General features: G+C 62.6%; 39 protein-coding genes and 3 tRNA genes. 17 read left to right on the top strand and 25 right to left on the bottom strand.

Annotation, left to right across the window (positions count from 1 at the left end; genetic code table 11):
• Positions 1 to 161 precede the first annotated feature (161 nt).
• Positions 162 to 1,631 carry an aminotransferase-like domain-containing protein gene (locus DIC66_RS21015; protein ID WP_117180145.1) on the bottom strand — a complete coding sequence of 490 codons (1,470 nt, stop codon included), beginning with the start codon at positions 1,629 to 1,631 and terminating at the stop codon, positions 162 to 164.
• Between the two features lie 156 nt (positions 1,632 to 1,787).
• Between DIC66_RS21015 and DIC66_RS21010 the strand changes: the two genes are divergently transcribed.
• From DIC66_RS21010 to DIC66_RS20980, 7 genes are all read left to right on the top strand, one after another.
• A complete protein-coding gene (locus DIC66_RS21010; RefSeq protein WP_117180142.1) occupies positions 1,788 to 2,723 on the top strand; it encodes a DMT family transporter in 936 nt (311 codons plus the stop codon).
• Complete coding sequence (locus DIC66_RS21005) at positions 2,720 to 3,319, top strand: LysE family translocator (protein WP_117180141.1); 600 nt, start codon at positions 2,720 to 2,722, stop codon at positions 3,317 to 3,319. Before DIC66_RS21010 ends, DIC66_RS21005 begins: the two co-directional genes overlap by 4 nt.
• A 67-nt stretch (positions 3,320 to 3,386) precedes the next feature.
• Positions 3,387 to 4,628 carry an aminotransferase-like domain-containing protein gene (locus tag DIC66_RS21000; protein ID WP_117180140.1) on the top strand — a complete coding sequence of 414 codons (1,242 nt, stop codon included), beginning with the start codon at positions 3,387 to 3,389 and terminating at the stop codon, positions 4,626 to 4,628.
• A 15-nt stretch (positions 4,629 to 4,643) separates the two neighbouring features.
• On the top strand, positions 4,644 to 5,600 hold the full coding sequence (locus DIC66_RS20995) for a PhzF family phenazine biosynthesis protein (protein WP_199534814.1): 957 nt from the start codon (positions 4,644 to 4,646) through the stop codon (positions 5,598 to 5,600).
• A gap of 5 nt (positions 5,601 to 5,605) precedes the next feature.
• Complete coding sequence (locus tag DIC66_RS20990; protein ID WP_117180138.1) at positions 5,606 to 6,526, top strand: pyridoxal-phosphate dependent enzyme; 921 nt, start codon at positions 5,606 to 5,608, stop codon at positions 6,524 to 6,526.
• 29 nt (positions 6,527 to 6,555) lie between these two features.
• On the top strand, positions 6,556 to 7,002 hold the full coding sequence (locus tag DIC66_RS20985; protein ID WP_117180137.1) for a DUF3291 domain-containing protein: 447 nt from the start codon (positions 6,556 to 6,558) through the stop codon (positions 7,000 to 7,002).
• Complete coding sequence (locus DIC66_RS20980; protein WP_117180136.1) at positions 6,999 to 7,691, top strand: aspartate/glutamate racemase family protein; 693 nt, start codon at positions 6,999 to 7,001, stop codon at positions 7,689 to 7,691. The genes DIC66_RS20985 and DIC66_RS20980 overlap by 4 nt, the downstream gene beginning before the upstream one ends.
• A 12-nt stretch (positions 7,692 to 7,703) precedes the next feature.
• Here the strand turns inward: DIC66_RS20980 and DIC66_RS20975 are convergent, their stop codons facing one another.
• Positions 7,704 to 8,297 (bottom strand): class I SAM-dependent methyltransferase, encoded by a 594-nt coding sequence (locus DIC66_RS20975; RefSeq protein WP_117180135.1) that lies wholly within the window; start codon positions 8,295 to 8,297, stop codon positions 7,704 to 7,706.
• Between the two features lie 359 nt (positions 8,298 to 8,656).
• On the opposite strand from DIC66_RS20975, the gene DIC66_RS20970 reads away from it, so the two are divergent.
• The 4 genes from DIC66_RS20970 to DIC66_RS20955 all read left to right on the top strand — a co-directional run bounded on the left by DIC66_RS20970 (position 8,657) and on the right by DIC66_RS20955 (position 12,491).
• Complete coding sequence (locus tag DIC66_RS20970; RefSeq protein ID WP_199534813.1) at positions 8,657 to 9,985, top strand: homoserine dehydrogenase; 1,329 nt, start codon at positions 8,657 to 8,659, stop codon at positions 9,983 to 9,985.
• Entirely contained in the window at positions 9,982 to 11,436 is a 1,455-nt protein-coding gene (locus tag DIC66_RS20965) for an MATE family efflux transporter (RefSeq protein ID WP_233506041.1), read from the top strand. Before DIC66_RS20970 ends, DIC66_RS20965 begins: the two co-directional genes overlap by 4 nt.
• A gap of 63 nt (positions 11,437 to 11,499) precedes the next feature.
• Positions 11,500 to 12,015 carry an antitoxin Xre/MbcA/ParS toxin-binding domain-containing protein gene (locus tag DIC66_RS20960; protein WP_117180134.1) on the top strand — a complete coding sequence of 172 codons (516 nt, stop codon included), beginning with the start codon at positions 11,500 to 11,502 and terminating at the stop codon, positions 12,013 to 12,015.
• A complete protein-coding gene (locus tag DIC66_RS20955) occupies positions 12,012 to 12,491 on the top strand; it encodes an RES family NAD+ phosphorylase (protein WP_158558969.1) in 480 nt (159 codons plus the stop codon). Before DIC66_RS20960 ends, DIC66_RS20955 begins: the two co-directional genes overlap by 4 nt.
• Here DIC66_RS20955 and DIC66_RS20950 read toward each other — a convergent pair.
• Positions 12,436 to 13,137 (bottom strand): DUF1294 domain-containing protein, encoded by a 702-nt coding sequence (locus DIC66_RS20950; protein ID WP_117180132.1) that lies wholly within the window; start codon positions 13,135 to 13,137, stop codon positions 12,436 to 12,438. The genes DIC66_RS20955 and DIC66_RS20950 overlap by 56 nt on opposite strands.
• A 99-nt stretch (positions 13,138 to 13,236) precedes the next feature.
• Here DIC66_RS20950 and DIC66_RS20945 point away from each other — a divergent pair, with 99 nt between their 5' ends.
• Positions 13,237 to 13,941 carry a histidine phosphatase family protein gene (locus DIC66_RS20945; RefSeq protein WP_117180131.1) on the top strand — a complete coding sequence of 235 codons (705 nt, stop codon included), beginning with the start codon at positions 13,237 to 13,239 and terminating at the stop codon, positions 13,939 to 13,941.
• Here DIC66_RS20945 and DIC66_RS20940 read toward each other — a convergent pair.
• Together DIC66_RS20940 and DIC66_RS20935 are read right to left on the bottom strand one after the other, a co-directional pair.
• Positions 13,932 to 14,774 (bottom strand): creatininase family protein, encoded by an 843-nt coding sequence (locus tag DIC66_RS20940; RefSeq protein WP_117180130.1) that lies wholly within the window; start codon positions 14,772 to 14,774, stop codon positions 13,932 to 13,934. The two genes, DIC66_RS20945 and DIC66_RS20940, sit on opposite strands and share 10 nt — an antisense overlap.
• Positions 14,771 to 16,387 (bottom strand): B12-binding domain-containing radical SAM protein, encoded by a 1,617-nt coding sequence (locus DIC66_RS20935; RefSeq protein WP_117180129.1) that lies wholly within the window; start codon positions 16,385 to 16,387, stop codon positions 14,771 to 14,773. Before DIC66_RS20935 ends, DIC66_RS20940 begins: the two co-directional genes overlap by 4 nt.
• Before the next feature lie 17 nt (positions 16,388 to 16,404).
• Here DIC66_RS20935 and DIC66_RS20930 point away from each other — a divergent pair, with 17 nt between their 5' ends.
• The 5 genes from DIC66_RS20930 to DIC66_RS20910 all read left to right on the top strand — a co-directional run bounded on the left by DIC66_RS20930 (position 16,405) and on the right by DIC66_RS20910 (position 25,138).
• Positions 16,405 to 16,761, top strand: coding sequence for a DUF167 domain-containing protein (locus tag DIC66_RS20930; RefSeq protein WP_117180128.1), 357 nt, complete (start codon positions 16,405 to 16,407; stop codon positions 16,759 to 16,761).
• 14 nt (positions 16,762 to 16,775) lie between these two features.
• On the top strand, positions 16,776 to 18,995 hold the full coding sequence (locus DIC66_RS20925; protein ID WP_117180127.1) for a protein-disulfide reductase DsbD family protein: 2,220 nt from the start codon (positions 16,776 to 16,778) through the stop codon (positions 18,993 to 18,995).
• 129 nt (positions 18,996 to 19,124) lie between these two features.
• Positions 19,125 to 20,234, top strand: a complete 1,110-nt coding sequence (gene hemE, locus DIC66_RS20920; protein WP_117180126.1) for a uroporphyrinogen decarboxylase — start codon at positions 19,125 to 19,127, stop codon at positions 20,232 to 20,234.
• Positions 20,235 to 20,614: 380 nt separating this feature from the next.
• Positions 20,615 to 22,882, top strand: coding sequence for a replication restart helicase PriA (gene priA, locus DIC66_RS20915; RefSeq protein ID WP_117180125.1), 2,268 nt, complete (start codon positions 20,615 to 20,617; stop codon positions 22,880 to 22,882).
• 123 nt (positions 22,883 to 23,005) lie between these two features.
• Positions 23,006 to 25,138 carry an ATP-dependent helicase gene (locus DIC66_RS20910; RefSeq protein ID WP_117180124.1) on the top strand — a complete coding sequence of 711 codons (2,133 nt, stop codon included), beginning with the start codon at positions 23,006 to 23,008 and terminating at the stop codon, positions 25,136 to 25,138.
• A gap of 30 nt (positions 25,139 to 25,168) precedes the next feature.
• Here the strand turns inward: DIC66_RS20910 and DIC66_RS20905 are convergent, their stop codons facing one another.
• The 20 genes from DIC66_RS20905 to DIC66_RS20810 form a co-directional block, all read right to left on the bottom strand.
• Complete coding sequence (locus tag DIC66_RS20905; protein WP_117180123.1) at positions 25,169 to 25,795, bottom strand: hypothetical protein; 627 nt, start codon at positions 25,793 to 25,795, stop codon at positions 25,169 to 25,171.
• 198 nt (positions 25,796 to 25,993) lie between these two features.
• Positions 25,994 to 26,341 (bottom strand): hypothetical protein, encoded by a 348-nt coding sequence (locus DIC66_RS20900; protein ID WP_117180122.1) that lies wholly within the window; start codon positions 26,339 to 26,341, stop codon positions 25,994 to 25,996.
• 82 nt (positions 26,342 to 26,423) lie between these two features.
• Positions 26,424 to 26,873, bottom strand: a complete 450-nt coding sequence (locus DIC66_RS20895) for a DUF2846 domain-containing protein (protein ID WP_117180121.1) — start codon at positions 26,871 to 26,873, stop codon at positions 26,424 to 26,426.
• A 516-nt stretch (positions 26,874 to 27,389) separates the two neighbouring features.
• A tRNA-Gly gene (locus tag DIC66_RS20890) sits at positions 27,390 to 27,465 on the bottom strand.
• 54 nt (positions 27,466 to 27,519) lie between these two features.
• A tRNA-Phe gene (locus DIC66_RS20885) sits at positions 27,520 to 27,595 on the bottom strand.
• 64 nt (positions 27,596 to 27,659) lie between these two features.
• Positions 27,660 to 28,337, bottom strand: coding sequence for a response regulator (locus DIC66_RS20880; RefSeq protein WP_117180120.1), 678 nt, complete (start codon positions 28,335 to 28,337; stop codon positions 27,660 to 27,662).
• 34 nt (positions 28,338 to 28,371) lie between these two features.
• The gene (locus DIC66_RS20875; RefSeq protein ID WP_117180119.1) at positions 28,372 to 30,660 is read right to left on the bottom strand and encodes a sensor histidine kinase; all 2,289 of its coding nucleotides are present in this window, start codon (positions 30,658 to 30,660) and stop codon (positions 28,372 to 28,374) included.
• Positions 30,657 to 31,235 carry a DUF4390 domain-containing protein gene (locus DIC66_RS20870; protein ID WP_117180118.1) on the bottom strand — a complete coding sequence of 193 codons (579 nt, stop codon included), beginning with the start codon at positions 31,233 to 31,235 and terminating at the stop codon, positions 30,657 to 30,659. Before DIC66_RS20870 ends, DIC66_RS20875 begins: the two co-directional genes overlap by 4 nt.
• Before the next feature lie 7 nt (positions 31,236 to 31,242).
• Entirely contained in the window at positions 31,243 to 32,565 is a 1,323-nt protein-coding gene (gene rsmB / locus DIC66_RS20865; protein WP_117180117.1) for a 16S rRNA (cytosine(967)-C(5))-methyltransferase RsmB, read from the bottom strand.
• 8 nt (positions 32,566 to 32,573) lie between these two features.
• Positions 32,574 to 33,101 (bottom strand): LemA family protein, encoded by a 528-nt coding sequence (locus DIC66_RS20860; protein WP_117180116.1) that lies wholly within the window; start codon positions 33,099 to 33,101, stop codon positions 32,574 to 32,576.
• A gap of 133 nt (positions 33,102 to 33,234) precedes the next feature.
• The gene (gene rpoC / locus DIC66_RS20855; RefSeq protein ID WP_117180115.1) at positions 33,235 to 37,455 is read right to left on the bottom strand and encodes a DNA-directed RNA polymerase subunit beta'; all 4,221 of its coding nucleotides are present in this window, start codon (positions 37,453 to 37,455) and stop codon (positions 33,235 to 33,237) included.
• Between the two features lie 18 nt (positions 37,456 to 37,473).
• Complete coding sequence (gene rpoB / locus DIC66_RS20850) at positions 37,474 to 41,586, bottom strand: DNA-directed RNA polymerase subunit beta (RefSeq protein ID WP_117180114.1); 4,113 nt, start codon at positions 41,584 to 41,586, stop codon at positions 37,474 to 37,476.
• Positions 41,587 to 41,866: 280 nt separating this feature from the next.
• The gene (gene rplL / locus DIC66_RS20845; RefSeq protein ID WP_117180113.1) at positions 41,867 to 42,238 is read right to left on the bottom strand and encodes a 50S ribosomal protein L7/L12; all 372 of its coding nucleotides are present in this window, start codon (positions 42,236 to 42,238) and stop codon (positions 41,867 to 41,869) included.
• Positions 42,239 to 42,278: 40 nt separating this feature from the next.
• On the bottom strand, positions 42,279 to 42,821 hold the full coding sequence (rplJ, locus tag DIC66_RS20840; protein ID WP_117180112.1) for a 50S ribosomal protein L10: 543 nt from the start codon (positions 42,819 to 42,821) through the stop codon (positions 42,279 to 42,281).
• A gap of 270 nt (positions 42,822 to 43,091) precedes the next feature.
• Entirely contained in the window at positions 43,092 to 43,787 is a 696-nt protein-coding gene (gene rplA / locus DIC66_RS20835; protein ID WP_117180111.1) for a 50S ribosomal protein L1, read from the bottom strand.
• Positions 43,788 to 44,219 carry a 50S ribosomal protein L11 gene (gene rplK, locus DIC66_RS20830; protein WP_117180110.1) on the bottom strand — a complete coding sequence of 144 codons (432 nt, stop codon included), beginning with the start codon at positions 44,217 to 44,219 and terminating at the stop codon, positions 43,788 to 43,790.
• A 151-nt stretch (positions 44,220 to 44,370) separates the two neighbouring features.
• Positions 44,371 to 44,964 (bottom strand): transcription termination/antitermination protein NusG, encoded by a 594-nt coding sequence (nusG, locus tag DIC66_RS20825; protein WP_117180109.1) that lies wholly within the window; start codon positions 44,962 to 44,964, stop codon positions 44,371 to 44,373.
• Positions 44,964 to 45,347 carry a preprotein translocase subunit SecE gene (gene secE / locus DIC66_RS20820; protein ID WP_117180108.1) on the bottom strand — a complete coding sequence of 128 codons (384 nt, stop codon included), beginning with the start codon at positions 45,345 to 45,347 and terminating at the stop codon, positions 44,964 to 44,966. The genes nusG and secE overlap by 1 nt, the downstream gene beginning before the upstream one ends.
• Positions 45,348 to 45,473: 126 nt before the next feature.
• A tRNA-Trp gene (locus tag DIC66_RS20815) sits at positions 45,474 to 45,549 on the bottom strand.
• Between the two features lie 9 nt (positions 45,550 to 45,558).
• On the bottom strand, positions 45,559 to 45,806 hold a 248-nt coding region (locus DIC66_RS20810; RefSeq protein WP_476705501.1), incomplete at its 5' end, for an EF-Tu C-terminal domain-related protein.

Below are 45,806 nucleotides of genomic sequence, written 5' to 3'. Positions count from 1 at the left end.
TCAATACCAATTGTCGTAATCTCCATGGTGGACGCTCCTTTCGCTTCAGAGGGTTGAAAACACACCCCTCACTTTGGCACTTTGATGCCGCTAATGCGAGGGGGGCGTCCATTCCATTGGCCCGGCGGCGGGACGTGGCGTCCATGCTTGCCAAGCACCTATTACTCGGCGCAGAGCCGCTGCAGCGTGCTCCAGAACAGCGGCTCTTGCGTGGTGGCGAAGTTGATGCGCATCAGGCTGCTGGGCGTGCGCCGTGCGTGGAACAGCGCACCGGGCGCCAGCAGATAGCCCTCATCGAGCATGCGCTGCGATAGCGCGTCCGTATCCACCCCGGTCTCCACCCAGCCAAACAGGCCCACCGGCTCGGCCGCGAAAGTAAAACCGTGCGCCTGCGCCAGAGCCACGCTGCGGCTGCGCGCGCCGTTCAGGCGCTGGCGTATGCGCTCGGCGTGGCGGCGTATCTGGCCCTGCTCCACACACCAGGCCAGGGCTTTTTCCAGGAGCGCGGGTGTGGTCAACGTGGACAGCAGCTTGGTGTCCAGCAGCCGCTCCACCAGGTTGGGGGGCGCGGCCATATAACCCACGCGCCAGTTGGGCGCCAGGATCTTGGCAAAGCCGCCCACGTAGATGGTGCGCTGCAGGCCGTCCAGCGCGCACAGCCGGGTGGCATGGTCCGAGGCAAAGTGGCTGTAGGTGTCGTCCTCCACCACATGGAAGTTGTACTGGTTGGCCAGTTGCAATATGCGGTGCGCGCTGGCCGGCGTGAGGCAAAAGCCAGTGGGGTTGTGCAGCACGCTCACGCTCACAAACAGCTTGGGCGCGTGCGCCTGGGCGTAGCGCTCCATCACCTCCAGGTCCGGCCCGTCGGAGCGCCGCGGCACCGGCAGGATGCGCATGCCCAAAGCGTCCAGGCGCGCAAACTCCACGGCCCAGCCGGGCTCCTCCACCATCACATAGTCCCCGGCGCGCAGCAGAGTGCGGCTGACAATGTCCAGCGCATGGGTGGCGCCCAGGGTGGTGATGATCTGTTCAGGCCCGGCCTGCACCGCCAGGCTTTTGAGCCTTTGCGACAGGGCCCGACGCAGACCGGCGTCACCCGCGGGCTCGCCGTATTGCAGTGAGAAGGCGTTGAGTTCCTTGGCGCTGCAAAAGCGCCGCACGGCACTGGCGAGAAACGTGGTTTGCAGCCACTCCTGCGGCAGCACGCCCATGCCGGGCTGGGGCTTGTCGCTGATGCCATGGAACATGCCGCGTATCAGCGCCGTTGCGTTGAGCGGCGCGCGCGGCGGGCTCACAGCGCCCTGGGCTGATGCGCCCGGCCCAGTCCCTTGTTCTGGCCCGTCCGCCTGCCCGTCCAACCGGGCCCGCGTCTGGCTTTGCATCAGCGCGTATTCGCCCGGCGTCTGCACGCTGTCACGCACAAAAAAGCCGCGGTTGCGCCGTGCCTCCACCAGGCCCTGCGCCAGCAGTTGGTCATAGGCGCCCACCACGGTGGAGGGGCTCACGCCCTGCTGTTGCGCGCACTGGCGCACCGAGGGCAGGCGCGCACCCGGCGCCAGCAGCCGGTCGCGTATGCGCTGGGCAAAGCGCGCTGCCAACTGCTCGGTGAGCGACTGGGCGCTGCTTTTCATCACCTTGGCCACCACGGGACCTCCTGTTGGGCTTGTGTCAGTTCCATCGGCAATACAGTTTTGAAAATGTTCAGCCTGACTGTACTGCAACTGTGTTGTTTTTACCCGTACAGTCGACCGCATGCATTCCCACCCCACGCCCACACCGGCCGCTCCATGAAAAAAGAAACCAAAGGCATGTGGCTGGGTGTTCTGGGTGTGGCCATCTTTGCCGTCACCCTGCCCATGACGCGCCTTGCCACCGGCCCCACCGAAGACCCGCAGCTCTCGGCCTGGTTCATCACTTTTGCCCGCGCGGCACTGGCTGGCGGCCTGTCGCTGCTTTTCCTGGGCATGACACGCTCGCCCCGTCCCACTGCGGCCCAGCGCAAGCCCTTGCTGCTGGCCATGCTGGGTAATGCCGTGGGCTTTCCGCTGTGCCTGGGGCTCGCGCTGCGCCATGTCTCTTCCGGCCATGCCGCAGTGTTCACGGCCCTCCTGCCATTGGCCACCGCAGCCCTGGCGGCCTGGGTGCTGCACCAGCGGGCGCGCCTGGGCTTTTGGGTCTGCGCCGGGCTGGGTGCGGCCATGGTGGTGGCTTTTTCGCTGCTGCGCGCCTCGCAACACGCGGGCGGCTTCGCGCTGGAGTGGGCCGACTTGCTGCTGCTGGGCGCCATTCTGTCTGCCGCCATGGGCTATGTGTTTGGCGCGCAGGTCACGCCGCAGCTGGGTGCCGAGCGGGTGATTTGCTGGGTCTGTGTGATGGCCCTTCCCTTCAGCGTACCGGGTGCGCTCTTGAACTGGCCCTCAATCCCCATCCACAGCAGCGCCTGGTTGGCCCTGGTGTATGTGGGCGTGTTCAGCATGTGGGCGGGCTTTTTTGCCTGGTACCGGGGTTTGGCCATGGGGGGCGCTTTGCGCGTGAGCCAGGTGCAGTTGCTGCAGCCTTTTTTCAGCATCCTGGCCGCCGTGCCGCTGCTGGGCGAGGTACTGGAGCCCATCACCCTGGGCTTTGCCCTGGGCGTGGTGGCGGTGGTGTTTTTCGGCAAGCGGCTGGCTTCCAGCCCGGCACCCGTTCTGCACCCGGCCCCTGCCGCAAAGGCCACGCCATGAGCCAGGAAGTGTGGCTTGCCGCCAGCCTCTTTGCCCTGGTCAGCCTGATCACGCCCGGCCCCAACAACACCATGGTGCTGACCTCCGGTGTGAACTTCGGCCTGCGCCGCACCCTGCCGCATCTGCTGGGCATCAGCATCGGCTTCAGCCTGATGCAGGTGCTGGTGGGTCTGGGCCTGCATGGCCTGCTGGGCCAGTACCCGGTGGTGCTGGAGTGCCTGCGCTACGTGGGCGGCGCCTACATGCTGTGGCTGGCCTGGAAGCTGGCCACCTCGCGCACGGTGCCCGGTGATGTGGCCAGCAACGCACAGCCGCTGGGCTTTTGGGGTGCAGCCGCCTTCCAGTGGGTTAACCCAAAGGCCTGGGTGATGTGCATGACGGCCATGACCGCCTACTTGCCGGTGGACGCCAGCCTGGCGCAGGTGCTGATGCTGGGTGGCCTGTTTCTGGGCTTGGGCCTGCCCTGCGTGGGCAGCTGGGCCGCGTTTGGCAGCAGCATGCGCCGTTTTCTGCAGGACCCTTTGAAGCTGCGCATCTTCAACAACACCATGGCCCTGGCGCTGGTAGCCTCGCTGGTTCCCATGTTCATGCACTGACGATACCGCGACAATAAACAGCAGCCCCGTACCGACAACGCCAACAACAAACACCCAAGACAAGAACATGAGCAAACCCACTTTCCCCTGGACCTTGTCCGAGCGCGCCGCCCGGATGAACCCCTCGGTAATCCGCGAGATCCTCAAAGTCACCGAGCGCCCCGGCATCATCAGCTTTGCCGGTGGCCTGCCCTCTTCCAAGACCTTTCCGGTGGCCGAGTTTGAAGCCGCCTGCGCCAAGGTGCTGCGCGACGATCCCGCAGGTGCTCTGCAATACGCCGCCAGCGAAGGCTATGCGCCCTTGCGCGAAACCGTGGCCGCCATGCTGAGCGAGCAGGCCGCAGCCCAAGGCCAGGCTTGGGATGTGAGCCCGGCCAATGTGCTGATCACCACCGGCTCACAACAAGGCCTGGACCTGGTGGCCAAGGTGCTGCTGGACAAAGGCAGCCGCGCGCTGGTGGAGTCGCCCACCTACCTGGGCGCGGTGATGGCCTTCACGCCCATGGAGCCCGAGGTGATCAGCGTGGCCAGCGATGCAGAGGGGCTGGACCTGGCCGATCTGCGTGCCAAAGCCCACTACAACGGACAGGCAGCGCGCTTTCTCTACGTGCTGCCCAACTTCCAGAACCCCACCGGCCGCACCATGACCGAAGCCAGCCGCGCCGCACTCAGCCAGACCGCTGCCGAACTGGGCCTGCCGCTGATGGAAGACAACCCCTATGGCGACTTGTGGTTTGACACGCCGCCCCCGCCCTCGCTCACAGCGCGCAATCCGGCTGGCGGCATTTACCTGGGCTCGTTTTCCAAGGTGCTGGCACCGGGCCTGCGCATGGGCTTTATCGTGGCGCCCACGGCTGTGTACCCCAAGCTGCTGCAGGCCAAGCAGGCCGCCGACCTGCACAGCCCGGGCTTCAACCAGCGCATGATCCATGAGGTGATGCAGGACGGCTTTTTGAGCCGCCACGTGCCCACCATCCGCGCCCTCTACAAAAGCCAGCGCGATGCGATGCTGCAGGCCTTGGCCCAGCACTTCCCCGACTCCGCCACGCAGCCCGAGCAATCGCTCACCTGGAACGCACCCGCAGGCGGCATGTTCCTGTGGGCGCGCCTGCCTGTGGGCATGAATGCGGTGGACCTGCTGCCCCATGCCGTGGACAAGGGTGTGGCCTTTGTGCCCGGCGCGCCCTTCTATGCGGGTGAGCCGGACGCGCGCAGCATGCGCCTGTCGTTTGTGACCCCCAGCGTGGAAGAGATTCACCGCGGTGTGGCAGCGCTGGCTGCGGCCATCCGGGAACAGCAGGCGCTGTAGGAAAGGCTGCCACCCATGCCCCGCCTACACCCTTTTTTGCAGGTGGACGTGTTCACGGCCCAGCCCTACTACGGCAACGCCCTGGCCGTGGTGCTGGACGCAGCTGAGGTGTCCGATGCCGACATGCAGCGCTTTGCCATGTGGACCAACCTGGCCGAGACCACCTTCATCCTGCCGCCCACGCCCGAGGCGGCAGCGGAAGGTGCCGACTACCAGGTGCGCATCTTCACCACTGCCTACGAGATGCCCTTCGCCGGCCACCCCACGCTGGGCAGCTGCCACGCCTGGCTGGAGCGCGGCGGCGTGCCGCGCGATGCGGACTGCATCGTGCAGCAATGCAAGGTGGGCCTGGTGCGCATACGCCGCGCGGGCACGCGCCTGGCCTTTGCCGCGCCCGCCCTGCAGCGCCAGGACATTGCCAGCGACTTGCAGCCTTCTCTGCTCGTCGCACTGGGCCTGCAGCCGCATCAGGTACTTGCCAGCCAGCGCCTGGTGAACGGTCCCTCGCACTTTGGCCTGCTGCTCGACAGCGCCGACAGCGTGCTGGAACTCGCCCCGGATTTTTCTGCACTCAAGGCTGTGCTGGCCCAATCCGGATGCAGTGGCGTGGGCGTGGCGGCGGTGGCAGCTGCCGGGCCGCAGACTGGCCTGATACGGCGCTCCAACCGCGAGGCGCGGGCTTTTGGCGGCAACACCATGGCAGAACACAGCGAGGCGGAGGACGAACCGAGCGTAGAGGTACGCATGTTCGTCAGCGACCTGGCAGTGGCCGAAGACCCGATCACCGGCAGCTTCAATGCCAGCCTGGCGCAATGGCTGATCGCCGAGGGCCATGCGCCCACGCGTTACGTGGCCGCCCAAGGCACGTGCATAGGCCGCGCTGGCCGCGTCTATATCGAGCAGGACGCCAGTGGCCAGGTCTGGGTGGGCGGCGACTCGGTCACCTGCATTGCCGGCGTGGCCTCGCTTTAAACACCATGCCCCTGCATATTCCCACCCCACTCATCGTGTCTGCCCCGCTGTCCCGCACCGCGGGCCGCCCGGTCTGGCTCAAGCTCGAAGCCCTGCAACCGCCCGGCTCCTTCAAGATCCGCGGCATCGGCCTGGCCTGCGAGCACTATGCGCAGCTTGGCGCCAAACGCTTTGTCTCCTCCTCAGGCGGCAATGCGGGTCTGGCCGTGGCCTATGCCGGGCGGTTGCTGGGCGTGCCCGTTACGGTGGTCGTGCCCGCCACGACCTCGGAGCGCGCCAAAGACTTGCTGCAGCACGAAGATGCTGAGGTGATCGTGCACGGTGCTAGCTGGCAGGAAGCCAACGCCCTGGCGCAGTCCCTGCTGGGCGACACCGACGCGTTCTTGCATCCCTTTGACAACCCGCTGCTGTGGCGTGGCCACGCCACCCTGGTGGACGAGGTGGCCGCCACCGGCCGCAAGCCCGGCGCCGTCCTCCTGGCCGTGGGCGGGGGCGGCCTGCTGGCCGGGGTGGCCGAGGGACTGGAGCGCAACGGCTGGGGCGATGTGCCACTGCTGGCGGTAGAGACCGAGGGAGCGGCATCGCTGCACCAGAGCATGCATACCGGGCAACGCGTGGAGCTGGAAGCCATCACCAGCATCGCCACTTCGCTGGGCGCACGCCAGGTGTGCGAGCGCGCTTTTGAACTCGGCCAAAGCGGCCGGGTGCGCAGCCTGCTGGTGTCCGACAAGGAAGCCGTGGCCGCCTGCACCCGTTTTCTGGACGACCACCGCCTGCTGGTGGAGCCCGCCTGCGGTGCAGCATTGGCCGTGGCCTACGGCCAGCCCGAAGCCCTTGCAGATTTTCAGGACATCGTGGTTATTGTGTGTGGCGGCGCCACTGCCAGCGCCGACAATCTGCGCCAGTGGACCGCACGGTTTGCATAAGTAAAACAACATCCAAGAGGAGGCTGGCCATGGCCGCATACGAACTCGCCCAACTCAATATCGCGCAGATGAACGCTCCGCTGGACAGCCCGCAAATGGCTGACTTTGTGGCCAACCTGGACCGCATCAATGCCCTGGCCGAGGCCGCCCCCGGCTTTGTCTGGCGCTTGCAGGATGACGGGGGCAACGCCACGGCCTTGCGCCCCTTTGGTGACGACACGCTGGTGAACCTGTCGGTGTGGAGCAGCGTGGAAGCACTGAGCGACTACGTCTACAAATCAGCCCATGTGGACATCATGAAGCGGCGCAAGGAATGGTTCGCGCGCACGCCCGAAGCCACCACTGTGCTGTGGTGGGTGCCGCAGGGCCACCGCCCGGATGAAAACGAGGCCCTGCAAAAACTGCAGACCCTGCGCGCCATGGGGCCCACCGACAAGGCCTTTGGTTTCAAGCAGGCCTTTGCGGTGCCCGCATGAAAACCATAGGCCTGATTGGCGGGATGAGCTGGGAGTCCAGCGCGCTGTACTACCGCCAGATCAACGAGGCCATCAAGGCGCGTCTGGGTGGCCTGCATTCGGCCAAGCTGGTGATGGTGAGCGTGGACTTCCATGCCATCGAAGAACTGCAGCGCGCCGGGGACTGGGCCACGGCGGGAGAGATGCTGGCCAATGCCGCCCGCAGCCTGCAAGCCGCCGGTGCCGACTTTCTTCTGCTGTGTACCAACACCATGCACATCGTGGCCCCGGCCATTGAAGCGGCGGTGGACATCCCGCTGCTGCATATTGCCGACCCGACGGCCGAAGCCATCCAACGTGCCGGGCACACCCGCATCGGCCTGCTGGGCACGCGCTTCACCATGGAGCAGGCTTTCTACAAGGACCGCTTGGTGCAGCAACACGGCCTGCAGGTGCTGCTGCCCTCACAGCCAGACCGCGACACCGTGCACCGCATTATTTTTGAAGAGCTATGCCTGGGCCAGTTGCATGAGGCCTCGCGCCAGCACTACCGCCGCATCATGGCCAGCCTGGTGGCGCAAGGGGCGCAGGCCATCATCCTGGGCTGCACCGAGATCACCTTGCTGGTGGGTGCAGCAGACGCCAGCGTGGCACTGTTTGACACCACGGCCCTGCATGCATTGGCCGGGGCCGAGCGCGCCCTGCTGTAAGAGCGGCGCCTGTCAGGGCAGGAACGCCTGCGCCAGCTCCTGCAGCTGCGCGTCCGGCAGCTCTTGCTTGGCGGCCAGCATCCACACATCAAAAGCCAGAGGGCGACGTGCGCCAATGGCCTTGGCAAAGCCAGCCGTGAGCAAGCTGTCCTTCAGGGAGTCCAGCGTGAAGCCGCCCTTGTGCGCCATGTAGAGGTTGCCCTGGGCCATGTAACCCCGGTGTCCATACAGAATGTCAATGGCGCTGATGGGGCCCGATGGTGACCCGTAGAGGGGCTCGAGCAAGCGGTTGTTGGTCACTTGCGCACACACGCTTTGCAGGTCTGGGCAGGTGATGACCACCATGCCATCGGGCTTGAGCACCCGGCAAAACTCGGCCAGGGCCGCAGGCACTTCATGCGGATAGATGTGCTCCAGGTTGTGGGCCGAATAGATGGCATCCACCGAGCTGCTTTCTACCTTGGACATATCGACCAGACTGCCCTCGATATCGGGGTTGACGCTCTTGTCGATGTCAAAGCGCACCTCCTGCCAGTCCGCCCCGGCAAAGCCCTTGAGCCCGGTTTTATCCATGGGGCCACAGCCCACGTGCAAAAATTTTTTCATGCTGGTCCTTGTAGTTTTTCGATGGAAGCTGTCGCCCAAACCATCATAGGCAGGCAGGCAAAAAGGGCAACCGCTGAGCGGCTGACGGCGTGGTGCGGGTCAGCTTTTCAGCGGGCCAGCACACCATCGCTTTGCTACACTGTTCCCATGCAGTGCCCATTCCCAGCAACATCCGCCCTCGCCATCCCCATGGCCTGTGGCGTTGCGCCCGCTTACCCACGGGAATTGGGCGCACGCATTACCACCATTACCAGCACGGTCACCTGACGGCGTGCAGGTGGCCGTTCCGGCTGCCTGGTGGTGTCACTTCGAACAAAACCAGCAAAGGCAGCTGGCTTGTCATTTGTTTGGAGAGTTTCATGTTGCATAACTATTCGGTCGCCCTGCCACCCCTGCGCATTGGCATGCTGGGCCTGGGCACAGTGGGCGCGGGCACCTGGCGCGTGCTCACGCGCAACCAGCGGGACATCGTGGCCCGCAGCGGCAGGCCGATGGAAATTGTGGCCGTGGCGGTACGCGATTTGGAGCGGGCCAGGCGCATCGTCGGCGGCGCAGTCGCGCTGACCACTGACCCTTTCGATCTCGTCAACAGGGCAGACATCGATGTGGTGGTGGAAGTTATGGGCGGCACCACGCTGGCGCGCGAACTGGTGTTGCAGGCCATCGCCAACGGCAAACATGTGGTCACGGCCAACAAGGCCTTGCTGGCCGAGCATGGCGCGGAAATCTTCGCTGCGGCCGAGGCCCGTGGGGTGATCGTGGCCTATGAGGCTGCGGTGGCCGTGAGCATCCCCATCATCAAGGCGCTGCGCGAGGGGCTGGTGGCCAACCGCATCGCGTGGGTGGCGGGCATCGTCAACGGCACCAGCAATTTCATCCTGACCGAGATGGGCAGCAAGGGCATTGGTTATGCCAATGCCCTGAAGGACGCGCAGGACCAAGGCTTTGCCGAGGCCGACCCGCGCTTCGATGTGGAGGGCACCGATGCGGCGCACAAGCTATGCCTGCTCGCTGCCAACGCCTTTGGCACCCAGGTTCCCTTTGCCGAGGTGCACACCGAGGGCATCACGGAGCTGGAGGCAGTCGACCTGGCGTGTGCCGAGGCACTGGGCTACCGCATCAAATTGCTGGGCGTGGCAAGGCGCCATGACCACAGTGTGGAGGTGCGCGTGCATCCGGCGCTGTTGCGTAGCGACCATTTGCTGGCAGGGGTGGACGGCTCCATGAATGCAGTCATGGTGCATGGCGACGCCAGCGGCACCACGCTGTACTACGGCGCGGGCGCAGGGTCCGAGCAAACGGCATCGGCCGTGATTGCCGACCTGGTGGATGTGGCCCGCAGCGCGGCCTGCGACCCCTCTGAGCGCGTGCCGCACCGGGCCTTCCAAAGCCACGCCATGGCGGACCTGCCGCTCAGGCCCATGGCCGACACCACCAGCGCCTGGTACCTGCGCATCATCTGTAGCGCCACGCCGACAGCAGAGCGCGCCTTGCTGCGCACCCTGGCGCGGTTTGGCCTGCAGGCGCGCATATACGGGCGCTACGCGCAGCCCGACCACAGCGCCCACCATGTGGTGCTGACGCAACCCGTTGCATATGCCGCACTGCGCCGGGCGCTGGTCAGCCTGGAGCAGTTGCCAGCTGTGCAAGGAAAGGTCCGCGCCGTGCGGGTGGAAACGCTGGAATGAAGCCGACCCGCAGCCCGCCCATTCGTGACACACTCCAGCACTTCATGCCCAGCCCAACCGACGCCTCCACCCCAGCCCGAGCTGCCCCGGCAGCTCGACCCGCCAATACCCCGGCGGCACCGGCTGCCCGCTTTTTAAGCGGCTCACTGTTGCGCCACGTGGTGGTGATGGCGGGCACCGGCGCCATTGGTTTGGTGGCAGTGTTTGCGGTGGACCTGATCAACCTGTTCTACATCTCGCTCTTGGGCGAAAAGCAGATTGCTGCGGCCGTGGGTTTTGCGGGTGTGGTGGCCTTTTTTCATACCTCCATCTGCATCGGCATGATGATTGGTATCACCGCCTGCGTGGCGCGCCTGATTGGTGAGAACCAGCTAGTCCGTGCGCGCCGCATGGCCACGCACAGCCTGCTGATCATGGTGGGGATTACCGCCGTTCTGGGGCTGGGCACGGTGCTCTTTTTGCATCCGCTGCTGACGGCATTGGGTGCCACCGGTGAGGTGGCGCGGCTGGCCCAGCGTTACCTGACGATCACCATGCCGTCCCTCCCCTTTTTGGGCCTGGGCATGGCCAGTTCGGCCCTGCTGCGCTCCGTAGGGGATGCGCGGCGCTCCATGCTGGTGACGCTGTCGGCCGCCTTGTCCACAGCCTGCCTGGATCCTTTGTTTATCTTTGCCTTTGGCCTGGGGCTGGATGGCGCAGCCATCGTGGCCGTGATGTCCCGCACGCTGATGGTGGTGATCGGCCTGCATGGGGTGTGGCGTGTGCACCAGTTGCTCGGGGCTGTGGAGCGCGCACACCTGGCAGCGGATGCGCGCACCCTGGCCGCCATTGCCGGCCCGGCCGTGCTCACCAACCTGGCCACTCCGGTGGGTGCAGCCTTTGTCACCCACAGCGTGGCGCAGTTTGGCGCGTCGGCCGTGGCAGGCCAGGCCACCATTGACCGGGTGACGCCCGTGGCCTTTGGGCTGATCTATTCGCTCAGCGGCGCGGTGGGCCCCATCCTTTCGCAAAACCTGGGTGCCGGGCAGTTTGCCCGGGTACGCGAATGCATGCGCGCCAGCGTGTGGTTCATGCTGCTGGCGGTGGGCACGGCCTGGCTGCTGCTGGCCCTGCTGCAGGGGCCCCTGATCCGCGCCTTCTCGCTCGAAGGCGTAGCCGCCGAGATGGTGCATGCCTTTTGCAGCTGGGTGTGCGCCAGCTTCTTTTTTGCCGGCGCACTGTTTGTGGCCAACACCGCCTTCAACAACCTGGGGCGCCCCTTGTGGTCCACCGGCTTCAACTGGGCCCGCGCCACGCTGGGCACCATTCCCTTTGCCCTGTGGGGGGCGCAATACGGCCCGGTGCAGGTGATGGCAGGCCAGGGCGCGGGGCTGATCATCTTTGGCACGCTGGCCCTGCTGACAGCGCTGCGGCTGACGCGCAGGCTGGGCGCGGCCACGGCAGCGCCCTAATGCCCCCCGGATGGCCCAGCCGGGCTTGTTGCAAATGAATCATTGTCGTGATGTAATTGCAACATGACTACCGCAAACCCTTTCACACAAGCCCCTCTGGTCACCCGACTGGAAGCCCGCGAGCAGGTCTGGCGCTACATCGTGGACGCCCCCAAGGCCGCACCCTCCACAGCACGCGTGAGCGTGAAGGGCAAGTTACTGGGGCTCAACAGCAGCAGTGCCTACCGCATTGTCAAAAACGGCATCTCCAGCAAAGCCATAGGGCCGCTGAGCGACTACCTGGGCGTGGGCAAGGGCCAGGTGGTGGATTACCTGGACCTGGACCGCACCACCGTCAGCCGCCGCGCTGCCAAGGACCAGCTGCTGCCCATGCATTCGGCCGAGGGCGTGCTGCGCCTCTTGGAGCTAGACGAGATGGCCAGCGACACCTTTGAGTCCGATGAAGACGCGGCCAACTGGCTGCGCAAACCCCACCCCATGCTGGACGGCGAGAGCCCCCTGCAGGCGGCCAAAACCTCGTTCGGCGCGCAACGCGCCAAAGACATTCTGGTGGCCGTGAAATACGGCGGTGTGGTTTGACGGCCGTCTGGCGTATTGGCTATTGCGAACATCCGGCGCCCGCCCTGGGGCAGCTACTCAGCGCCCTGGGTTTGGGCTCCACCTTGGGGCATGGCCGCTGGCATACCAAAGGCCTGTTGCAGATGGTGTACGCGGGCTCCAGCCGGGCCCTGTGCCAGCTGGAAAAGCGCGTGCACTGCAACGGCGCCACCCCCAAAAATCAGGCCCTGATGCGACTGGAGATTCCAGACACGGCCACGCTGCTGGACGCGCCGGACTGGGGCCTGCAAGCCGACTGGCGTACCGACGAAGCGAGCGCCCAGTCCCTGGGTATGCAGTGGCTGACCAGTGGCGTCAGCCTGGGCCTGTGGGTGCCTTCTTACGTGGAACCATCCGAGCGCAACCTGCTGCTCAACCCGGCGCATCCGGACTACGGCACCATCACCCTGGTGCTGGAGCGTCAGCCCTTTGTGTTTGACCCTCGGCTGTTTGTTTGACGCTTCTTCCGGGCTCTGTGGATGCCCAACGCAGCAGACTGTCAAAGCCCCGCAGCTGCGGTGAAGCCAGCGCCACAAAGCCTGCCACATTCAACACCACGGTAAACCAGAAGGCGACACGAAAAGACTGCTTGCTGGTCTTATGGCGCAACAGTTGCTGGGCCAGAATCGCGCCCGGCCAGCCGCCTGCCAGGCCCAGCATCAACAAGGTGTTTTCAGAGATGCGCCAGCGACCGGCCTGCGCGGCCGACTTGTCCAGTGCATAGGCCACGCAACAGGCCAGGCTGCAACCCAGATACACCAGGGCCACGCGGTAGGGCACATGCCAGACCAGGGCGGTGACCAGGTACACCACAGCAAAAACCGGGATGGCCAGCCACCCCGCAAAGCCCGGCTTCGCGGATGGCGTTTCTCGTTGCACTTGCCTGGGCCGCACCGCTTGAATCAGCAGCACATTGCGTGCGCGCTTCTTGCCCTGCGGGTTGAGTTCCACTTCAAAACTCACGCCCCGGTGCAACGGTGCATTTTTGATCCTGTGCGGCAATGCACTGGCGTGAACGAAGATGGTTTGCCCGCCCAGTGTGGGCTCTATGAATCCGAAGCCCCTGTCTTCGTTCCATTGGGTAATGATGCCTTCAAAGCGCATGGTGGACGGTGGGTGAAAGCGTGGCTGTATTGACGAATATGCATGTCATTGTCCCCCGCATTACAGCGTCGCCGTGGCATCCCCAATTAAAGTCGGGCCATGGGAACTTTGTATCTGGTCCGCCACGGACAAGCCTCGCTGGGCGCTGACGACTACGACCAATTGAGCGCGCTGGGCCACCGCCAAAGCCTGCGCCTGGGCGAATACTTTGCAACCAAAGGGCTGTGCTTTGAGGCGGTGCTGGTGGGCGGCATGAAACGCCATGCGCAAACCTGGGCGGGCATTGCAGCGGGCCTGCGCACTGGGGCGGATGCCACGGGGACGGCAGCCACCGCACAGGAGCTGCAGGCTTCGGTCTGGCCGGGCCTGAACGAATACGACAGCGCGGCGGTGATTGGCAGCGTGCACGCCGGAGAGACGCCACGACCCACCACCCCCGAGGCCTACCGCGCACACTTCCGGCTGCTGCGCCAGGGCCTGCAGCAATGGGCCGGAGGCGGTGCTGCGCCACAGGGCATGCCTCGCTATGCAGACTTTGTGCAAGGCATTGTGGAAGCACTGGACCATGTGCGCCGCGAGCACAGCGGCAACGTCTTGCTGGTGAGCAGCGGCGGCCCCATTGCCACGGCCGTGGCGCAGCTATTGGGCAGCAGCCCGCAGGCCTTTGTGGAACTGAACATGCGCCTGCGCAACACGGCTGTGAGCGAGTTGGCCTTCACGCCCAAACGCCACACCCTGCACACGTTCAACACCTTGCCGCATCTGGACACCGCCGAGTATGCGGACTGGATTAGCTACGCCTGAGGCGCGTTGGCCAGTGTGCTGAGGGGGAGTTGGTGCAGCTCCCCCAGCAGCTGTGCCAGCGCGCGGCCTGCGGCGTCCAGAAGGGCGTGGCCCTTCTCCGCGGTGGCAGCGGCTGCGTTGCCTACGGCACCCACGGCGTTGTAGTCCTGCATTTGCCAGCCCAGCTTGGCGCTTTTGCCGTTGCCCAGAATCGCGAACGCCTTGGAGCGGTCTTCGGAGGTGGAGGCAAAGTTCTGCGCCAACTCCATGTGCACCAGCGCGGGGGAGAGCGCCAGCATCATCGAGGTTTCGATCTCACCGGCGTGGATGCCAAAGCGGTGTTCGTGGGCACTGAACAGCGCGTTCACATCGCTGCCATCCGACGCCAGCAACGGCAGGCCAAACCAGTTGACGCTGTAGACCAGCATCCCCAAGCGCGCGCGCAGGTCGCGCGCCACCACGTCCATCAAACCGACCTGTCCACCGTGGGAATTCAGCAGCACGAGTTTCTTCACACCGCTGGCCGCCACGCTCTCGGCCAGCTCGGTCCACAGGCGGAGTGTGGTCTCTGCGCTGAGGGTCAGCGTGCCGGCAAAGGCGGCGTGCTCGGGGCTCAGGCCCGTGGTTTGCGTAGGCAGGAACAGGGCGGGCACATCAGCAGCGATATGCGGCAGAGCGGCAGCCACCACACCGTCGACGAGCGCGCTGTCCACATTCAGGGGCAGGTGCGGGCCATGCTGCTCGGTGGCCGCCACCGGCAGGATGGCAATGGTCTGCGCCAGGCGGCCAGAGGCCTGCGCCTTGGCAAAGTCGCGCGTGGTCCAGTGCGCCCAGAATCGTGATGAGGTGCTCATGCGTCTATCTTAGAGCCTGCTGTATCGGTCTGCGCGGCCGACGCCTGGTGGCGCATCTGCCTTTGTGCCACGCCGGCCTTCTGTGGTCCCGTTTTTTCCCGGCGCGGCAGCAGCCCTTGCAGACACTGCGGGTTGGAGCGCGCACCACTGGCCAGGTAGTCCGCCAGCAGCGCTGCGCGCACTGCATCCATGGGAAGTGCACGCTCCAGCGTCAGGTAATCGAACAACGCATCCAGCAGCAGCTCGGGGGTGAGCTGGTGGGTGCTGGCGGTGCGCTGCCACAGCCACTGTGAGAAGTCGGCCCAGGCGGCAAAGGCGCTGGGCCCCTGCAGCAGCAGGCGGCTGCTCTGGCCAAAGCGCCCGGAGTTCACCAGCAAATCCCAGTAGCGGGCCAGGCGCACGAACTGCTGCACTTCCGAGGCGCTGACAGCATCGGTCTGCAGCACGGTGTAGGGCGGCTCGGTGGCGTACTGCATGCCGTCCTCGGCCACCGCACCCGGCAGGCTGCGCCGTGCCAGCGGCGTGCCGCGCAAGCGCTTGAGGACACCCAGCTGGATTTCATGCGGGCCCAGGGCATAGAGACGGTCAAAGCCATCTGCAAAGCTCTGCCAGTCTTCGCCCGGCAGGCCGAAGATCAGGTCGGTGTGCAAATGCGCCGTGGTGTGCGCCAGCAGCCAGCGGATGTTGTCTTCGGTTTTGGCGTTGTCCTGCCTGCGGGCAATGCGGCTTTGCACTGCGGGGTTGAAGCTCTGGATGCCGATTTCAAATTGCAGCACGCCCGCAGGAAACTGCGCCACCAGCGCCTTGAGCGCGTCGGGCAAATGGTCGGGCACCAGTTCGAAGTGCAGAAACAGGGAGTCGCCAGGTGCCGCCCGCAGCCGGTCCAGAAAAAACTGCAGGATGCGCACCGAGGTGTCCACCTTCAGGTTGAACGTGCGGTCCACAAATTTGAAATTGCGCGCGCCCCTGGCATACAGCGTGGCCAGCTCGGCCAGAAACGGCTCCAGCTCAAAAGCCCAGGCGGTTTTGTCCAGGGCGCTCAGGCAGAAGGCGCATTTGAAGGGGCAGCCGCGCGAGGCCTCCACGTACAGCACGCGCTGCGCCAGGTCGGTGTCGCTGTACTGGGTATAGGGCAGGTCCAGCGCGTCCAGCGGGGGCTGCTCCCCGGCAATGACCTTCATCAGGGGCTGCGGGCCCAACACCAGCGCGCGGCACAGCTTGGGAAAGCTCACATCACCCCAGCCGGTGATCACATGGTCGGCCAGCTGCACGATGGTTTGGCCTTCCAGCTCATGGCTGACCTCGGGGCCGCCCAAGACGATTTTTACGTCCGGGCTCCGCTCCTTGAGCAGGCGGACGACTTCGGTGGTCTGCGTCACGTTCCAGATGTACACACCCAGTCCGACTACACGCACATCCGCATCTCCCAGGGACTGCAGCAGCGACTCCACAATCTCCCCCGCCGGGCGCTGGATGGTGAACTCCTGCAGGCAGGTCATGGCGGCCAGGTCCGCGCCGCCATGGCGCTGCATATTGGCCATCAGGCAACGCAGGCCCAGACTGGCGTGGATGTATTTGGCGTTCAGGGTGGCAAGGACAATGCGGGCGGACATGACCGTATTATCAAAGCATGGCATCCAAGCAACGACCCAAGGCCCTGGCAAAGCCACAAACACCCGCAAAAGCAAGCGCCCCGCGCAACAGCACCGGCGACAGCTTTTTTGGCTGGGACGGCGATGTGCTGGTGCTCAATGTGCTGGGCAAACCGGCTGCGGCCAAAGACGCCATTGGCAAGCCTAAGGGCACGCAACTCAAGATCAGCGTCACCGCCGCACCCAAGGACGGCAAGGCCACCGACCACATGGTGCGCTTTCTGGCGCCGCTGTTTGGTGTGGCGGTGGCCGACATCACGGTGGTGTTTGGCCAGGAGAACGTGAACAAGCAGCTGCCTGCTGTTTTTACCGACACAGCGCCGTCATCCGACTGAGGCGACAATGGGTGATGACCCGGCTGTTTTCGCTCTTCACCTCCCGCCTACCCGCTGCCCTGGCCGCAGTTGTCACACTGCTGCTGGCACTCCAGAGCCCGGCTCTGGCCCAGTTCCCCAAACCCGCCACAGGCGGCACCAGCGCCGTGGTGCAAACCGAGCAGGTGCGTGCCGAACTGCTGGCCTTTGCCCCTGACGGCATTGCCGCGGGCAAGACGGTGTGGGTGGGCCTGCAACTGGCACACCAGCCGCACTGGCACACCTATTGGAAGAACGCCGGCGACTCCGGCCTGCCTACGCAGCTGCAGTGGAACCTGCCCGCCGGTGTGAGCGCTGGCGAGATTGCCTGGCCCACGCCGCAAAAAATCAACATCGGCAGCCTGTCCAACTATGGCTATGAGGGCACGGTGCTGCTGCCAGTGCCACTGACCATTGCCAAGAGCTTTGCGCCCGGCGCGCTGGCCGACAGCCTGGAAGTGAAACTCTCGGCCTCCTGGCTGGTGTGCAAACAGGAGTGCGTGCCGCAGGACGGCAGCTTTGTGCTGCAGGTGCCGATCAAAGGCTCCACGGCTCTGCACGCTGGCAACTTTGAAAAGGCCCGTGCTGCAGAACCTGTGGCCTTGGCAGGCAAGACCGGTGCAGAGGTCAGCAAGAACGGCCTCACACTGACTGCGCAGGGCCTGCCCGCAGCATGGCGCGGCAAGAACCTCAATGCCTTTATCGAAGCACCCGAGATCATAGAGACCGCCCGCTCACCCTCTGCCGAAGGCGGCGCGCAAAGCTGGGCGGCAGACGGCAGCTGGTCGGCCACCATTCCTTTGTCGGGCCTGCGCAGCGAGTCACCCGCCAGGCTGGCCTTTGTGCTGGCGCTGGATGGCCCCAGCCAGCGTGCCGAAGCGGAGGTTAAAGGCACCTGGCCGCCCATCAACACCGGTCCGCTGACCCCTGCCGTGAACACCCAGCTCAGCAACCCGAACACCCCCGCACCGCTGGCCGATGCCAGCCTGGGCACCTGGGGCCTGGCGCTGGCCGCGGCCCTGCTGGGCGGGCTGATACTGAACCTCATGCCCTGCGTGTTTCCGGTACTGGCCATCAAGGTGCTGGCCTTTACCAAGCCCGCGGAAAAAGGCCACAGCCACCGCGCCCAAGGCCTGGCTTACACCGCCGGGGTGGTGCTGTCCTTTCTGGCGCTGGGTGGCCTGATGCTTGGGCTTCGCGCCGGCGGCGAGCAACTGGGTTGGGGCTTTCAGCTGCAATCGCCCGGCGTGATTGCCGTGCTGGCCCTGCTGTTCACCCTGATTGGCCTGAACCTCATGGGCCTGCTGGAAGTAGGCAATCTGTTGCCCGGCAACCTGGCCGCCACACAACTGCGCCACCCGCTGGGCGATGCGTTCCTGTCCGGCGTGCTGGCTGTGGCGATTGCCTCGCCCTGCACCGCGCCCTTCATGGGTGCGTCCCTGGGCTATGCGATTGCCCTGCCCGCCCTGCAGGCCCTGGGCATTTTTGCGGCACTGGGCCTGGGCCTGGCCCTGCCCTACCTGGCCGCGAGCTGGGTGCCCCGCATTGGCAAGCTGCTGCCCAAGCCCGGGCAGTGGATGGACACGCTGCGCCGCTTCATGGCCTTTCCCATGTGGGCTACCGTGGTCTGGCTGCTGTGGGTGCTGGGCCACCTGAGCGGTGTGGATGGTGCGGCCAGCCTGCTGGCCCTGCTGCTGTGCTTGGCGCTCCTGGTCTGGGCGCTGAACCTGCAGGGGCGCAGCCGCACCGTCATGGCGACGCTCTCCCTGGTGGGCGGCCTGTGGCTGGCTATGAGCCTGGGCCCGAATATTTTCAAAATGGAAGAGGCACAAGCTGCGACTGGCAGCGCAACGGGTACACAGGCGGAAGCGCAGGCGGGAGAATGGCAGGCCTGGGTGCCGGGCCGGGTGGATGCCGAGCTGGCCGCAGGCAAGCCGGTGTTTGTGGACTTCACGGCGGCCTGGTGCATTACCTGCCAGTACAACAAAAAGACCACCCTCTCCAAGCCCGAAGTGCTGGCCGACTTTGCTGTCAAGAAGGTGACACTGCTGCGCGCCGACTGGACGCGTCGGGACCCCGCCATCAGCCAGGCGCTAAGCAGCTTGGGGCGCAGCGGCGTGCCGGTGTACGTGCTCTACCAGGCCGGGCAGGCGCCGGTGGTGCTGTCGGAAATCCTGAGCGCGGACGAGTTGCGCACGGCGCTGGCGCGGCTGTAAGCGCGGGCTTCTGATGCCCGGGCGCCCGGGCATACTGGGCAATTTCCCTTGACCTGTGCCAAATCAAACCCTGGCGGCGGGTGAACTGCGACAATCGCCCATCCCTGCAACGACCGAATATCCAGCCTCATGACCACTTACGCTCCGCTCCAGAACGACACCTTCTTGCGTGCCTGCATGCGCCAGGCCACGGCCTACACACCGCTGTGGCTGATGCGTCAGGCTGGTCGCTACCTGCCGGAGTACTGCGCAACCCGCGCCCGCGCGGGCAGCTTCATGGGCCTGGCCACCAACACCGACTACGCCACCGAAGTCACCCTGCAGCCACTGGAGCGCTACCCGCTGGACGCCGCCATCCTGTTCAGTGACATCCTCACCGTGCCCGATGCCATGGGCCTGGGGCTTTCCTTTGCCCAGGGCGAAGGCCCGCGCTTTGCCACCGCTGTGCGCGACGAGGCCGCCGTGGCCAAGCTGGAAGTGCCCGACATGGAGAAGCTGCGTTATGTGTTTGACGCCGTCACCTCCATCCGCAAGGCGCTGAACGGCCGGGTGCCGCTGATCGGCTTTTCCGGCAGCCCCTGGACGCTGGCCTGCTACATGGTCGAAGGTAAGGGTTCGGACGACTACCGCCTGGTCAAGACCATGCTGTACTCCCGCCCCGACCTGATGCACCGCATGCTGGCTGTCAACGCCGATGCCGTGGCCGCCTACCTGAATGCGCAAATCGATGCGGGCGCGCAGGCCGTGATGATTTTTGACAGCTGGGGCGGCGTGCTGGCCGATGGCGCGTTCCAGTCCTTCTCGCTGGAGTACACCCGCCGCGTGCTGGCCAAGCTCAAACGGACCGGCGTGGATGGCCAGATCGTGCCACGCCTGGTGTTCACCAAGGGCGGCGGCCTGTGGCTCAAGGAAATGGCACCGCTGGACTGCGAGGTGCTGGGGCTGGACTGGACCGTGAACCTGGGCACCGCGCGTGCCCTGGTGGGCGGTGCCGAGAACGGACCCGGCAAGGCCCTGCAGGGCAATATCGACCCCAATGTGCTGTTTGCCCCACCGGCCCAGATTGCGACCGAAGTGGCGCGCGTTCTGGATAGTTTTGGCACGCCCTTCCAGGGTTCGGGCACCGGCCCCACCCACATTTTCAACCTCGGTCACGGCATAAGTCAGTACACACCCCCGGAGAACGTGGCGGCCTTGGTGGAAGCCGTGCACAGCCACTCCAAAGCCCAAAGAAGCTGAATTACCTAGCACGTTTTGGCGACTTGACAAACAGCGGCCTCATCACTTATGCACAAAATAGGTGATGCGGCAGAGCAGCAAAGCTAAAACCGTGCAGAGCCCGCTACAAACTCGATAGCGCTTGTAAGTTGTTGATTTATAAGGATTTAAAACTTTGCTTTTTTTCCGGGCATTTCAGCCAAAGCCTTACGGCACAAGGCTTTGGCGGGGCTCCAGAGAAGATATGAACAAAGTTATCCACAGAAATCTTGGACTGCTTACAAAAGGTTTGTAAATCAAGCACTTAGCCGCTTTTCCTCAGATTCACATCAACAAAACACCCCAAGCGGCACCTGCCTTCCACGCTCAATGACCGGTTTGCCGCTTTTCCCGCCTTCACCATGAACACCCGGTTATGTGTTCTGGTGCAGACGCCTGCGCACTCCGCCCTGGGCCCGGTGCTGACCTACCGAAGCCCCCAGGCGCTGGCCCCGGGTACCTTGGTGCGTGTGCCTCTGGGCAGCCGCGAGACCCTGGGAATCGTCTGGGAAGCAGGCGTGACTGAGGCCACCGGCGAGATCGACCCGGACAAAGTACGCGACATTGCCGGCACGCTGGAAGGCATTGCCCCCCTGGGTGCGGCCTGGCAGCAACTGGTGGGCTTTGCCGCGCAGTACTACCAGCGCTCGGTGGGCGAAGTGGCGCTGGCTGCCCTGCCGCCGCAACTGCGTGACCTGTCGCCCCTGCAAATGCAGCGGCGCCTCAAGCGCAAGAAAACTGCGGACTCGCTGGGCGCCCCGGTGCAAGCCGCCCAGGCGCTCAGCCCCGAGCAGGCAGAGGTGCTGGCGCAGATCCAGTCGCAAAGCGGGCCGTTTTTGCTGTTTGGCGCCACTGGCAGCGGCAAGACCGAGGTCTATCTGCACGCCGTAGCCGCCCAACTGGCCGCCGACCCCGCGGCGCAAGCCCTGGTCATGGTGCCCGAGATCAACCTCACGCCCCAGCTGGAGGCCCGCTTCATGGCGCGCTTTGGGCCGGTGTACGGCGAGCAGGCGGTGGTGTCTTTGCACAGCGGCATGACCAACCCGCAGCGCCTCAAAAGCTGGCTGGCAGCCCATAGCGGGCAGGCGCGCATTGTGCTGGGCACCCGCATGGCGGTGTTTGCCTCACTGCCCTGCCTGCGCCTGATCGTGGTGGACGAGGAACACGACCCCAGCTACAAAAGCAGCGAGGGTGCACGCTATTCGGCGCGTGATTTGGCGGTGTACCGCGGCAAGCTCGAAGGCGCGAAGGTGATTCTGGGCTCGGCCACGCCCTCTTTGGAGAGTTGGTACCAGAGCCGCCCGTCCGCAGAAGGCGGACGCTACCTGCGCCTGCACATGCCCAGCCGCATTGGCAGCCTGGCCATGCCCGATGCTGGCACTGCGCAAGACACCGGCAGCGCGGGTACCGACTCAGCCACATTCACAGCCCATGCAGCAAGCCCCGACCAGGGCGCGCGCAACGCCATGCGCCGGCAGTCCGGCACGCCCGACGGCCTGCCGCTGGTGCGCCGCGTGGACATGAACCACCAGCCACGGCGGGCGGTTTTCTCACTTCCGCTGCTCGAAGCCATCAAGGAGCGCGTGGCGCGCGGCGAACAGTGCATGGTGTTTCTGAACCGGCGCGGCTATGCGCCGGTGCTGCACTGCGCCGACTGCGGCTGGAAAAGCGAGTGCCCGCACTGCTCGGCCTTCCGGGTCTTCCACAAGATTGACCGCACCCTGCGCTGCCACCACTGCGGCTTTACCGAGCGTGTGCCGCGCGCCTGCCCCGCCTGCGGCAACCCGGACATCGAGCCCATGGGCCGCGGTACCGAGCAGCTCGAAGAGCAACTGGGTGCGTTGCTGGCCGATGTGCGCAGGCCCGGCACCGAAAGCGCTGAACACCCAGAAGGCCTGCCGCTGCGCATCGCCCGCATTGACGCTGACAGCACGCGCCTCAAGGGCGCCCTGGAGACGCAGTTGGCAGCCGTCCACGCCGGCGAGGTGGACGTGCTGGTAGGCACGCAAATGATTGCCAAGGGCCACGACTTCCGCCGCATCACCCTGGTGGCCGCAGTGAACCCCGACGGCGCCCTGTTCTCCAGCGACTTCCGCGCACCCGAACGTTTATTCAGCCTCTTGATGCAGGCAGCAGGACGCTCCGGGCGTGACGCCGCCTTGGGCGACCGCAGCGAGGTCTGGATCCAGACCTTCCAGCCCGCCCACCCCCTGTATGCGGCACTCAAGGCCCATGACTATCCGGCCTTTGCCGAGCAGCAATTGCAGGAGCGGCAAAAGGCCGGCATGCCGCCCTTCAGCGCCCAGGCCCTGGTGCGGGCCGAGGCCCGCACCCAGGAGGCAGCCCAGGCCTTTCTGAATCTGGCGCGCCAGAGCGCGCTCACCGACATGGCGCAGTGGCCGGGCTGGGAAGTCATTCTGGAGCAGGTGTTCGTGTACCCGGCTGTGCCCATGAGCATCCAGCGCGTGGCCAATGTGGAACGCGCCCAGATGCTGGTGGAAAGCCCTTCGCGCGCCGCGCTGCAAAAGTTTCTGGCGGCCTGGCACGATGTGCTGCATGGCACGCGGGCAGCGCCGGAGTGCAAGGGACTGATACGCTGGGCGGTGGACGTAGACCCCTTGGCCATCTAGAGAAAAGTCAGCGCCAGCTAACTGCGACACGGCGTTCGACACGCTCGCTCCTCCCCTGAGGGTTGCCCACACAGCCGTTAAGATCAGCCCTCGCCTTTCGGTCTGCTTCCCCATCCCCTGCGCATGTCTTCCCCCACCAACTCCGGTATGAACCTGGCCCAGCAAGAGGCTGTGAACTATCTGCACGGCCCCTGCCTGGTCTTGGCGGGTGCCGGTTCGGGCAAGACGCGGGTGATCACGCACAAGATTGCGCGGCTGATACAGACCGGCATGGCAGCCAAACGCATTGCCGCCATCACGTTTACCAACAAGGCCGCCGCAGAAATGCGCGAGCGCGCCAAGAGCCTGATTGGCAAGCCCGCCAAGGACGTCGTGGTCTGCACCTTTCACTCTCTGGGCGTGCGCATGCTGCGCCAGGATGGCGCGGCCCTGGGCCTCAAGCCAGCGTTTTCCATCCTGGACACCGATGACGTCACCAGCATCCTCAAAGATGCAGGTGGCACGGTGGATGCCGCCACCGCACGCCAATGGCAGTGGACCATCAGCGGCTGGAAGAGCGCCGGACTGAATGCCGAACAGGCCCTGGCCGCCGCCGCCAACGACCTGGACCGGCAGGTGGCCGTGGTCATGGCCCGGTATGAGGAGCGCCTGAGCGCCTACCAGAGTGTGGACTTTGACGACCTGATCAGCCTGCCCCTGAAACTGCTGCAAAACCACCCCGAGGTGCGCCAGCGCTGGCAAGCCCAGATGGGCCATGTGCTGGTGGACGAGTACCAGGACACCAACGCCACCCAGTACGAGATGCTCAAACTGCTGGTGGGCGAGACGGCCGATGTGGCCCGCTTCACCGCCGTGGGTGATGATGACCAAAGCATCTACGGCTGGCGTGGCGCCACGCTGGATAACCTGCGCAAACTGCCAGTGGACTTCCCGGCCCTCAAGGTCATCAAGCTGGAGCAGAACTACCGCTCCACCTCGGCCATATTGCGGGCTGCCAACAATGTGATTGGCCCCAACCCCAAGCTCTTCCCCAAGAACCTGTGGAGTGACTTGGGCGAGGGCGAGCCGGTGCGTGTGGTGGACGCCGACAGCGAGGAGCACGAGGCAGAGCGCACGGTGGCGCGTATCCAGAGCCTGCGCGCCGAGGGTTCGCTGGCGCAGGACGGCAAGCAGTACCGCGAGTTCCGCGACTTTGCGGTCTTGTACCGCGCCAACCACCAGGCCAAGCCCTTCGAGAAGGCGCTGCGCAAAGCCAACATCCCGTACAAGGTGTCGGGTGGCCAAAGCTTTTTTGACCGCGCGGAGATCCGCGACCTGTGTGCCTGGTTTCGCCTGTGGGCCAACAACGACGATGACCCGGCCTTTGTGCGCGCCGTCACCACACCCAAGCGCGGCATTGGCCACCAGACCCTGGGCACGCTGGGCGTGTATGCCAGCCAGTACAAACTCAGCCTGTTTGAAGCCCTGTTTTCTTCCTCGCTGGGCGCCGCGCTCAGTGGCAAGGCGCTTGGCAGCCTGCACGAGTTTGGCCGCTATGTGAACGACCTGCAGTTTCGCGCCCGCCACACCGAAGGTGCCGAGAACGCCACCCTGTTCCTGGCCGAGTGGCTCAAGGAAATCGGCTACGAAAAGCACCTGTATGACGGTGAGGAAAGCGAGAAGCTGGCGGCTTCCAAGTGGGCCAACGTGATCGAATTCTGCGAGTGGATGGCCCAGCGCTGTGGCGGCCAGGTCGAAGGTGTGGCCGGGGTCGACGAGCGTGAAGTGAAAAACCTGCTGGAGGTTTCGCAAACCATCGCCCTGCTCTCCACCCTGACCGAACGCGAAAAAGACCAGAACGTGGTGACCCTCTCCACCCTGCACGCCTCCAAGGGGCTGGAGTGGCCGCATGTGATGTTGGTGGGCGTGAACGAAGGCGTGCTGCCCTTCAAGCTCAAAGAGTCCACCGGCGCCGATGGCAGCGTAGTGCGCGACGAAGAGGCCGTGGCCGATGACCTGGCCACAAGATTGCAGGAAGAGCGACGCCTGATGTACGTGGGCATTACCCGCGCCCAGCGCAGCCTCGCGGTGAGTTGGGCCAAGCGGCGTAAAAAGGGACGTGAGCTGGTAGCCGCCCTGCCCAGCCGCTTTATTGCCGAGATGGCACTGGACCAGGCCACGACCAAGGAAGACCCGCGAGAAAAACTGCGGGCGCTGCGGGCGGAATTTGCGCTGAAGGCACAGGCCACAGCGGCTGCATCAGCCAACCTGCGCTAAGGGCCTGCAGCGGCCCCCCCGGGCAGCAGACTAAATAGACAGGCCCAGCGCGCCACCCAGAGTGGACGGAGGCCCGAACTCGGCATCATGCACATCGGACAACTCCAGCATGGCGGCCGCCGCGTCCTGATTGAAGCCAACGCGGGCATGTCCCATGCCATCACCACCAGCCATGATCAAGCGGTTGATGTACACACTGCATTCCCTGTAACCCCACAAGGTACGAATGGTGTTGGCAATGCGCTGGTGGTGCACTTCGACGATATGCAAGGCATTGGTTTTGCGCTGCTCCAGGCTCAGCTCCGGCTCCAAGCCCATGGGCGCGGTGGGCAAAACGAAGTCAATCTGGTGGTCAGCCGGGAAGTTGGTATACGGCCTTGCCGGAGCCTTGGAAACTGGGGCAACGTGAACAGCGACCGGAGCAACCGAGGCAGCAACTACTGGACGGACCGGTGGGCTGGCAGGCTGGGCTACTGGAATTGCATTCGCAAACGTGGTGTTGGGCAGACGGGTGCCTTTGCCGGGGCGGGCTCTGTTCAGAGTGCCCAGGTCAGAGTCTGTGTCGTCGCCTGCATCTGACAAACCACGCTTGTCTTGTGCCACCTTGTTGGGTGCATCGGCAGACTTGTCGCGCTTGCCAAAAATCCTGCTGAACATGGGCTTTCGTCCTGTGAATGCAAGGATGGTACCGCAGTAAAAGCGCTTTTCCTACCTTGGAGCGCAAAAAGCAACCCAACCCCACAAAGCAAAAAGCCCATCCTTCCGGACGGGCTTTTTACAGATAAACCATGGAGCGGGAAAAGAGGCTCGAACTCTCGACCTACACCATTGAAACTAAACGTTCCAAATCCAATATCAGCTCGATTTTTTGCACCCAGTCTTCACTTGTGCAGTTTCAATAGCTTCAACTTCACCTTTGTATTTTGCAACATCGCCGGCGCTGTCTCCCGTTAGTTTACTTGCAGGTATCAAAACAAAGAACACTGTTGCCGCATCGGTATTTGCTTTGCTATTTTGCATCGCTGAGAATTTATCAAGATTTGCCCGAGCGTCGCTCATTGAGCTGACCAATTCAAGGCAATTGTTACCCATGTACTTTTCATGGGAGACATAGGAAGCCGGGATACTCTCGGGTCTAGTAGCACATCCTGCTGCAGCAATTACTAAGGATGTCAATATTGTCTTGATGATAAGTGTTGTCATGAAATCTTTGATTTATTTAATTTTAAGGAATATGTACGCCAATACTTGAATGAGGTACGTTTTTACACTGCTGTAAAGTGTGCTATCTGGACTGAGCCAAATTGGATTCAAGTACGCCAGCTTTACCGACTACGTCGGTCACTTGGTAGAGCTTTGTTCGAGCGGCGAACAACCCCATCTTCACTTCTTGCCATATAAAGCTCAGAGTGCCTTGTTTGACTTCAATTTCTATGGTGTCTGTATTCTCTGCAGTTGAGGTAACTTTGTGTTTTCCTGGATTTACCTCTTTGTACAAATATGTCTTGGCAGCAGTTTGCCCTACTGGCACATTATCAACGTCGATGTGCATCGTATTGGCGGCACCGAAATTCTCGTTTCTATAAATGTAGATTCCTGCTTTTTCGGCTGGATTTACAAACTTTTTTAGTTCTGCGTCTCGTTGCGAATCCCCCATGGGAACAGAGGAGCAACCGAACAACCCGCCTACGACCAAAAGCAAGAATGCAGTCGACTGCATTTTCTTAAGATTCATGGAGACCTTTTCTATAAAGCATTGAAATATGAAAAAACCAAGTTCAATTTCATATTCACACAGCTTTCTTGATCTCACATCCCCCAATTGGGGGATATTGCTAGTTTCTCGCCTAAAAACAACACCATTTATGAGATTTGAATACCGCAAAGTTCGCGTCACCCATTTGCACTCACCTTTAGTCAGAGTCGGCGAAATTTGTGATATCCCTCGACCACAAGGAAGTCAGGGAGTTCATGTCGTACAAGCTTGGAGTGCTATAGCTAATTCCAGCCCACCGAACCCAACCGAACTGCCCATGCCGCTATGCCCAATGGGGGCCAATAGGCATGCCACTGGGGACCGCAATCGCAAGACCAAGGGGCAATGTAGGGGGGATAGCGAGGCAAAGGAGGCTTGGCAAGTCCACAGGTAAGACCAGCATCACTTGACCGGGTGTGCGGCCCGTCACAAAGCAACCCAACCCCACAAAGCAAAAAGCCCATCCTTCCGGACGGGCTTTTTACAGATAAACCATGGAGCGGGAAAAGAGGCTCGAACTCTCGACCTATACCTTGGCAAGGTATCGCTCTACCAACTGAGCTATTCCCGCATGGTGACCACTTGCGCAGTCATCAAGAAACACATTGGTGCGTGCTTCTCAATTTGGTGGCCTGGGGCGGAATCGAACCACCGACACAAGGATTTTCAATCCTCTGCTCTACCGACTGAGCTACCGGGCCAAGCCTAAGATTATAACAGCAAGAATCAGCACTCTTTCCAAAAAGAGCAAAGTGCTTGCTCAAATTACAGGGCGCTGCGTTTGCCGCGGGTGAGGTCCACGCCAAGTTGCTTGAGTTTGCGGTACAGGTGGGTGCGCTCCAGACCGGTCTTCTCGGCCACTCGCGTCATGGAGCCGTTCTCGCAGGCCAGGTGGTATTCGAAATAGGCCTTCTCGAACTCATCGCGCGCTTCGCGTAGCGGCTTGTCGAGCATGAAGCTCTGACTGGCTTGCGGGCCACTGTCCAGTGCCACTTGCGCCACCGTCAGCACGGTGGCCACGGAATCCAGGTTGACGGCCTCGCGCGGCAACACGTCCACACTGGCCGTTTTGCGCAGGGTGCCGCGCGCCAAGCCCTGCTCCACGGCCTTGAGCAGCTTTTGCATGGTGATGGGCTTTTCCAGAAAGGCCAGGGCACCGATCTTGGTGGCCTCCACCGCCGTGTCGATGGTGGCGTGCCCGCTCATCATGATGACCGGCATGTTCAGCAGCCCCGTGGAGGACCATTCCTTGAGCAGGGTGACGCCATCGGTGTCGGGCATCCAGATGTCCAGCAACACCAGGTCAGGGCGCTCGCGCAGCCGCGCCGAGCGCGCTTGCGCTGCGTTCTCGGCCAGCTCCACCTGGTGACCACCGTCATTCAGAATTTCCCAAAGCAGGTCCCGTATGCCGTGCTCGTCATCCACCACCAAAATATTTGCCATCGTGTGCGCGCAGCCCTTTGGAAATCTATACAGCTCAGGTCTGTGAGCTATTTACAACAGGCAATGATAACGACACTTGTGCGCCAGCCACTTTGCCGTCTACCAGGCGGTTGGCAATGTCCACACGTGAGCCGTGTTCATCGGCAATCTTCTTGACCACGGCCAGGCCCAGACCGGTTCCCTTGGGCTTGGTGGTGACGTAGGGTTCAAAGGCACGCTTGAGAATCGCCTCATCAAAACCGGGGCCCTGGTCCAGCACGCTCAGGCGCACCCGGCCCTTGGCTTGCTGCCAGGAAGTGCGAACCACCACAGGCCCGGGCGGTGTGTTCCCAGGCAGATCACTGGCATCCTGGGCGTTTTGCAGCAGGTTGTGAATGACCTGCCGCAGTTGCTGCGCGTCTCCCCGCACCGGTGGGCAGGCTGCGTCCAGCTCCAGCAGCACGGGTACATGGTGGTGCTCACCCAGGCTTTCGGTTTCGTAGAGTTGCAGCACGTCCTGCACCAGGACATTGAGGTTCACGGGCTTGAGTTCGGCGGCTGGCAGGCGTGCGTAGTCCCGGAATTCATTCACCAGCCGCTTCATGGCGTCGACCTGGTCGACGATGGTTTTGACCGACTTGTTGAGCACCTGTTGCTCGGGTGGCTGCAGCTTGCCGGAGAGCTTGATCTCCAGCCGTTCGGCTGAGAGCTGTATGGGTGTGAGCGGGTTCTTGATCTCGTGGGCCAGTCGGCGTGCCACCTCGCCCCAGGCCTGGGCGCGTTGGGCCGAGACGATCTCGGAAATGTCATCAAACACCAGCAAGCGGGAGTCACCGGGCAGTGCTGCCCCGCGGGCGACGATGGTCAGTGCGTGGTCAAAGGGCGAGTGCATGGGTGCGTTGCTGCCGCCCAGCTCAAAAGTCTGTTGCCAGTGGTCGGGCTCGTGCTCCAGCTTGGCCAGCATGAAGTCGGTGAACTGGGCCTGCACCGCGTGTCCAAAGTCGGCGAGGCCGGCGATAGAGTCCAGAGGCTGCCCGATGTGTGCGGCCAACGGCGCTCTCAAAATGCGCGTGGCACCCGGGTTGGCCGACAGCAGTTCCCCCTGTGCGCCCAGCACAATCACGCCAGCCGTCAGATTGTCCAGAATGGTTTGCAGGTTGGCGCGGGCAGAGTCCACCTGCGACATGCTGTGCTCCACGGCCTGGCGCGCGTCGGCCAGTTGCGCGGTCATGGTGGCAAAGGCGCGGGTCAGGCCGCCGAGTTCGTCATTGCCCTGCATAGCCAGCTTGGGGGTCAGGTCACCGGCTGCCACCTGGCTGACGCCCTCGGCCAAAACCAGCAGAGGACGCGCCAGCTGGTTGCCCAACACCACGGCCATCAACACAGCCGCGAACACCGCCAAAAACAGGCTCAGGGTGAGTGTGCCGATGTACATGCGCTTGAGTCCCTCGCGGGCCAGGGCACGCTCCTGGTATTCGCGGTTGGCAGCGTCCACGGCCAGGGCGTTGGCCACCAGGTTGCGCGGCAGCGCCTTTGACACCAGCAGGAAGCGCGGCATGGGGTTCAGGCCCAGACCGGCCACCGCCAGCGGCACCAGCACGCGGATGCGTGAAGTGGTCAAGGCGTCGGGCGCTGCGTCCTCCAGGCCGTCGATCCAGGAGACCGCGCGCTCGGCTCTGGCCGTGCGGAACTGTGCACTGCTGGGCTTGTCGGGGCTGAGCTGGATGCGGGTCTGCCCGCCAGAGGCCAGCAGGGTGCCGCTGCCAGACCAGATGGCAATGTCCGAGGCGCCCAACTGGTCTACCATTTTTTCCAGAAGCGGCCCCACAGCAGCCTCTGATACCTCATTGAGCTGGGGCGCAGAGGCCTTGACCTTGATGGTGAATTCGTTGGAGAGCGTGTCCAGTGTTACCCGCCCCAGATTCAGCCCGGCCTCCAGCGCGCCTTCCACCTTGACGTCAAACCAGGTTTCGATGGAACGCGACACAAACTGGTACGACACCACGTAAATCACCAGGCCGGGTGCGATTCCCACCAGCGCGAATATAGCTGCCAGCTTGACCAGCAATCGGCTGCCAAAGCGCCTCTGGCGCAGGCGCATAAACAGCTTGTAGGCAACCCATGCGGTGGCCAGCAACAGCAGGGAGGCAACGGCCACATTGACCGAAAACAGCACCGCATAGTTGCGCTCGTAAAGATCGCGGTTGTTGGTGGCCTGCATCAGCATGTACAGCAACACCAGGCCGATCAACAACATGAGCAAAGACCCGATGGTCACGGCCCGCCGCACGGCACGGGAACTGTGGCGCACGCTGGGCAGTGCGCCAAAACCGGAATCGTTCATTTGCTGCTTTCAGCAACCAGGGGCGTCACAACACTGGCAGAGACGTCCCAGTCCGACTGCCCCAGGGCGCCGATCTGGAAGGGCCGCGGCAATTGGCCCAGGTCGAGGCGAAAACGGAAATCCACTTTGTATTTGGTGCTGGCGTCCAGATCGGAGACGTCGGCAATCCGCCACTTGGCCACGCGCTTGATGGCGGAAAGCGCCTGGGCCAGCGAGTCAAAGCTCTGGTTCAAGGCCAGACCGACGCCGCTGCTGGCAGCCGAACCGGACCCCACATTCAGGCGCCAGCGACGCGTCAGGGGCTGGTAGGCCAGGCGCATATGGCGCTCAGCGCTCTGCACCTTTTTGTCGTACCAGTACCAGCGTTCGCGCAGCACATCGGCGCTGTAGACGAACACCATGGGAATGCCCTTGAGAAGCGCATCTTCCACGGCCATGGGTGTTTCGAACTGCAGCTGGGCCGAGAGCTGCCATTCGTCGTCAGAGCGCTCCAGGCGCAGTTGTGTGATGTCGGTAGCCACCTGGGCATGGGCCACAGCAGCCAGCAGCAACAGGCATGCAAACAGCAGGCGCATGGCGGTGCTAGACAGCTTGCTTTTGCAGGAGGGCGTAAAAAAATCCGTCGTGATCACCCGCCCGATTGTCCGGGACGCCGCCCGATTTAGCGGGTTTTCCCGGTATTAAATGGCCCGGCGAGGGCAGCAACACCGCGTCTGTGTTGTGTGCAAGAAACGTTTGCACCTGCTGCGTGCCTTCGGCCAGAAAGACCGAGCAGGTGCAGTACAACAGGCGCCCGCCCGGTGCCAACAAGGGCCACAGGGCTTGCAGCAACTTCCTTTGCAGCTCGGCCAGTTGGGCGATGTCGGTTTCGCGGCGAAGCCAGCGCACGTCGGGGTGCCTGCGCACAATGCCCGAGGCGGTACAGGGTGCGTCCAGCAGGATGGCATCAAAGATTTGTCCGTCCCACCACAGGTCGGGGCGGGCCGCATCGGCCGCCAGTACCTGCGCCTGCAGCCCCAAGCGTGCAAGGTTCTGGCTGATGCGCTCACAACGCCTGGCATCCACATCCAGCGCCGAGACATGGGCGACGCCCCGTTCCAGCAAATGCCCGGTCTTGCCACCAGGGGCGGCGCAGGCGTCCAGCACCCGCAGGTTCGGCTGGGACAATCCGTCCAGCAGCAGCGGTGCCGCCAATTGGGCCGCTGCGTCCTGCACCGAGACGCGGCCCGTGGCAAAGCCGGGCAACTGGCCCACGGGCAAGGCGCGCTCCAATTCAATGCCGCTGTCTCCCACGGCATGGGCGTCTATGCCGCAGCCTGCAAGCTCCTGCAGATACTCCGTCACCGTGGTCTGCAGCGCGTTCACCCGCAGGGTCATGGGGGCCTGGCGGTTGGCGCTTTGCAGCAGGGCTTGCCAGGCTTGGGGATGGTCTTTTTTCAGGCGCGCAATCCACCACGCCGGGTGGTTCCAGCGCGCCACCGGGTCGGTGTCGGTGCTGGCGACCAGGGCCTCGCGCTCGCGCAGGAAACGGCGCAGGCAGGCATTGACAAAGCTGGCCTGGGCGCGCGTGTCGGGCATACGCTTGGCCGCTTCCACACACTGGTTGACCAGGGTGAAGGCGTCGTAGGGGGCGTCCTCATCGGTCCAGGCCAAGGCCAGGGCCACACACAGCAGTGCATCGACTGCAGGGGGTGGAGGACGCTTGGCGAGCTGTTTGCGCAGGGCCTCGGCCCGGCCCAGGTTGCGCCAGGCATGAAAGGCCAGGGCCTGCACACCGGGGCGCAAGTCGGCCTGCACCGCTTCGACGGCCGCGCTGCCAGACTGGCCCTCGCGCACCGCCTGGATCACCTGGGCGGTGGCCTGCAACTGACGCCACAGCGGGACTTGTTCGGGTTTGTTTTGCATTGTTGTTCTTATAAGGTACCGGCTACTTTAAAGCCCATCATCTCCACCACCAGGCTGGCCGGAAACTGGTCCAGCGCCTGGTTGTAGCGTTCCACAATCTGGTTGAAGCCGCCGCGCGCGGTGCGCACCTTCAGTGCGGCTTCATCCCACAGTTTCTGCATCGCCTCGGGCATGGTGGGCCCCGCCAGATCGGCGGGTTGTTCGCGCAAGGTCGTCCACTCCAACTCGATGGCATCCACGGTTTGCGCCAAAGCTTGCAGCGCAGGCAGCTGCAGCGGCGCGGCGCGCGCTGCCTTGCACTGCGCATCCAGCGCCTTGACGCTGCTGACCAGGCCCGCCCATTCCATGGGGATGTAGGAGCCCTCTTCATCGGGGAACTGCACGTTGATCAGGCTGGTGTAGCTGCGCAGGTGTTTCTCCACCGAGCCCAGCGCATCCAGGCCGCGTGCGCGCATGCGCATCAGGCGGTTGTACAGCCCCACGCACCAGAACACGGTGACGGCAGCCAGCAAACCAAACAGGACGGACGCGCTCATGCAATCAGCATACTTGATAAACCGCAGCCTCCAAAAAGAACGCCCCAAGCCTTCGTCAAGAGGGCTTGGGGCGTTGCACAAAGGCCAGCCAAAGCAGTTGCTTTAACTGGCGCTTTGCCAGGAGGACTGGTGATTACTCGCCAGCGATTCCTTCGTCCGCAGAGGCTTCCTGCACCGTCTCGCCAGCCAACTCGGCCGCTTCGGCATCGGCAATGGCGCGGCGCTCGGCGTCGTCCATGCTTTCGCGCACCTTGCGGGCTTCGTGGTAGGCCAGGCCGGTACCAGCGGGGATCAGGCGACCGACGATCACGTTTTCCTTCAGGCCACGCAGCTCATCGCGCTTGCCCATGATGGCGGCTTCGGTCAGCACGCGGGTGGTTTCCTGGAAGGAAGCCGCGCTGATGAAGCTGTCCGTAGACAAGGACGCCTTGGTGATACCCAACAGCAGGTTGGTGAACACGGCAGGCACCTTGCCCTCGGCACGCAGACGGTCGTTGGTGTTGAGCATTTCCGAGCGCTCGACCTGTTCACCATTGATGTAACCGGAGTCACCAGTAGCCTCGACCACCACACGGCGCAGCATCTGGCGAACAATCACTTCGATGTGCTTGTCGTTGATCTTCACGCCTTGCAAGCGGTACACGTCCTGGACTTCGTCCACGATGTAACGGGCCAGCTCTTCGGAGCCCAGCAAACGCAGGATGTCCTGCGGGTCGGCCGGGCCGTCCACCACGGACTCGCCCTTGTTGACCACCTGGCCTTCGTGCACCAGGATGTTCTTTTCCTTGGGCACGAGTTCTTCCCAGACCTTGCCTTCTGGGTCGGTGATCTGCAAGCGGACCTTGCCCTTGGTTTCCTTGCCGAAGGACACGGTACCCGTGGTCTCGGCCAGGACACCCTTGTCCTTGGGAGAACGGGCTTCGAACAGCTCGGCCACGCGGGGCAGACCGCCGGTAATGTCGCGGGTCTTCTGGCCTTCGATGGGGATACGGGCCAGCACTTCGCCGGGGCCGACGTCCATACCGTCACGCACCTGCACCAGGGCGCCCACAGGGAAGCCGATGGTCACCGAGTGATCGGTGCCTGGGATCTTCACTTCGTGGCCGGAGGCGTCGATCAGTTTCACCTGAGGACGCACCACCTTGGCAGAACCGCGGCGCTTCGGATCGATCACCACCAGGGTGGACAGACCGGTCACTTCGTCGAGCTGCTTGGCAACCGTCAGGCCCTCTTCCACGTTCTCGAAGTGCGCTTTACCAGCGAACTCGGTAATGATGGGTCGGGTCAGCGGATCCCAGTTGGCCAGAATGGCGCCAGCCTTGATGGTCTGGTCAGCCTTGACGGTCAGGATCGCGCCGTACGGCACCTTGTGGCGCTCACGCTCGCGGCCATGCTCGTCCTGGATGACGATTTCACCGGAACGGCTAATCACCACCAACTCGGACTTGCTGTTGGTCACATAGCGCATGGTGGCGTTGAAGCCGATCACGCCGTTGGACTTGGCTTCCACGCTGGATGCGATGGCAGCGCGCGAGGCGGCACCACCGATGTGGAAGGTACGCATGGTCAGCTGCGTGCCGGGCTCGCCGATGGACTGGGCAGCGATCACACCGACAGCTTCGCCGCCGTTGATCAGGCCGCCACGGCCCAAGTCGCGTCCGTAGCACTTGGCACAAATGCCAAAGCGGGTTTCGCAGGTCAGCGCGGTACGCACCTTGACTTCGTCGACGCCAGCTGCTTCCAGCTCTTCGATCTTGTCTTCGTCCAGCATCTCGCCGGCCACGGCCAGCACGCTGCGGTTTTCGGGGTGCAGCACATCGTCGGCTGCAGTACGGCCCAGGATTCGGTCGCGCAGCGATTCAATGGTTTCACCGCCTTCGACAATGGCGCGCATGACATAACCGTTGTGGCTGCCGCAATCCTGCTCTGTCACGACCAGGTCTTGCGTGACGTCCACCAGACGACGTGTCAGGTAACCGGAGTTGGCTGTCTTCAAGGCCGTGTCGGCCAGACCCTTACGGGCACCGTGGGTGGAGATGAAGTACTCCAACACGTTCAGACCTTCGCGGAAGTTGGCGGTAATAGGCGTCTCGATGATGGAGCCGTCAGGCTTGGCCATCAGACCCCGCATACCAGCCACCTGGCGAATCTGCGCTGCAGAACCGCGGGCGCCGGAGTCGGCCATCATGTAAATGGAGTTGAAGGACTCTTGCGTCACTTGCTTGCCGTGGCGATCGGTCACGGTCTCTTTCGAGAGACGCGCCATCATCACCTTGGAAACTTCGTCACCCGACTTGCCCCAGATGTCCACCACCTTGTTGTAGCGCTCACCGGCTGTCACCAGACCGGAGACGTACTGCTGCTCGATCTCTTTGACTTCCTTCTGGGCGCGGCCAATGATCTCGTGCTTCTCGGGCGGCACCAGCATGTCGTCGATGCAGATGGAGATACCAGCCTTGGTCGCCAGACGGAAACCGGCTTGCAGCAGCTTGTCGGCAAACACCACAGTCTCTTTGAGACCGCACTTGCGGAACGACACGTTGATGAGCTTGGAGATTTCCTTCTTCTTCAGGGCCTTGTTCAGGTTGGAGAAGGGCAATCCCTTGGGCAGGATTTCGGACAGCAGGGCACGGCCGGCGGTGGTCTCCCACAGCTTGGTCGAGGGGATCAATTCACCCGTTTCCTTGTCCTTGGTGTACTCGGTCAGACGCACGTTGATACGCGCGTTCAGGTCGACTTCACCCGCGTCAAAAGCGCGCTGCACTTCACCGGTGTCGGCAAAAATCAGACCCTCACCCTTGCCGTTGATACGGTCACGGGTGGTGTAGTACAGACCCAGCACCACGTCCTGCGAAGGAACGATGGAAGGCTCGCCATTGGCAGGGAACAGAATGTTGTTGGAGGCCAGCATCAGCGTGCGGGCTTCCATCTGCGCTTCCACCGACAGGGGTACGTGGACAGCCATCTGGTCACCGTCGAAGTCGGCGTTGAAGGCCGCGCAAACGAGGGGGTGCAGTTGGATAGCCTTGCCTTCGATCAGGATGGGCTCAAAGGCCTGGATACCCAAACGGTGCAGCGTAGGCGCACGGTTGAGCATCACGGGGTGTTCCTTGATGACCTCTTCCAGGATGTCCCACACCACCGGCGTGCCGGATTCGACTTCCTTCTTGGCCGCCTTGATGGTGGTGGCAATGCCCATGGCTTCCAGGCGCGCGAAGATGAAGGGCTTGAAGAGTTCCAAGGCCATCAGTTTCGGCAGGCCGCACTGGTGCAGCTTGAGCGTGGGGCCCACGGTAATCACGGAACGACCGGAGTAGTCCACGCGCTTGCCCAGCAAGTTCTGGCGGAAACGACCCGACTTGCCCTTGATCATGTCTGCCAGGGATTTCAGAGCGCGCTTGTTGGCGCCTGTCATGGCCTTGCCGCGGCGGCCATTGTCCAGCAAGCTGTCCACGGCTTCCTGCAACATGCGCTTTTCATTGCGGGCAATGATTTCGGGCGCTTTGAGTTCCAGCAAACGGCGCAGACGGCTGTTGCGGTTGATCACGCGGCGGTACAGGTCGTTCAGGTCGGAGGTGGCAAAGCGGCCGCCGTCCAGGGGTACCAGCGGACGCAGGTCCGGTGGCAGCACGGGCAGCACGTCCAGCACCATCCACTCGGGCTTGATGCCGGATTTCTTGAAGGCTTCCAAGACTTTCAGGCGCTTGGCGTTCTTCTTGATCTTCAGCTCGGAGCCGGTCAGGTCGTTGCGCAGCTTCTCGATGGAGCCATCGATATCAATGCCTTGCAGCAGGTCCTTGATGCCTTCAGCGCCCATCTTGGCCTGGAACTCGTCGCCGTATTCCTTGAACTTGGCGTCGAAGTCGTCTTCGGACATGATGCTGAATTTCTTCAGCGGGGTCATGCCGGGGTCGGTCACCACATAGGCTTCGAAGTACAGCACGCGTTCGATGTCACGCAGGGTCATGTCCAGCACCAGGCCCAAACGGCTTGGCAGGGACTTCAGGAACCAGATGTGGGCGCAGGGTGCGGCCAGATCGATGTGGCCCATGCGTTCACGGCGCACCTTGGTCTGGGTGACTTCAACGCCGCACTTCTCGCAGATCACGCCGCGGTGTTTAAGGCGCTTGTACTTGCCGCACAGGCATTCGTAGTCCTTGATGGGGCCGAAGATCTTGGCGCAGAACAGGCCGTCACGCTCGGGCTTGAAGGTGCGGTAGTTGATGGTCTCGGGCTTCTTCACCTCGCCGAAAGACCAGGAACGGATCTTCTCGGGCGAAGCCATGCCGATCTTGATGGCATTGAAATGCTCATCGGGGGTGAACTGCTTGAACAGGTCGAGTAAAGATTTCATGTGAGTTCTTTCCCTTCTTTAAGAGCGTTCGAGTTCAATGTCCAGGCCCAAGGAACGGATTTCCTTGACCAGCACGTTGAACGATTCCGGCATGCCGGCTTCGATGGAGTGTTCGCCCTTGACGATGCTTTCGTACACCTTGGTACGACCCTGCACGTCATCGGACTTGACGGTGAGCATTTCCTGCAGCACGTAGGAAGCGCCATACGCCTCCAGTGCCCACACTTCCATTTCACCGAAACGCTGTCCACCGAACTGGGCTTTACCGCCCAGGGGCTGTTGGGTAACCAGGCTGTAAGGACCGGTCGAGCGGGCGTGCATCTTGTCGTCCACCAAGTGGTGAAGTTTCAGGTAGTGCATGTAGCCCACGGTGGTGGTGCGCTCGAAAGCGTCGCCCGAGCGGCCGTCATACAGCTGCGCCTGGGTACGGGTGGCAGTCAGGCCCTTGGCCTTGGCTTCTGCATCCGGGTAGGCCAGTTGCAGCATGTCGCCGATTTCGGCTTCCGTGGCACCGTCAAACACGGGGGACGCAAACGGCACGCCGTTGGTCAGCTCTTCGGCCATGCCGCGGATTTCTTCGTCGGACAGCTGGGCCAGATCTTCCTTGCGGCCCGTGCCGTTGTAGATCTTTTCCATGAAGCCGCGGATTTCCACCACAGCGGCTTCGCGCTGCAGCATGTCGCCAATGCGCTGGCCCAGGCCCTTGCCGGCCCAGCCCAGGTGCACTTCGAGCACCTGACCGATGTTCATCCGTGAAGGAACGCCCAAGGGGTTCAACACGATGTCCACGGGGGTACCGTCAGCCATGTAGGGCATGTCTTCCACCGGGGTGATCTTGGAGACCACACCCTTGTTACCGTGGCGACCGGCCATCTTGTCACCGGGCTGCAGGCGGCGCTTGACCGCGATGTAGACCTTGACCATCTTCAGCACGCCTGCGGGCAGCTCGTCGCCCTGGGTGAGCTTCTTGCGCTTCTCTTCAAAAGCCAAGTCGAAGCTGTGGCGGGTTTGCTCCAGGGAGTTCTTGATGCTCTCCAGTTGCGTGGCCACATCTTCATCGGCGGGACGGATGTCAAACCAGTGGAACTTCTCGACGGAAGCCAGGTAGGCCTTGTCGATCTTGGTGCCCTTGGCCAGCTTGTTGGGGCCGCCGTTGGCAGGCTTGCCGTCGAGCAGCTTGGCAATACGGTCAAACGCGTCGGCTTCCACAATGCGCAGCTGGTCGTTCAGGTCCAGACGGAAGCGCTTGAGCTCGTCGTCAATGATCTGCTGGGCGCGCTTGTCGCGGGTGATGCCTTCGCGGGTGAAGACCTGCACGTCGATGACCGTGCCTTGCGAGCCCTGGTCCACGCGCAGCGAGGTGTCTTTCACATCGCTGGCCTTTTCGCCGAAGATGGCGCGCAGCAGCTTTTCTTCCGGAGTCAGCGTGGTCTCGCCCTTGGGTGTGACCTTGCCCACCAGCGTGTCGCCCGGCAGAACCTCGGCACCCACGTAGATGATGCCGGACTCGTCCAGACGGTTGAGTTGCTGCTCGGACAGGTTGGGGATATCACGGGTGATTTCCTCGGCACCGAGCTTGGTGTCACGCGCCATCACCACGAGTTCTTCGATGTGGATGGAGGTGTAGCGGTCTTCGGCCACCACACGCTCGCTGATCAAGATCGAGTCTTCGAAGTTGTAGCCGTTCCAGGGCATGAAGGCCACCAGCATGTTCTGGCCGATGGCGATTTCGCCCAGGTCGGTCGATGCGCCGTCAGCCACCACGTCACCCTTGGCCAGCTTGTCGCCACGCTTGACGATGGGACGCTGGTGGATGTTGGTGTTCTGGTTGGAACGCTGGTACTTGATCAGGTTGTAGATGTCCACACCGACTTCCCCGGCCACGGTCTCGGCGTCGTTCACGCGCACCACGATGCGGGTCGCGTCGACATAGTCCACGATACCGCCACGGGTTGCAGTCACCACGGTGCCCGAGTCGATAGCGGCCACGCGCTCGATACCGGTGCCCACCATGGGCTTTTCCGGACGCAGCACGGGCACAGCCTGACGTGACATATTCGCACCCATCAAGGCGCGGTTGGCGTCATCGTGCTCCAGGAACGGAACCAGCGAAGCAGCCACGGACACGATCTGCGCGGGCGACACGTCCATGTACTGGATGCGCTCGGCGCCACACAGAATGGATTCACCCTTTTCACGGGCAGACACCAGGTCGCCAGTCAGCACGCCGTCCTTGTCCAGGGCCGCATTGGCCTGGGCAATCACGTACTTGCCTTCTTCGATGGCCGACAGGTAGTCGATGTCCATGGTGACCTTGCTGTCCACCACGCGGCGGTACGGGGTTTCAATGAAACCGTACTCGTTCAGGCGGGCATACAGGGCCAGGGAGTTGATCAGGCCGATGTTCGGGCCTTCAGGCGTTTCAATGGGGCAGACGCGACCGTAGTGGGTCACGTGCACGTCACGCACTTCGAAGCCGGCACGCTCACGCGTCAAACCGCCCGGGCCAAGGGCCGATACGCGGCGCTTGTGGGTGATTTCCGCCAGCGGGTTGGTCTGGTCCATGAACTGGGACAGCTGCGAGGCACCGAAGAACTCTTTGAGCGCTGCGGAAATCGGCTTGCTGTTGATCAGGTCGTGGGGCATCAGGGGCTCTTGCTCGGCCTGACCCAGACGTTCCTTCACGGCTTTTTCGATACGTGCCAGACCGGTGCGGTACTGGTTCTCGGCGAGTTCGCCCACGCAACGCACGCGTCGGTTGCCCAGGTGGTCGATGTCATCGACTTCGCCACGGCCATTGCGCAGATCAACCAGGATCTTGACCACGGCCAGGATGTCTTCGTTGGTCAGCACCATGGGGCCGGTGGATTCGGCACGGCCCATTTTGGCGTTGAACTTCATGCGGCCCACGCGCGACAGGTCGTACGTATCCGGGTTGTAGAACAGTCGCTGGAACAGGGCCTGGACTGCGTCTTCCGTTGGCGGCTCGCCGGGGCGCATCATGCGGTAGATGGCAACACGGGCGGCGAATTCGTCGGCGGTTTCATCGGTGCGCAGGGTTTGCGAGATATAGGCGCCTTGGTCCAACTCATTGGTGTAGATGCAGGCCAGGTCGTTGATGCCTTCGGTGCGCAGCTTTTTGAGCAGCAGCTCGGTTACTTCCTCGTTGGCCTTGGCGATGATTTCGCCGGTGTCAGGGGCCACCACATTGCGGGCCACGACGCGGCCGATCAGGAAGTCTTCGGGCACGCTGATGTGCGTGGTGCCGCCGGTTTCCAGATCGCGGGTGTGGCGCGCGGTGACGCGCTTGTCCTTGGCCACGATGACCTTGCCGCTCTTGTCGGTGATGTCAAAGCGGGCCACTTCGCCGCGCAGACGCTCGGCCACAAATTCCATTTGTGCGCCGCTGTCCATCAGGCGGAAGTTGTCGTTGACGAAGAAGTTCGCCAGGATGGATTCGTTGTTCAAGCCAATGGCGCGCAACAGAATCGTGACCGGCATTTTGCGGCGGCGGTCGACGCGGAAGTACAGCAGGTCTTTGGGATCGAATTCAAAGTCCAGCCAGGAACCGCGGTAGGGGATGATGCGCGCCGAGAACAGCAGCTTGCCCGAGCTGTGGGTCTTGCCCTTGTCGTGTTCAAAGAACACGCCAGGAGAGCGGTGCAGCTGGGACACGATGACACGCTCGGTGCCGTTGATGATGAAGGAACCCTTGGTGGTCATCAGGGGCACTTCGCCCATGTAGACCTCTTGTTCCTTGACTTCCTTGACCACCTTGTTTTGCGAGGTGGAGGACTCACGGTCATAAATGATCAGTTGTACCTTGGCGCGCACGGCCGAGGCAAAGGTCAGGCCACGGGTCTGGCACTCACGCACATCGAACGCTGGCTTGGCCAGGTTGTATTCCAGGTACTTCATCTCCACAAAACCGTTGTGGGAGACGATGGGGAAGGCCGCATCAAAGGCTGCTTGCAGTCCTTCGTTGGTGCGCTTCTTGGGCGCCATGTCCGCTTGCAGGAACGCGGTGTACGCGTCCTTCTGCATCTGCAACAGGTAAGGGATTTCAAGCACGCTGTCGCGGTTGCCGAAATTCTTGCGGATTCGCTTGCGTTCTGTGTATGTATAAGCCATTCGATCTCCGGGCAAAGACTAAGGGAACCTTGGGGGTCCCAGGCGACTGTCGTGTTGAGCATCACTCTCAACCGGCTTGGTGATTGGCCACTACCAATCATTGGCGGACGGCCGTGCATTGCACACGGCCCGTACCAAGGCGTCTTCTGCAGTCGGGGTCAGAAGACACTTAAAAACACTGATTCACACAGGGCTTTTAGGTGCGCTCTGAAAGCGCAAAAGGCCGGTCCGAAAACCAGCCCCTTGTAATTCGAGGATGGAGCCGTAGCTCCATACCGAATTACTTGATTTCGACCTTGGCGCCGGCTTCGATGAGCTTCTTGGCAGCAGCGTCAGCGTCGGCCTTGGAGATGCCTTCTTTGACGTTCTTGGGTGCGCCGTCAACCAGGTCCTTGGCTTCTTTGAGGCCCAGGCCGGTGATTTCACGAACGGCCTTGATGACGGAAACCTTGGCGGCTCCTGCGTCCATCAGAACCACGTTGAATTCGGTCTGCTCTTCAGCCACTGCAGCAGCGGGGCCTGCAGCTGCGGGGCCTGCCATAGCAGCAGCGCTCACACCAAATTTCTCTTCGATGGCTTTCACCAGGTCGTTGAGTTCCATGACCGTCATGCTGTCCAGCGCGGTCAAAAATGCGTCTTTATCGAATGCCATTTTGATTTCCTAACAAGTTTGGTTACTACGGGTCGCGCTATTACGCTGCGACTTCGGCGGCGGCCTCGGGGGCTGCCTCTGCGGGAGCATCTGCACCAGCGCCTTTTTTGTCTGCCAATGCCGCCAGCACACGTGCCGTACGGGAAATGGGAGACTGCATCAAGCCCAACAATTGCGCCAGCAACACTTCCTTCGAAGGGATGCTTGCCAATTGCTTAACGCCGTTCACGTCCAGGACTTTTCCACCATACGCACCGGCACGGATCACCAACTTGTCGTTGGTTTTCGCGAATTCGGACACCACCTTGGCGGCGGCGACTGCGTCTACAGAAAAGCCATAGATCAGAGGACCGGACATCTGGTCAGCCACAACTTCAAATGCACTACCGGCCACAGCGCGGCGAGCCAGGGTGTTTTTCAACACACTGAGGCTCACACCGGCGCTGCGCGCGTTGTTGCGCAGTTTGGTCATGTCAGCGACCGTGATGCCGCGGTATTCCGCGATCACAAGCGTTTGAGCTTTAGCGGCGAGGGTGGTCACATCACTGATGACCGCTTCTTTCTCACTGCGATTAAGACTCAAGGTCTACTCCTTAAAAATGCGCTTTGCAGCAAATGCCACATTGCGCTCCACATTGCAGCGACCAACTGTTAACAGAAATTTCATTCCATCTGCAGCGGGATCGCCATCTGCGTTGGCCCGGATGCTGGTTGTGACACCGGCTTCCGTTATTAAGTGCTTGCCGGCATTGCTGCCGGCTTGCCCGCCAACGGTCTTGGATGACCTGCCGGCACCTTGCGATGCCTGCAGCCCACCACATCGGGCCGCCCTTGCGGGCAACCCAAATTACGATTACGCCGCGATGGTCTGGATGTCCACACGGACACCGACACCCATGGTCGACGACACAGCAACCTTGCGCAAATACACGCCCTTGCTGGTAGCGGGCTTGGCCTTGTTCAAGGCGTCTACCAGAGCAGCCAAGTTGCCTTGCAGCTTGTCGTTGTCAAACGAGCGGCGGCCAATCGTGCCATGCACAATACCGGCCTTGTCGACACGGAACTGCACCTGACCGGCTTTGGCGTTCTTGACGGCGGTAGCGACGTCGGGGGTGACGGTGCCAACCTTGGGGTTGGGCATCAAGCCACGCGGTCCGAGGATCTGGCCCAGGGTACCGACGATACGCATGGCATCAGGAGCCGCGATCACGACGTCGAAAGGCATGTCACCGGCCTTGACCATAGCGGCCAGGTCGTCCATACCGACGATGTCAGCGCCAGCGGCCTTGGCTTCTTCAGCCTTGGCGCCTTGGGCGAACACAGCCACGCGCTTGGTCTTGCCGGTGCCGTTAGGCAGAACGACAGCACCACGCACCACCTGGTCGGACTTCTTGGCATCGATGCCAAGTTGCACGGCCACGTCGATGGACTCATCGAACTTGGCGTTGGCGAATTCCTTGATCAGGACCAGTGCGTCACCCAGGGGGTACAGCTTGGTGGACTCGATCTTGCCGACTTGGGTCTTTTGTTTCTTGGTGAGCTTGGACATTTACACGCCCTCCACATTCACGCCCATGGAGCGGGCAGAACCGGCGATGGTACGAACAGCAGCGTCCAGATCGGCGGCGTTCATGTCTTTCATCTTGGTCTTGGCGATTTCTTCGAGCTGTGCACGGGTGATCTTGCCGACCTTGTCCACGTGCGGACGGGCAGAGCCCTTGTCCAGCTTGATAGCCTTCTTAATCAGGACCGTCGCGGGCGGGGTCTTGATAATGAAGGTGAAGCTCTTGTCCGCAAAAGCGGTGATCACCACAGGCAGTGGCAGTCCGGGCTCAACACCTTGGGTCTGCGCATTGAATGCCTTGCAGAATTCCATGATGTTCAGGCCGCGCTGACCCAGGGCCGGGCCGATCGGGGGGGATGGATTGGCTTTACCAGCTGGCACTTGCAGCTTGATGAAACCAACGATTTTCTTCGCCATGATTTCTCCTTACGGGTGATAACGCCTGGGTAGCGACCATTTCGCCACCCCGGCTCCCCGGGGTTGACAACTCACTTCTAAAAGCCGGTACCGAGTTGAAAAGTACCGACAGTGGTCGGGCTCTTGCGAGCCCTGAATTTGCAGCAGGTGCTCAGGTCTTCTCGATCTGCGAGAAGTCCAGCTCCACCGGAGTAGACCGGCCGAAGATGGTGACCGATACGCGCACCTTGCTCTTCTCGTAGTTGACGTCTTCCACCGAACCATTGAAGTCAGTGAAGGGACCGTCCTTGACGCGCACATATTCGCCCACCACGAACTCCACCTTGTGGCGCGGCTTGTCAGTGCCTTCCTGCATCTGGTTGACGATCTTCATGACCTCAGCCTCGGAGATGGGGGCCGGGCGATTCTTCGCGCCACCCACAAAACCGGTGACCTTGTTGGTGTGCTTCACCAAATGCCAGGACTCGTCATCCATCACCATTTCCACCAGCACATAGCCGGGGAAGAACTTGCGTTCGGTGGTTTTCTTTTGGCCGTTCTTGACTTCAACGACCTCTTCCATGGGCACCAGAATGCGGCCGAACTTGGATTCCATGCCGGCGCGCGCAATGCGCTCCAGGATGTTGCGTTCAACGGCCTTTTCCATGCCGGAATAGGCGTGCACCACATACCAGCGCAGATCCGGATTCACCGGAGTGGCAGGTACAGCGACTTCAGCAGCAGGGGTTTCAACAGTGTCGGTCATTATTTTTTCCACCCCAGAATCAGGTCATAAAAGAGCCATTCCAGTGTCTTGTCGGTCAGCCACAGGAACAGGGCCATGATCAGCACAAAGCCGAACACGTAGGCAGTGATCTGCATGGCTTCCTTGCGGGCAGGCCAGACCACCTTCTTGACTTCGCGCCAGGCGTCGTGACCAAAGGCAGCCAGTTGACGGCCAGATTCAGACAGGAAAAACACCACGATGGCAGCCGCCAGACACACCAGAAAAACCGCCCATTGCACCAACTGGCCTTGTTGGCCCAGAAGATAAAAGCCTGTCAGGGCAGCCAGCACCAATGCGGCGGCTGCACCCAGCTTGGCTTTGTCTGCCCCAGTGTTAACGGTTTGAACTTGTGTTGTGGCCATATATCTCTAACTTCGCACTTCTCTTACTTCTCACGCCTTGAACCAGCTTTGATTTCAGCACCCTTAAGACGCTGAAGCCCGCGACAATGTAGCGGGCTCTTTTTTGCCACCTTCAGCCAAGCCGGGTGGCAGGGGCAGTAGGAATCGAACCTACAACCTTCGGTTTTGGAGACCGACGCTCTGCCAATTGAGCTATACCCCTTCGGATTCCTTAGGCAATGATCTTGGCAACCACACCGGCGCCCACGGTACGACCGCCTTCGCGAATAGCGAAACGCAGGCCTTCTTCCATGGCGATGGGGTTGATCAGCTTCACGGTGATGGACACGTTATCACCAGGCATGACCATTTCCTTGCCTTCTGGCAACTCGATCGCACCGGTCACGTCCGTTGTACGGAAGTAGAACTGGGGACGGTAGTTGTTGAAGAACGGTGTGTGGCGACCGCCCTCGTCCTTGG

It is taken from the genome of Rhodoferax lacus, assembly GCF_003415675.1.
GTDB classification, from domain to species: Bacteria; Pseudomonadota; Gammaproteobacteria; order Burkholderiales; family Burkholderiaceae_C; genus Allorhodoferax; species Allorhodoferax lacus.
This window is presented reverse-complemented; position numbering and strand designations above follow the sequence as displayed.

Bases quoted from the DNA above. Each gene is read 5' to 3' on its own strand.
- DIC66_RS21015 (WP_117180145.1), bottom strand. From the start codon at position 1,631: ATGAAAAGCAGCGCCCAGTCGCTCACCGAGCAGTTGGCAGCGCGCTTT.
- DIC66_RS21010 (WP_117180142.1), top strand. From the start codon at position 1,788: ATGAAAAAAGAAACCAAAGGCATGTGGCTGGGTGTTCTGGGTGTGGCC.
- DIC66_RS21005 (WP_117180141.1), top strand. From the start codon at position 2,720: ATGAGCCAGGAAGTGTGGCTTGCCGCCAGCCTCTTTGCCCTGGTCAGC.
- DIC66_RS21000 (WP_117180140.1), top strand. From the start codon at position 3,387: ATGAGCAAACCCACTTTCCCCTGGACCTTGTCCGAGCGCGCCGCCCGG.
- DIC66_RS20995 (WP_199534814.1), top strand. From the start codon at position 4,644: ATGCCCCGCCTACACCCTTTTTTGCAGGTGGACGTGTTCACGGCCCAG.
- DIC66_RS20990 (WP_117180138.1), top strand. From the start codon at position 5,606: ATGCCCCTGCATATTCCCACCCCACTCATCGTGTCTGCCCCGCTGTCC.
- DIC66_RS20985 (WP_117180137.1), top strand. From the start codon at position 6,556: ATGGCCGCATACGAACTCGCCCAACTCAATATCGCGCAGATGAACGCT.
- DIC66_RS20980 (WP_117180136.1), top strand. From the start codon at position 6,999: ATGAAAACCATAGGCCTGATTGGCGGGATGAGCTGGGAGTCCAGCGCG.
- DIC66_RS20975 (WP_117180135.1), bottom strand. From the start codon at position 8,297: ATGAAAAAATTTTTGCACGTGGGCTGTGGCCCCATGGATAAAACCGGG.
- DIC66_RS20970 (WP_199534813.1), top strand. From the start codon at position 8,657: ATGTTGCATAACTATTCGGTCGCCCTGCCACCCCTGCGCATTGGCATG.
- DIC66_RS20965 (WP_233506041.1), top strand. From the start codon at position 9,982: ATGAAGCCGACCCGCAGCCCGCCCATTCGTGACACACTCCAGCACTTC.
- DIC66_RS20960 (WP_117180134.1), top strand. From the start codon at position 11,500: ATGACTACCGCAAACCCTTTCACACAAGCCCCTCTGGTCACCCGACTG.
- DIC66_RS20950 (WP_117180132.1), bottom strand. From the start codon at position 13,137: ATGCGCTTTGAAGGCATCATTACCCAATGGAACGAAGACAGGGGCTTC.
- DIC66_RS20945 (WP_117180131.1), top strand. From the start codon at position 13,237: ATGGGAACTTTGTATCTGGTCCGCCACGGACAAGCCTCGCTGGGCGCT.
- DIC66_RS20940 (WP_117180130.1), bottom strand. From the start codon at position 14,774: ATGAGCACCTCATCACGATTCTGGGCGCACTGGACCACGCGCGACTTT.
- DIC66_RS20935 (WP_117180129.1), bottom strand. From the start codon at position 16,387: ATGTCCGCCCGCATTGTCCTTGCCACCCTGAACGCCAAATACATCCAC.
- DIC66_RS20930 (WP_117180128.1), top strand. From the start codon at position 16,405: ATGGCATCCAAGCAACGACCCAAGGCCCTGGCAAAGCCACAAACACCC.
- DIC66_RS20925 (WP_117180127.1), top strand. From the start codon at position 16,776: ATGACCCGGCTGTTTTCGCTCTTCACCTCCCGCCTACCCGCTGCCCTG.
- hemE (WP_117180126.1), top strand. From the start codon at position 19,125: ATGACCACTTACGCTCCGCTCCAGAACGACACCTTCTTGCGTGCCTGC.
- priA (WP_117180125.1), top strand. From the start codon at position 20,615: ATGAACACCCGGTTATGTGTTCTGGTGCAGACGCCTGCGCACTCCGCC.
- DIC66_RS20910 (WP_117180124.1), top strand. From the start codon at position 23,006: ATGTCTTCCCCCACCAACTCCGGTATGAACCTGGCCCAGCAAGAGGCT.
- DIC66_RS20905 (WP_117180123.1), bottom strand. From the start codon at position 25,795: ATGTTCAGCAGGATTTTTGGCAAGCGCGACAAGTCTGCCGATGCACCC.
- DIC66_RS20900 (WP_117180122.1), bottom strand. From the start codon at position 26,341: ATGACAACACTTATCATCAAGACAATATTGACATCCTTAGTAATTGCT.
- DIC66_RS20895 (WP_117180121.1), bottom strand. From the start codon at position 26,873: ATGAATCTTAAGAAAATGCAGTCGACTGCATTCTTGCTTTTGGTCGTA.
- DIC66_RS20880 (WP_117180120.1), bottom strand. From the start codon at position 28,337: ATGGCAAATATTTTGGTGGTGGATGACGAGCACGGCATACGGGACCTG.
- DIC66_RS20875 (WP_117180119.1), bottom strand. From the start codon at position 30,660: ATGAACGATTCCGGTTTTGGCGCACTGCCCAGCGTGCGCCACAGTTCC.
- DIC66_RS20870 (WP_117180118.1), bottom strand. From the start codon at position 31,235: ATGCGCCTGCTGTTTGCATGCCTGTTGCTGCTGGCTGCTGTGGCCCAT.
- rsmB (WP_117180117.1), bottom strand. From the start codon at position 32,565: ATGCAAAACAAACCCGAACAAGTCCCGCTGTGGCGTCAGTTGCAGGCC.
- DIC66_RS20860 (WP_117180116.1), bottom strand. From the start codon at position 33,101: ATGAGCGCGTCCGTCCTGTTTGGTTTGCTGGCTGCCGTCACCGTGTTC.
- rpoC (WP_117180115.1), bottom strand. From the start codon at position 37,455: ATGAAATCTTTACTCGACCTGTTCAAGCAGTTCACCCCCGATGAGCAT.
- rpoB (WP_117180114.1), bottom strand. From the start codon at position 41,586: ATGGCTTATACATACACAGAACGCAAGCGAATCCGCAAGAATTTCGGC.
- rplL (WP_117180113.1), bottom strand. From the start codon at position 42,238: ATGGCATTCGATAAAGACGCATTTTTGACCGCGCTGGACAGCATGACG.
- rplA (WP_117180111.1), bottom strand. From the start codon at position 43,787: ATGTCCAAGCTCACCAAGAAACAAAAGACCCAAGTCGGCAAGATCGAG.
- rplK (WP_117180110.1), bottom strand. From the start codon at position 44,219: ATGGCGAAGAAAATCGTTGGTTTCATCAAGCTGCAAGTGCCAGCTGGT.
- nusG (WP_117180109.1), bottom strand. From the start codon at position 44,964: ATGACCGACACTGTTGAAACCCCTGCTGCTGAAGTCGCTGTACCTGCC.
- secE (WP_117180108.1), bottom strand. From the start codon at position 45,347: ATGGCCACAACACAAGTTCAAACCGTTAACACTGGGGCAGACAAAGCC.